General features: G+C 53.0%; 48 protein-coding genes (1 of these 48 running past the window's edge). 12 read left to right on the forward strand and 36 right to left on the reverse strand.

Annotation, left to right across the window (positions count from 1 at the left end):
- The 3 genes from RW092_RS19605 to RW092_RS19615 all read right to left on the reverse strand — a co-directional run.
- Nucleotides 1–743 (reverse strand): SDR family NAD(P)-dependent oxidoreductase (locus tag RW092_RS19605; RefSeq protein ID WP_316011039.1); only part of this gene is annotated, 743 nt, incomplete at its 3' end.
- Between the two features lie 54 nt (nucleotides 744–797).
- Nucleotides 798–1,466 (reverse strand): bifunctional 2-keto-4-hydroxyglutarate aldolase/2-keto-3-deoxy-6-phosphogluconate aldolase, encoded by a 669-nt coding sequence (locus tag RW092_RS19610; RefSeq protein ID WP_016311393.1) that lies wholly within the window; start codon nucleotides 1,464–1,466, stop codon nucleotides 798–800.
- A 39-nt stretch (nucleotides 1,467–1,505) separates the two neighbouring features.
- Nucleotides 1,506–3,146, reverse strand: coding sequence for a hypothetical protein (locus tag RW092_RS19615; RefSeq protein WP_316011040.1), 1,641 nt, complete (start codon nucleotides 3,144–3,146; stop codon nucleotides 1,506–1,508).
- A 233-nt stretch (nucleotides 3,147–3,379) separates the two neighbouring features.
- On the opposite strand from RW092_RS19615, the gene kduI reads away from it, so the two are divergent.
- The 6 genes from kduI (at nucleotide 3,380) to RW092_RS19645 (ending at nucleotide 7,884) form a co-directional block, all read left to right on the forward strand.
- On the forward strand, nucleotides 3,380–4,213 hold the full coding sequence (gene kduI / locus RW092_RS19620; RefSeq protein ID WP_028537446.1) for a 5-dehydro-4-deoxy-D-glucuronate isomerase: 834 nt from the start codon (nucleotides 3,380–3,382) through the stop codon (nucleotides 4,211–4,213).
- 18 nt (nucleotides 4,214–4,231) lie between these two features.
- Entirely contained in the window at nucleotides 4,232–4,993 is a 762-nt protein-coding gene (locus tag RW092_RS19625; RefSeq protein ID WP_016311390.1) for a DeoR/GlpR family DNA-binding transcription regulator, read from the forward strand.
- A gap of 33 nt (nucleotides 4,994–5,026) precedes the next feature.
- The gene (kduD, locus tag RW092_RS19630) at nucleotides 5,027–5,782 is read left to right on the forward strand and encodes a 2-dehydro-3-deoxy-D-gluconate 5-dehydrogenase KduD (RefSeq protein ID WP_316011041.1); all 756 of its coding nucleotides are present in this window, start codon (nucleotides 5,027–5,029) and stop codon (nucleotides 5,780–5,782) included.
- Between the two features lie 130 nt (nucleotides 5,783–5,912).
- Nucleotides 5,913–6,500, forward strand: coding sequence for a bifunctional transcriptional activator/DNA repair enzyme AdaA (locus tag RW092_RS19635; protein ID WP_316011042.1), 588 nt, complete (start codon nucleotides 5,913–5,915; stop codon nucleotides 6,498–6,500).
- A gap of 5 nt (nucleotides 6,501–6,505) precedes the next feature.
- Nucleotides 6,506–7,051 (forward strand): methylated-DNA--[protein]-cysteine S-methyltransferase, encoded by a 546-nt coding sequence (locus RW092_RS19640; RefSeq protein WP_316011043.1) that lies wholly within the window; start codon nucleotides 6,506–6,508, stop codon nucleotides 7,049–7,051.
- Entirely contained in the window at nucleotides 7,048–7,884 is an 837-nt protein-coding gene (locus RW092_RS19645) for an SPL family radical SAM protein (RefSeq protein ID WP_051416780.1), read from the forward strand. The genes RW092_RS19640 and RW092_RS19645 overlap by 4 nt, the downstream gene beginning before the upstream one ends.
- Before the next feature lie 111 nt (nucleotides 7,885–7,995).
- Here the strand turns inward: RW092_RS19645 and RW092_RS19650 are convergent, their stop codons facing one another.
- From RW092_RS19650 to RW092_RS19665, 4 genes are all read right to left on the reverse strand, one after another.
- Nucleotides 7,996–8,976, reverse strand: coding sequence for a sugar kinase (locus RW092_RS19650; RefSeq protein ID WP_036624304.1), 981 nt, complete (start codon nucleotides 8,974–8,976; stop codon nucleotides 7,996–7,998).
- Between the two features lie 233 nt (nucleotides 8,977–9,209).
- Nucleotides 9,210–10,604 (reverse strand): helix-turn-helix domain-containing protein, encoded by a 1,395-nt coding sequence (locus tag RW092_RS19655; RefSeq protein WP_316011044.1) that lies wholly within the window; start codon nucleotides 10,602–10,604, stop codon nucleotides 9,210–9,212.
- A gap of 115 nt (nucleotides 10,605–10,719) precedes the next feature.
- Nucleotides 10,720–12,429, reverse strand: coding sequence for a ribonuclease J1 (gene rnjA, locus RW092_RS19660; protein WP_016311383.1), 1,710 nt, complete (start codon nucleotides 12,427–12,429; stop codon nucleotides 10,720–10,722).
- A gap of 223 nt (nucleotides 12,430–12,652) precedes the next feature.
- Entirely contained in the window at nucleotides 12,653–14,017 is a 1,365-nt protein-coding gene (locus RW092_RS19665; RefSeq protein ID WP_316011045.1) for a helix-turn-helix domain-containing protein, read from the reverse strand.
- Nucleotides 14,018–14,332: 315 nt separating this feature from the next.
- Here RW092_RS19665 and RW092_RS19670 point away from each other — a divergent pair, with 315 nt between their 5' ends.
- The gene (locus RW092_RS19670; protein WP_028537439.1) at nucleotides 14,333–14,662 is read left to right on the forward strand and encodes a helix-turn-helix domain-containing protein; all 330 of its coding nucleotides are present in this window, start codon (nucleotides 14,333–14,335) and stop codon (nucleotides 14,660–14,662) included.
- 53 nt (nucleotides 14,663–14,715) lie between these two features.
- Here RW092_RS19670 and RW092_RS19675 read toward each other — a convergent pair whose 3' ends face one another.
- The 16 genes from RW092_RS19675 to spoVAC form a co-directional block, all read right to left on the reverse strand.
- Complete coding sequence (locus RW092_RS19675; protein WP_316011046.1) at nucleotides 14,716–15,366, reverse strand: SGNH/GDSL hydrolase family protein; 651 nt, start codon at nucleotides 15,364–15,366, stop codon at nucleotides 14,716–14,718.
- A gap of 247 nt (nucleotides 15,367–15,613) precedes the next feature.
- Nucleotides 15,614–16,387, reverse strand: a complete 774-nt coding sequence (locus RW092_RS19680) for a class I SAM-dependent DNA methyltransferase (protein WP_028537437.1) — start codon at nucleotides 16,385–16,387, stop codon at nucleotides 15,614–15,616.
- Nucleotides 16,388–16,426: 39 nt separating this feature from the next.
- Nucleotides 16,427–17,344, reverse strand: a complete 918-nt coding sequence (locus RW092_RS19685; protein ID WP_316011047.1) for a CvfB family protein — start codon at nucleotides 17,342–17,344, stop codon at nucleotides 16,427–16,429.
- On the reverse strand, nucleotides 17,341–17,688 hold the full coding sequence (gene rsfS / locus RW092_RS19690) for a ribosome silencing factor (protein WP_016311377.1): 348 nt from the start codon (nucleotides 17,686–17,688) through the stop codon (nucleotides 17,341–17,343). Before rsfS ends, RW092_RS19685 begins: the two co-directional genes overlap by 4 nt.
- A complete protein-coding gene (gene yqeK / locus RW092_RS19695) occupies nucleotides 17,689–18,276 on the reverse strand; it encodes a bis(5'-nucleosyl)-tetraphosphatase (symmetrical) YqeK (protein ID WP_028537436.1) in 588 nt (195 codons plus the stop codon).
- A complete protein-coding gene (locus RW092_RS19700; protein ID WP_016311375.1) occupies nucleotides 18,260–18,853 on the reverse strand; it encodes a nicotinate-nucleotide adenylyltransferase in 594 nt (197 codons plus the stop codon). The genes yqeK and RW092_RS19700 overlap by 17 nt, the downstream gene beginning before the upstream one ends.
- 89 nt (nucleotides 18,854–18,942) lie before the next feature.
- Entirely contained in the window at nucleotides 18,943–19,233 is a 291-nt protein-coding gene (gene yhbY, locus RW092_RS19705) for a ribosome assembly RNA-binding protein YhbY (RefSeq protein ID WP_016311374.1), read from the reverse strand.
- Between the two features lie 45 nt (nucleotides 19,234–19,278).
- On the reverse strand, nucleotides 19,279–20,184 hold the full coding sequence (gene aroE, locus RW092_RS19710; RefSeq protein ID WP_316011048.1) for a shikimate dehydrogenase: 906 nt from the start codon (nucleotides 20,182–20,184) through the stop codon (nucleotides 19,279–19,281).
- 298 nt (nucleotides 20,185–20,482) lie between these two features.
- Nucleotides 20,483–21,610 (reverse strand): ribosome biogenesis GTPase YqeH, encoded by a 1,128-nt coding sequence (gene yqeH, locus RW092_RS19715; protein WP_316011049.1) that lies wholly within the window; start codon nucleotides 21,608–21,610, stop codon nucleotides 20,483–20,485.
- A complete protein-coding gene (locus RW092_RS19720; RefSeq protein ID WP_028537433.1) occupies nucleotides 21,607–22,134 on the reverse strand; it encodes a YqeG family HAD IIIA-type phosphatase in 528 nt (175 codons plus the stop codon). Before RW092_RS19720 ends, yqeH begins: the two co-directional genes overlap by 4 nt.
- A gap of 138 nt (nucleotides 22,135–22,272) precedes the next feature.
- On the reverse strand, nucleotides 22,273–24,537 hold the full coding sequence (locus RW092_RS19725; protein WP_316011050.1) for a DUF4129 domain-containing transglutaminase family protein: 2,265 nt from the start codon (nucleotides 24,535–24,537) through the stop codon (nucleotides 22,273–22,275).
- Nucleotides 24,534–25,808, reverse strand: coding sequence for a DUF58 domain-containing protein (locus tag RW092_RS19730; protein WP_016311369.1), 1,275 nt, complete (start codon nucleotides 25,806–25,808; stop codon nucleotides 24,534–24,536). Before RW092_RS19730 ends, RW092_RS19725 begins: the two co-directional genes overlap by 4 nt.
- A 3-nt stretch (nucleotides 25,809–25,811) precedes the next feature.
- Nucleotides 25,812–26,768, reverse strand: a complete 957-nt coding sequence (locus tag RW092_RS19735) for an AAA family ATPase (protein WP_016311368.1) — start codon at nucleotides 26,766–26,768, stop codon at nucleotides 25,812–25,814.
- Nucleotides 26,769–26,872: 104 nt separating this feature from the next.
- Nucleotides 26,873–27,223: a stage V sporulation protein AE gene (gene spoVAE, locus RW092_RS19740; RefSeq protein ID WP_316011051.1), complete on the reverse strand. Its 351-nt coding sequence runs from the start codon at nucleotides 27,221–27,223 to the stop codon at nucleotides 26,873–26,875.
- Nucleotides 27,220–28,242: a stage V sporulation protein AD gene (spoVAD, locus tag RW092_RS19745; protein ID WP_316011052.1), complete on the reverse strand. Its 1,023-nt coding sequence runs from the start codon at nucleotides 28,240–28,242 to the stop codon at nucleotides 27,220–27,222. The genes spoVAE and spoVAD overlap by 4 nt, the downstream gene beginning before the upstream one ends.
- A gap of 3 nt (nucleotides 28,243–28,245) precedes the next feature.
- On the reverse strand, nucleotides 28,246–28,752 hold the full coding sequence (gene spoVAC, locus RW092_RS19750; RefSeq protein WP_085168809.1) for a stage V sporulation protein AC: 507 nt from the start codon (nucleotides 28,750–28,752) through the stop codon (nucleotides 28,246–28,248).
- Nucleotides 28,753–29,262: 510 nt separating this feature from the next.
- On the opposite strand from spoVAC, the gene RW092_RS19755 reads away from it, so the two are divergent.
- Nucleotides 29,263–30,336, forward strand: a complete 1,074-nt coding sequence (locus RW092_RS19755; protein WP_085168807.1) for a M42 family metallopeptidase — start codon at nucleotides 29,263–29,265, stop codon at nucleotides 30,334–30,336.
- A 63-nt stretch (nucleotides 30,337–30,399) separates the two neighbouring features.
- Here the strand turns inward: RW092_RS19755 and RW092_RS19760 are convergent, their stop codons facing one another.
- Nucleotides 30,400–32,430, reverse strand: coding sequence for a beta-galactosidase (locus RW092_RS19760; RefSeq protein ID WP_316011053.1), 2,031 nt, complete (start codon nucleotides 32,428–32,430; stop codon nucleotides 30,400–30,402).
- 128 nt (nucleotides 32,431–32,558) lie between these two features.
- Here RW092_RS19760 and RW092_RS19765 point away from each other — a divergent pair, with 128 nt between their 5' ends.
- The gene (locus tag RW092_RS19765; RefSeq protein ID WP_016311362.1) at nucleotides 32,559–33,392 is read left to right on the forward strand and encodes an AraC family transcriptional regulator; all 834 of its coding nucleotides are present in this window, start codon (nucleotides 32,559–32,561) and stop codon (nucleotides 33,390–33,392) included.
- Between the two features lie 143 nt (nucleotides 33,393–33,535).
- Here the strand turns inward: RW092_RS19765 and RW092_RS19770 are convergent, their stop codons facing one another.
- The 6 genes from RW092_RS19770 to yicI form a co-directional block, all read right to left on the reverse strand.
- The gene (locus tag RW092_RS19770; RefSeq protein WP_316011054.1) at nucleotides 33,536–35,926 is read right to left on the reverse strand and encodes a glycoside hydrolase family 95 protein; all 2,391 of its coding nucleotides are present in this window, start codon (nucleotides 35,924–35,926) and stop codon (nucleotides 33,536–33,538) included.
- 115 nt (nucleotides 35,927–36,041) lie between these two features.
- On the reverse strand, nucleotides 36,042–37,763 hold the full coding sequence (locus RW092_RS19775; RefSeq protein ID WP_009224199.1) for an ABC transporter substrate-binding protein: 1,722 nt from the start codon (nucleotides 37,761–37,763) through the stop codon (nucleotides 36,042–36,044).
- A 247-nt stretch (nucleotides 37,764–38,010) separates the two neighbouring features.
- Nucleotides 38,011–38,916 carry a carbohydrate ABC transporter permease gene (locus tag RW092_RS19780; RefSeq protein WP_009224200.1) on the reverse strand — a complete coding sequence of 302 codons (906 nt, stop codon included), beginning with the start codon at nucleotides 38,914–38,916 and terminating at the stop codon, nucleotides 38,011–38,013.
- A gap of 16 nt (nucleotides 38,917–38,932) precedes the next feature.
- Nucleotides 38,933–39,913, reverse strand: coding sequence for an ABC transporter permease (locus RW092_RS19785; protein ID WP_085168801.1), 981 nt, complete (start codon nucleotides 39,911–39,913; stop codon nucleotides 38,933–38,935).
- Between the two features lie 94 nt (nucleotides 39,914–40,007).
- Nucleotides 40,008–41,792, reverse strand: coding sequence for a sensor histidine kinase (locus RW092_RS19790; protein ID WP_316011055.1), 1,785 nt, complete (start codon nucleotides 41,790–41,792; stop codon nucleotides 40,008–40,010).
- A 139-nt stretch (nucleotides 41,793–41,931) separates the two neighbouring features.
- Complete coding sequence (yicI, locus tag RW092_RS19795) at nucleotides 41,932–44,250, reverse strand: alpha-xylosidase (RefSeq protein WP_316011056.1); 2,319 nt, start codon at nucleotides 44,248–44,250, stop codon at nucleotides 41,932–41,934.
- 133 nt (nucleotides 44,251–44,383) lie between these two features.
- On the opposite strand from yicI, the gene RW092_RS19800 reads away from it, so the two are divergent.
- Nucleotides 44,384–45,289: an AraC family transcriptional regulator gene (locus tag RW092_RS19800; protein WP_016311356.1), complete on the forward strand. Its 906-nt coding sequence runs from the start codon at nucleotides 44,384–44,386 to the stop codon at nucleotides 45,287–45,289.
- Between the two features lie 89 nt (nucleotides 45,290–45,378).
- On the opposite strand, the gene RW092_RS19805 is transcribed toward RW092_RS19800, so the two are convergent.
- Nucleotides 45,379–48,240, reverse strand: coding sequence for a glycoside hydrolase family 3 protein (locus RW092_RS19805; RefSeq protein WP_316011057.1), 2,862 nt, complete (start codon nucleotides 48,238–48,240; stop codon nucleotides 45,379–45,381).
- A 544-nt stretch (nucleotides 48,241–48,784) separates the two neighbouring features.
- Between RW092_RS19805 and RW092_RS19810 the strand changes: the two genes are divergently transcribed.
- Complete coding sequence (locus RW092_RS19810; RefSeq protein WP_316011058.1) at nucleotides 48,785–49,696, forward strand: transposase; 912 nt, start codon at nucleotides 48,785–48,787, stop codon at nucleotides 49,694–49,696.
- Between the two features lie 338 nt (nucleotides 49,697–50,034).
- On the opposite strand, the gene RW092_RS19815 is transcribed toward RW092_RS19810, so the two are convergent.
- The 5 genes from RW092_RS19815 to arfA form a co-directional block, all read right to left on the reverse strand.
- Complete coding sequence (locus RW092_RS19815; RefSeq protein ID WP_316011059.1) at nucleotides 50,035–51,663, reverse strand: response regulator; 1,629 nt, start codon at nucleotides 51,661–51,663, stop codon at nucleotides 50,035–50,037.
- A 242-nt stretch (nucleotides 51,664–51,905) separates the two neighbouring features.
- The gene (locus tag RW092_RS19820) at nucleotides 51,906–52,748 is read right to left on the reverse strand and encodes a carbohydrate ABC transporter permease (protein WP_028537416.1); all 843 of its coding nucleotides are present in this window, start codon (nucleotides 52,746–52,748) and stop codon (nucleotides 51,906–51,908) included.
- Nucleotides 52,745–53,644: a carbohydrate ABC transporter permease gene (locus tag RW092_RS19825; protein WP_316011060.1), complete on the reverse strand. Its 900-nt coding sequence runs from the start codon at nucleotides 53,642–53,644 to the stop codon at nucleotides 52,745–52,747. Before RW092_RS19825 ends, RW092_RS19820 begins: the two co-directional genes overlap by 4 nt.
- A 61-nt stretch (nucleotides 53,645–53,705) precedes the next feature.
- A complete protein-coding gene (locus RW092_RS19830; RefSeq protein WP_016311350.1) occupies nucleotides 53,706–55,037 on the reverse strand; it encodes an ABC transporter substrate-binding protein in 1,332 nt (443 codons plus the stop codon).
- Between the two features lie 184 nt (nucleotides 55,038–55,221).
- A complete protein-coding gene (gene arfA, locus RW092_RS19835) occupies nucleotides 55,222–56,742 on the reverse strand; it encodes an arabinosylfuranosidase ArfA (RefSeq protein ID WP_316011061.1) in 1,521 nt (506 codons plus the stop codon).
- Nucleotides 56,743–57,119: 377 nt separating this feature from the next.
- Here arfA and RW092_RS19840 point away from each other — a divergent pair, with 377 nt between their 5' ends.
- Nucleotides 57,120–57,671: the 5' portion of an ArsR/SmtB family transcription factor gene (locus RW092_RS19840; protein WP_016311348.1), read on the forward strand. It continues 366 nt past the right edge of the window; only the first 552 of its 918 coding nucleotides appear in the window; the start codon lies at nucleotides 57,120–57,122; its stop codon lies off the right edge, out of view.

The following is a 57,671-nucleotide window of genomic DNA, read 5'->3' on the forward strand; positions in this document are numbered from 1 at the left end:
GTACCCGTCACATAGGATGCCGCTTCGGACACCAGGAAGGTGATGACCTTCGCCGCCTCCTCCGCTTGGCCAATTCGGCCCAGCGGGATGCCATGGCGCGGATCGGTTGCAAACTGCTCCCAGGTCAGCTCCGGTGCAGCTTGACGCCATTTCCGTTCGATCTGGTCGCTGCGGACAAGCCCAATGCATACCGCGTTCACGCGGATCTTGTCAGCTGCCAAATCCTTGCTCATCGCCTTCGTTAAGGCCAGACCAGCAGCTCGGCTGACCGATGTTGGCAACGAGGAAGCGCCCGGAGTTTTACCGCCAATCGCCGTGACGTTCAAAATCGCCCCGCCCCCTGCTTTACGCAGATGGGGCAGTGCGGCCCGGGCGAAATTCACCGCGCCCAGCAGCTTCAGATCCAAATCCGCCCCCCAAGCTTCGGCCTCCACCTTCTCAAACGGAGCCGCCGCTGAGGTACCTGCATTGTTGACGAGAATATCAAGTCCGCCAAAATGCTGGGCTGCCTGCTCGACGACCCGGCGGGCATCATCACCCGAAGTGGCGTCAGCGACAAGGACAAGCGGCTCCGTCCCCGTCTTCTCACGGATCGCCTTAGCCGCTTCCTGCAACGGCCCTGCGTTCCGCGCCACGATAGCGACCTGGGTACCTTCCGCAGCCAACGTGATGGCGGTTGCCAGCCCAATCCCTTTGCTGCCGCCGGTAATAATGGCCCGTTTTCCTCTCAATCCAAGATCCAAGTGAATCCCTCCTCGACAACATTTTTTATGATGGATGAAGGTGATGATTCGAAATTATGATAAATCTTTGGCCTTCAGGTACTCCGCTTTATAGGCAGCGGCTTTCTGGGCAATCAAGGAGAAATCTCCCCGCTTCACCGCTTCGTTCGTCAAATCCGAGCCGATTCCCACAGCGACCGCACCCGCTTGGATCCATTCGCCGAGGTTCGCCAGCGAAACCCCGCCGGTTGGCATAATATTCGCCTGCGGCAACGGTCCTTTGATCGCCTTGATCATAGACGGATCGTACAAGTTGCCCGGGAACAGCTTCACGATGTCCGCCCCCAGCTCCAATGCCTCCTGGATTTCCTTGATCGTCATACATCCAGGCATCACCGGGATGCGGTACCGGTTACACAGCGTCACCGTGTCACGGTTCAAAGATGGCCCGACAACGAACTGAGCGCCGCTTAAGATCGCAGCCCGCGCCGTTTCAGGATCCAGCACCGTACCTACGCCGATAATCGCGTATCGTGATTCGTCCTGGGTGTCCCAGCTGTATTTTCGCGCCAATTCCTCAATCGCCCGCAAAGCAAACGGAACCGTCATCGTCACTTCGATGACTTTAATACCGCCGGCAATGGCCTGCTCGGCCATTTGCACGACTTCCTCCGGGGTTTCTCCGCGAAGGACGGCGACAACGCCTTCCTGTACGATTTTTTGCACAAGCTGCAGCTTCTTCATTCCTTAACCCTCTTTCCCATCAACATTGTTCTTTATACCTTACATCGAATAAGAATACGACTCCAAATTCACACGCTCGCCGTTTATCCACCGATCCCCTGGAAGCCCGGGACCTTTGACGCTTAACGTAAGCTGGATTCCTTCGGCATAGGTGGTATAGGAGGCATCTATCCTGCCCGTGCGAACATCTGCTGTAAAGCGTGGGGCATGGGACTTCATCGTTAATATGAAATCATCCAGGCTCTTAATTCCCCGCTCGCCTGCTTCCGGAAGGCCTATCGCCTCCACCACAATGCCCACGCAGCAGCCTTCCACCTCGACCTGGAGATAGCCGCTCCGCTCTCTCACCTGATAATCTCCCGACACATATACAGCAAAAAACGTCTCTTCAACCTTTCCGAATATACCATTCGCGGTAAATCGCCATTCTCCTTCCGGAAGCACGCCATTAACCTGCCCGGGTACCTTCTCTGGCAGCGAGTAGACCGCCATTACGACATTATGATGATACAGGACTTCCGTCCATTCGCTCTGATGGCGCGGGTCGTTACCGCTGGGATCATATCCTTTGCCGGGATGGAAAAAGTACAGCTGATTGCCCTTCTCGCCGCGGACCGGCAAGCTGTACAGCCATCTCAGCTGCTCATTGTCGAATTCTTCGACTCTCTCCCACAGTCCGCCTACCGCGAAGTGATCGGTCAGGTAGGCATAAGAATGGAGCCGCTGCTTAACGCCGCCGATCTCCTTGAGGAAGGCTGCCATGGTTTCGGCAGGCTTGTCACGCGCCAACGCTCGCACGCAAGCTGATGGAGGAGCCTCATAGAATAGAAGCCCGGCATACTCGGTGCGCGGCATCGCTTCCGGCAGCTCGAAATCGCCGAACTGCACATAGTCGTGCAGCACGTTGGCGTCCCGCGGTGCATCATGCGGCCAACCACGGGCATGGGCGCCAACCCATGCTCCCTTGAAATAATAAGTAGCCCGAATCGTCCATAGATGGTCTAACATCTCAGCCAGCTCGGCCTTTACCTCCGCATCCTCCATCAGCACCCAAGCGCAGGTGTACGCCTGAATCCAGTGCCAAAACCACGGCAACGCGCCGTATTCCGCCATCCCCTCAAGGCGCAAACGAGCCAACGTTTGCCGTAAACATTCCCTGCCGTCGGCAAACAACGCCGCATCTCCATATCGCTGCCCCAAGATCAGCTTCGCAGCCGTGTACTTTGCTTCATGGTGGTTATATTCCCGCAAAGGCTGGCGATAGAAGTCGCTTCGATAGACATGCGACAGCGCGTCCTCGAAGCGGGCTGCCAATTCCGGGCTTAGCTCTACCCCATACCGGTGCATAAAATACACCATCAAACTGCCCATGAGCTCGACCGGGAGTACATGCGGCTTAGCCTGCTCCGGTGTTGGATCCAGTCCCAGCGGCCAGTGTCCGTACGTCGGGCTGGACGCCGCCTGATCCTGGAGTTGAAGCACGCGCAGCAACACCCGCTCAGCGAGCCGCTTACCTTCCGTCCGATCAAATGGCAGCGTTTCGTCCGGATCTACGGCAGCGGCAAATAAATAGGAGGCGTAATAATAGTTGTCCCGGATATCACCATGAAACCACAGCCCGCTTTCCCGAAGCGGTTGCCGCCAAGCGGTCGTTGCGACTTTTCGAACGATTGTCTTCATTCGAGCTTGATACAGATTCATCTAACGTACCCCTTCCCCCACATCCTACCATGGTTTCCATCGTGGCTAAAGCCGATGAATCCACGATTTCCTACGGTAAACATCTGAAATTCGCATCTTCATTCGAAATGGTGCAATAGGGTGCGACCTCTTGCCAAATGAACCTAAATGGATTAATCTGAACCTATATGAACATTATACACCAAAATGAACGTGAAAAGGAGAGATTTTACATGGAACGTCGTTACGCTTCGCATCCCCAAGAGGTCAAGCAATTTGATACCGACCGTCTGCGCAAGGAATTCCACATTCCCACCTTGTTTACGCCGGATCGATTAGAGCTGGTGTTGACACACGAAGACCGGCTGATTATCGGAGGCGCGAATCCGGTACAGCAGGATGTCAAACTGGAGACGGATCTCAAAGAGCTGGGCGTCTCCTACTTCCTCGAACGTCGTGAGCTTGGTGCCATTAATGTAGGCGGACCAGGATCGATTATTGTCGACGGAACGGAATACGAGCTGAACAACAAGGATTGCTTGTACGTCGGCAAGGGCTCGCGTGAAGTGATTTTCCGCAGCAAGGATGCTTCGAAGCCAGCGAAGTTCTATTTGAATTCGGCACCGGCGCATAAAGAGTTCCCTACAGCAAAAACAACGCTGGCTGAAGCGGAATCCGGAGCGCTGGGCTCGATCGAAAACTCCAATGAGCGCACGATCCACCGGTTTATCCACGAGAACGGCATTCAAAGCTCCCAACTCGTGATGGGGATGACCCAACTCAAGACCGGCAACATGTGGAACACGATGCCTGCCCATGTTCACCCTCGCCGGATGGAGGCTTATATGTATTTTGATCTGGCAGAAGACGCTGTGGTCTTCCACCTGATGGGTGAGCCGAACGAAACTCGTCATCTCGTTGTGCGTAACGAGCAAGCGGTCATCTCGCCAAGTTGGTCGATTCACAGCGGGGTAGGAACCAGCAATTATACGTTCATTTGGGGGATGGCCGGCGACAACAAAGCTTATGCCGATATGGACGCCGTTCCGATGAAAGACTTGAGATAAGAAAGAGTGAAAGCTTGCATGAATCCGATTCGACGTTATGAAAAAATTATGGAGGTTCTGCTGACACAAAAGGAAGTCACGGTAGCGCAACTAAGCGAAAGCTTGGGCGTGACCGGCAAGACGATCCGGGAGGATCTCGCCAAGCTGGAGGAACAAGGGCTCCTGGTTCGTGTACATGGCGGAGCCGTGCTCGCCCAAAGCGATCAGTATGGGATTCTGCCGTCCAAAGAGCCGCTGACCAAGCATGCGGATGAGAAGAAGGACATCGCCCTCCTCGCCCTCCATCATATCCAAGAAGGCGATATCATCGCACTGGACGGGGGGAGCACTACGCTGGAAATCGCCCGGCGGCTGGAGAATCGTCCGCTTACCGTCATCACCAACGACGTATATATCATCAGCGAGCTGGCGGCCAAAGACCAGATTCGTCTGGTCGTACCCGGAGGCTACCGCGTCCGCAACATGCTGGCCGGACCCGAATCGGCGGCGTACGTGCGTCAGTTGAATATCCAGAAAGCCTTTATCTCGGCTACCGGCATTCATCCGGAACACGGACTGTCGATTTACACCGGGGATTTGATTGACTTCAAGCGGGCGTTGATCGAAACATCTCGCGAGGCGATCGCCGTCTTAAATCATCAAAAGTTCGGGCAGACGGCGCTACGCACCTTCGCCTCGTTGAGCGAAATCTCGCGGATCCTTACCGATCGGGGACTGCCCGCCGAGTCCGCGCTGCCGTATGAACGTGCCGGCGTAACGATCGAATACGCAACGAAATAAACGAAAGCGGATTGATGGGAGGAACGTAAACTTATGCATCATCTTTTTGACTTAACGGGCAAAACTGCCCTGGTCACCGGGGCTTCCGGCGGACTAGGCCAGGGGATTGCAGTCGGACTAGCCGAAGCGGGGGCCAACGTCGTTTGCGTCTCGCGCACCAGCAGTGCGGAAACGGTCAGCCAAATTACAGCCTTAGGCCGGAATGCGACGGAAGTCGTGGTTGACCTCAGCGAGCATGACAAGCTGCAGCATACCTTTGACGAAGCAATCAAATTAACGGGTGCGGTCGACATTCTGGTAAACAACGCCGGGATCATCCGCCGGACGCCAGCGAAAGATCATAGTGAACAGGATTGGATCGACGTCATCCAGCTGAACCTGAACACCGTGTTCTTGCTCTCGCAGATCGCTGGACGCCATATGATTGAACGCGGCAGCGGCAAAATCATTAACATCTGCTCGATGCTCTCCTACCAAGGCGGGATCAACGTGCCCGGCTATACAGCCAGCAAGCATGGGGTTGCCGGCTTAACGAAAGCATTTGCCAACGAATGGGCTGCCTATGGGGTCCAGGTCAACGGCATCGCCCCCGGCTACATGGTCACGGACAATACCGCGCAAATTCGCGCCGACGAGAACCGGAAAGCTTCGATCACCGATCGGATTCCAGCCGGACGCTGGGGAACGCCGGAGGATCTTAAAGGGCCTGCCGTCTTCCTCGCCTCTGCCGCCTCAGACTATATGAACGGCCACATCCTTTGCGTCGATGGAGGATGGATGGCGCGGTAATATCTAGAAAATTCGCCTGCCATATTGGCAGGCTTTTTCTATGAATCGGGATTTCGTAATCTTGCTTTTCCTTTCGCTTCCCATGGCATCGTCATCTTGACCAAGGTATACTAAGGCTGGGGGTGAAGCCATGACCAGCCATACCGGGTCTCCGACATACCAAACTGCTAACGAGGCGCAGTGGCAAGCGATTCTCGCCAATGATGCGTCGCAGGACGGCCATTTCTTCTACGCGGTGGTAACTACTCGCATCTTCTGTCGACCGTCCTGCAAATCAAGGCCGCCTAAGCGGGAGAATGTTCTCGTCTTTGCGACTGCAGAGCAAGCACGAGCGGCCCATTTCCGCCCCTGCAAGCGCTGCAAGCCGGAAGGACTGCGGTTGCCGGATCAAGAGTGGGTCGAACAGATCGCGGATTACATCGACCGCCACTATCCAAACAAGCTCACCCTGGAAATGCTGGCTGAAGAATGCCATGGCAGCCCGTATCATTTGCAACGAACCTTCAAACGAGTCATGAAGATGACACCAACGGAATACCTGGTGCGGCGGCGAATCGATGAGGCGAAGCGCGCTTTGGTTGATGCTGAATCACCGCGGACCGTTGCTGAGATCGCCCGAGAAGTCGGGATTGGCAGCGCTGCTTATTTGATCACCCTATTCAAGAAAATGACCGGCATTACGCCGAATGAATACCGCAAAATGCAAACGGAGGTGTAAGCGCCATGACAACCGTTACAGCCGTTCAAACCTCACCGTTATACTGGTCACGGCTTCAGGAACCCGCATGGAGCCTTTATCTCGCTGCTACCGAACAAGGGCTGGCGTTTGTGGGCTCGTCCGGCGGCTCTTTAGAGGAGTTGACCGCCTGGGCGAACCGTCGTTTTCCCGGATGTCTCTTTACGCAAGATGATCGCCGACTGGCTCCCTATGCCGACGAACTGGCCGCCTATTTACGCGGCGAACTGCAGCGTTTTACCCTCCCTTACGACCTGCACGGAACCCCGTTCCAACAGGACGTCTGGCAGGCGTTATGCGCCATTCCGTTCGGGCAGACCCGCTCCTATTCCGACATTGCGGAGTCGATCGGCAAGCCCGCTGCCGTTCGTGCAGTGGGAGCCGCGATTGGCGCAAATCCGCTGCTGATCACGGTTCCATGCCACCGCGTGATCGGCAAGAACGGGGCGCTTACCGGCTACCGCGGGGGTCTGGAGATGAAGATGCGACTGCTGGAGCTGGAACAGGCCGCATTTGTTGGAGGCAGCCGGTGAATCCCAACGACCATCCGCGGGTAGCTGCCGCCTATACAACGCCCAAAACGTTGTTAAACAAAGGGACCGGATTTCTCTCCCACTACTCCCATTCGCTGAACCCTTATGCCGGATGTGCCTTCGGTTGCTCCTATTGCTATGTACGTCAGCTGCCGGTGGCCTTATTTCGCAAGCGGGAATGGGGATCGTGGGTGGACATCAAGCATCACGCGGCTGAGCTTCTCCGCAAAGAACTGCGCAAAGCCAAAGCTAAAGGGCCGGTTACGATCTTTATGTCCTCCAGCACCGATCCTTACCAACCTGTAGAAGCGAAGGAGCAAATCACCCGATCGTTGCTCGAGGTGATGGTAAGCGAACCCCCCGACTTTCTGCTGGTACAAACCCGTAGTCCCCTCGTCACTCGGGATATCGATCTGCTGCTGCAGCTCAAGCATCGGGTGCGCGTCAGCTTAACGATTGAGACGGACCGGGAGGACATTCGCCGGGCGTTTACGCCATATGCTCCGCCGATTGCCGCGCGTCTGCGCGCCGGACAGCAGCTGGCTGAGGCTGGAGTGCCGGTTCAAGCCACCCTTGCTCCAGTGCTTCCCAGCACCGAGCAATTCCCGTCCAAGCTGCGTCTATGGGCCGATCGCGTGTGCCTGGACGACTATTTTATGGGAGATGGAAGTGGAGGCACCCGCACCGCCAAGCTGGGCATTCACTCGATCTATGAACAGCTGGGCCTCGCATCGTGGTATTCACCGGACGCCTACCAAATCGTACATGAGCGTCTGCTGCAGGTTTTTCCCAAACATCAAGTGTTTCTTAGTCAGGAGGGGTTCGCCCCCTAATGACAGCAAAACCGCCGGAGACAAAGCTCCTGCGGTTTTCTATTACCGTATAAATGATCACGTTAACATTAAGGCCCAAACGACACCGTTCACAGTAAAGAAATGAGCTCTCTACCGCTCCACATGCCCTTTGCCGGACAAGAGACGTTCAATCTCCGCCGCGCTCGGCAACCCTTCCCAATCGCCTACGGCCTGAATGACCTGAGCGCCAACCAGATTCCCGAGACGAACGGCTTCTACCATGCTGTACCCGCGTACGACTCCAGCCAGAAATCCGGCGCAAAATCCGTCGCCCGCTCCTACCGTATCAATCACCTGTTCCACCTTAAAATACGGCACCGCGTTCAGCTGCCCTTGCTCCAGCACATAGGTACAATCATCCCCGCCTTTGATAATACTGATCGCGGGCAACTCCTGCAGCTTGCCGATCATCGTATCCATCGAATCGGTCTCGTACAACAGCTTTAACTCATCCAGCCCGGGCAGGAAATAATCCGCTTTCATCGCCAACGGCAGTAATACCTTCCGTGCGTCCTCAATGCTCCACAGCTTTAATCGCAAATTCGGATCGAAGCTCACCTTCACCCCATGCCGCTTGGCGATATCCATCGCCGCATGGGCCGTTTCCACGCAAGAAGCGCTAAGTGCCGGCGTAATGCCGGTCAGATGCAGAACCTTGGCTCCGGCAATGTACGATTCGTCCAGATGCTCCGGGCGCATGAAGCTGGCCGCCGATAACTTGCGGTAGTAATAGACCGAGCTTTTGCCTGCCACATTTTCCCGTACCATCATGCCCGTCGGGGCTTCGTCCGTCAACATCGCACGGGACACGTCAACGCCTTCGCCGCGGATGGCCTTCAGAATACGCCGGCCAAACGGATCGTCCCCCAAGCGGCCGCACCATCCGGAGGTTTGGCCCAGTCGGGCTAATCCGATCGCTACGTTGGACTCCGCCCCCCCAAAGGATGGCGAGAGAGCGCTTGCATATTCGAGCCCTTTGCCCCCCTCCGCGATCAATAAAGCCATGCTTTCGCCAAAGGTGACCACTTCGGGGCTTCCCAGGTTCGGGCGAGTTTCACTTAACTGCTGCATGTTCAGATCCACACCTTCTTTTGGAGTCAATTTTATTACCATTATCTCATGTCCGGGATCGGAAAACTATCAAAAAAAAGCCAATCCATCGATACGGGTTCCCCCGGATGAATTGACTTGGTCCCTGCCAAGCTGCATCTTATGTTCTGGTGTCTTATTAACCCCCTACTCCATTTTCGTACACTGTAATAGGGCCGTTGTGACTGATGCTGCCGAATACTCCAGAACCTAAACTAATCAACAAAGCGAACGCCACTGCCCACTTCCGCAACCTTCAACACCTCCCTCATCAAAGATTCGTACTGCTGGAGTTGCACTTGTGTCGCGAAGCTTCGATGTTGCTCGAATAGCGGAACCATTTTTATGAAAAATTCCTTGTTATTCAGAGAAACCGCGTATTGGAGCGCGTAAATCAACTTCTCCAAACCTTCCTCAATCTCCTGTTTGCGCAGCAGATAAATCGCCAGCTGATAGTTAAGGTCCAAGAAGCGGTCTTTATTTATAGCGGAAACATAGTGATTGGGATAAAGGCTATATAAATCCGTATTCATCGGAAACTCTTTTAATACGTCGTCAATTAGAAAACCGTTGATGTTCGCGGCTTCGACAATGATCCTCAGGCTCGGCAGTACTTCATACGGATGCTCTCTGAGCATCTGGATATATTCCGGAAGAATCGCTTGGTTCCCATTTAAAATCTCCAGATTGTAGCGGTTCGCTCTGGCCCAGACTTTAAATTTCTCCACTTCTTTGAAGCCCGTTTCGTCCAAGCCCTCAAACCAGCTTAAATCCGCGTATTCAGCAACACACTGCAGCGCTTCCTCATACCTGCCCAGATGCTCCAATGCCGCGCCCTTCAGCAGATATCCTTGGCCATAGTAAACCACCAGGTGACGCTCACAACGCAGCTCCCGACCCCATTGAGCAGAGGAGGCCTTCCAGCTCGTTTCATAGATTCGGCGGGCCAGCGTTTGCAGCTCCTCGGCAAATCTCACGACATACATCCATTTTTGCAATGCGTAATAGGTGTTCCCTAATTGCAGCAGCCCATCGAGCTGAAGATCCTCAGGAAGTCGGTTGCGATAGGGCTCGAACCAGGTGGCAGTCCGCAGGTTGGATTCCGCGTCATCCCCCAGATTCATCCGGAACAGGCGGTATTGGCTGATTGCCAGTCGTTCTGAGTGCTGGTACTTCTCGTTTTCGCAGACGGAATGGTAGAAAAGCTTTGCAGCATCGCGGTATCCTTCTTCGTAAAGCTCCTCCCCCAGATCAAAAATCATCGGAAGATACGATAAGTCCTCGGTTAAGCGAGATAACACTTGATCAATGCAAGCCAATTCGCCGATCTCCGCGCAGCGATGCAGAAACGCTTTTAACCTTCGACGGTTGGGATGGTCTGAATCGATACATTCCTCCACATACAAGGGATAATACGACCCGATCGGCTGTTCCAGCGCTTGGGTGATCAGGTCCAACTGACCGATAGAGATCGGTTTAGGGGGATTTCCGTTCAAGATGGCGCTGAGCGTTCCCCGGTTAATTCCCGAACGGCGAGAGAAGCTGTGCAAGGAATAGCCCTTCCTTTCCAGCTGATCGCTGATCACGGAACGAATCGTGGGTTCTTTCATGGAATCTCCCTCCTTTGCGATCTCCTTATATTTTTACACATTATACGGAACTCCGAACAAGCGGTCAATTCAAAGAGAAGAGCCTCCCGTGATCGGGAAGCTCCCACTGTCGATGCTAGACTTCCAAGATGGAAGGCATAATATGCGGCGTCCGGCCCACTTCTTTGGCAAAATACCGCCGAAGTTGCTGCTGCGTCGCGCGCAGCCAGGCGTTATGATCGTAAGGCTCCTTCTCGCCAAGGCGGTTCAGGTTCCGCTTCAACAGCGCCTCCGCCCGCCGCAGCAACGGTCTGGCATCTTGCATATAAACGAAACCGCGCGAGACGATGTCTGGTCCAGCCAAAATTTGCCGTGTCTTACGGTCGACTGTCATGACGACGATGACAATCCCTTCCTGAGCCAGCTCCATCCGTTCGAGCAACAGGGTGTCTTCATGGGTAGGACGCATTTCCCCGTTACTGATGAGCACTTGTCCTGAAGGAATCGTGCGCCCGCGTTTGGCTCGGTTCCGGTACACCGACAACGTATCCCCGATGTTCATGATGAAGATGCGATCCTCAGGAATTCCCGTTTGCAGCGCCAAATCGCGATGGCTGAGCAGCATCCGGTACTCGCCATGGATCGGAATGAAATATTTAGGCCGAATAAAGCTGAGCATCAGCTTCAGATCCTCTCGGCAGCCGTGCCCGGACGTATGGATATCGAAGATCGAGCCGTAAATGACGTTGGCACCTGCGCGAAGCAGCAGGTCGATGCTGCGGTTAATATTTTGCGCATTGCCAGGAATCGGCGAGGATGAGTAAATTACCGTGTCTCCCGGATAAACCTGGACATTCCGATGCGCACCCGAGGCAATTCGGCTGAGCGCCGCGTTAGGTTCACCTTGGCTGCCGGTGCAGACAATAAGGATCTGCTCCTCCGGGTAACGGTCGATGTGCTTCACATCGATCAGCATCCCTTCCGGAACGCGGATATAGCCCAAATCCTGACCGATGGCGAATACTTTTTCCATACTGCGGCCGATAACTGCAATTTTGCGGTTGACGATCGTGGCCGCTTCTACCACCTGTTGAAGCCGATGCACGTTCGAGGCGAAGGTGGCGAACAAGATCCGCCCCCGGCAGCCGCGGAATGACTCTAGGATAGCGTCACCAACCCGGCGCTCCGAAGGGGTAAAGCCTTCTTTCTCACTGTTGGTGCTGTCAGCAAGCAATGCCAACACGCCTTCTCCCCCGACGCTGGCCATCTTAAACAGATCTGCCGGACGGTCCTCCGGGGTGAAGTCGAATTTGAAATCACCGGTATGAACGATAGATCCGTAAGGAGTATCCACGACAATGCCAAAGGCATCGGGAATGCTGTGCGTCGTCCGGAAAAAATGCACGGCCAGATGCTTAAAAGCATACCGATCATTTTCGTGGAACACATGCAGCTCTGCTTGCCCAAGCAACCGATGCTCCTCCAATTTGGCTTTCACTAAGCCAATTGTTAACGGACCGCCGTAAATCGGCAGCTGCAGTTGGCGCAACACATACGGGATCGCTCCGATATGATCCTCATGACCGTGAGTCAGGAAAAGCCCTTTCATTTTATGCTTGTTCTCAATCAGATAACTGATGTCCGGAATAATGCAATCAATGCCCGTCAAACGGGAATCCGGGAACTTAAGCCCCGCGTCAATTAAAATAATTTCGTCTCTGAACTCGATGCCATACATATTTTTTCCGATTTCCCCGATCCCGCCGAGGGAAAAGATCCGAACAGGTGGAGGTGACGGCTTCGAACGCCGGTTTGTCTTAACTGGTTTAGTTGCTGCTACATTCATTAGGTCGATAATCCTCTCTGAAGAGTTCGTTCAATGGGTTCATAAGAATTATACTGAATTATGAGCACAATAACTATTTAATTTTTACAATTCTCCATTTAACCAATGAATTTACTGCAAAACGTTAACAAAATAGAGAACATTGCATAAAAAATTCTAGATAACAAAAAAGAGACCGTGGATCAAACATGGCCTCTTCTGTCTTGGACTTCATCCATATGATTTATATGCTCTTCTTTAGCTTGCTGATTAAATCCTCATATGTATCGATAACTTGGGGCGATGCAAAGCTTCGGTACCGCTCGAATAACTCTACATATCGGACCATCACGGCGCGATGCGAATTGTTTAATTGATTAAACTGTTCCAAACTTTTGATTAAGCAGCTAAACCCCTCCGGGTACTTACCTCGGCAGAGATGATAGTCGGCTAACTCGAGATAAAGTTGAGATATCCGATCCAGAATAAGCTGCGGGCTATACATTCCCGTATTCAAGGGCGGATGATCTAAAGCCGCTAAATCTTCTTGAAACTGTTCAAGGATATGATCAATCGAGAAGTCATATTGGTTGGCGTTCCTCACCAGATTGAAGATCATGAGAATCTTGTCTTCTTCTCTGCTGTGGCAGTAGGTGACATACTCATCGAGTACCGTAATATCCCCGGAAGAAAGCCGGGCAAGAAGCGTGTTGGCATAGGCCCACTCACTAAATAACTTCTTCCAACGCAACGTCTCTGCATCATTCTCCTGCACCCAACTGAGATCTCGGTAGTGTTGGATATCCAACAATGCTTGGTCATATTCCCCACGTACGTTATGTACATTTCCAAGCAGCAAATAGGAATACGCCAAATAGTAAAATAAAGGTCGCGTCGTCTTCCGATGCAAGATTCTACGCTTATGCTCCGAGAAATAATACACTTTGGCCTTTTGCTCCAATCGTTGCACAATGCTCTCTACCCGATCCCAGCGGTTTAGGGCACGATAGGTATTCGCCAGATCCCTTAACGCATCGAGTTGACTGGCTTCATCCAGACGCTCGACATACGGCTCGAATTGGATCGCCGCCTGGTAGTTTTGATCCTGATTCGTCCCTTGACCGATCAGGAAGAGGCGGTATTGACAAAGCGCTAACCGCTCGGAGTGCTGTTTCCGCTCAGTCATCGCTACATTTTCGTATAAGATTCCAGCGGCTTCATATTGGCCCTTCTCGTACAGCTCTTCAGCTAAATCAAATAAAAGCTGAGCGTAAAGCGGGTTGTCCAACAATAATCCGACGATTTCCCGAATGCGATCCAGCTGGCCTAACTCCGCACAGTTATGGATTAATGGTTTGACTCTGCGCCAATCCGGGTCCTTTTCATGCAGATACTCGCTGATGTAAGTTTTATAGAAATAGCCTCTCGGATATCCCAGCACCATAGTAATCCGTTCTAATTGATCTACCGCCAGCGGACGGTTTCCGTTCAATATGGAGCTTAACGTCCCCGGGTTTAGTTCAAACTGCTTGGCCAATTGAGTGAGATTTAGATTCTGTCGCACCATATATTCTTCTATGGCAGCAACAATAGTGGCACGCGATTTCAATGGAATCCCCCTCTAATTTGCAAAAAAAACTATTCATCCATGATTTTAGGGGATTATGTCTAATTCGAATAAAATGGAAATATCTGCAACCCCGATCCGTTCAACAAGACCACTCCTCACCACTCGAAATGAGATAAAATCAACCATCACAAAGGAATGGTTCAGATTTCTATCTTCAATCTAATATTCCCCTCGAAATTTGTCAATAATATGCAGTAAAGAACTTATAAATTCTTTTTGATGAAAATTTGAACTTAAGATGCTCTGCAGTTCGCCCCTCCGCTTGGACTAAACTTAATACGAGAGGTGGCCTCTATGGATGTAGCAAAGCAGGTCGGAAAAAATGTCAGATACTATCGCAAGCTCAAAGGGCTGACCCAGGAACAGCTGGCCGAATCGACGGAAACGTACGGCTCCTATATCGGACGGTTGGAACGCGGGGAGCAGAACGTGCAGCTCGAAACGCTGCATAAAATTGCCGATGCCCTGCAGATCAGCGTATATGCTCTATTTCGCAATCCAGGGTACGACGAGCTCCAAGACCAAACTTGGATTTGGCAGATCGTGCAATTGTTGCAGGAGCAGCCAGCCGAGGAGCAAGCGCGCGCGTACCGTGTGCTGAAGGAAATGTTTCGTCAAAAATAAAAGGGTTTAAAACGGAATCAATCCGCTTTAAACCCTTTATTTTTTGGTTTAGATTATTCCCACAATCTGCTTCGTTCTGCGACTTCCAACCATCGTTTGGCGATGAGATCGTGGCCCGCAGCCGTTGGATGGACGCCGTCCCAGATCCAGTAAGCAGCCTCAGCTTGTTCCGTCGCCGCATCAAACGCGTCCTGCAACGGAACATGCACCGCACCAAACTCCTCAGCCAATTGGCGCACGATATCCTGGTACCTGCCTATCAGGTGCTTCCACTCGGTCCATTTTTCCGCGGTAGCTCCGGTATTCAAAATAAACGGCTCACATAACACCAGTTTGGTGTTCGGCATTACTTCCTTCGTCTCCTCCAGCAAGTGACGATACACCCGCTCAAACCGATCCGTCGCCCCGCTAGGTTCGCCGTTCATTTGCCTCCAGGCATCATTCACGCCGATCAACAGGCTAATGACGTCCGGCTTCAGACTGATCGCATCCTCGTTCCATCTTGCGTAAACATCGGACACCCGATCCCCACTCACGCCCCGGTTTATGAAGTTCGGTTGCAAATGGGCATATTCATGACCTAGCTTCGCCGCGATAATATAGGCATAACTGTGACCCAGAATATGGTTCAAATCCGTACCGCGATCCCGATTTCCGTCTGTAATGGAATCCCCCTGGAACAACAAGGTCAACTGCTTTTTCATGCGATTCCCCCTCTTCCCTTCGATGATTTCCGTTTCTCATTATAGCTTTGAGAGATAACGGGCCTCCATGAAGAAATTAGTGCAAAAATACAGTTTTCTTCTCGAACTTTAGCCGATTTTTGATAAATCCCTGCAAAACTGCAATTATTTTAGACGAAAAATGCCAAAACCGCGAATGGGGCGTATAATTCCTACACTTTTGCAAGTATTGGACTTAGGACAACGATGGGCAGCCGCAGCTGAGCGTCTACTTCACCGCCACAAAAAAGAGCCTAGCCGCATCTTCTACCGCCTCGACCCACTCAAAATCGGCATAGATGTGGACCTCGCGGAAGCCGCAGCGCAGCAGCTCGCTCTTCATCCATGCCGGGTCGTACGCCCGTTGGATATGCGTTTCTTCGAACCGACGGTACAGTCCCGGCCCCTGCTCCTCTTCCCGGGCGAAAATCGTCAAATGATGCTCAATTTCGTTCCGATACGCATCTCGCTCACAAGTCCAGATATACGACACACTCGGCTCATCCCAAACAAACGGCTGCTCCTCCTCATACCGGATCAACGTGTTGGGATGATGCACATCAAACAGGAATGTCCCTCCCGGCTTCAACCCTTCGTATGTACGGCGGAAGGTCCGAATGATGTCTTCCTCTTCCAATAAGTAGTTCAAGCAATCGCAAAAAGAAATGACGGCGTCGACCGGCTCCGGCACGGACCACTCCGTCATATCCTGTTGCACCCAGCGCACGCTGCCCTCGCGGAACAACCGAGCGCCTTGGGGCGTGGTTTCCATTTTACGGCGGGCTACCGCCAGCATGTCAGCAGACAAATCGATGCCGATCACCTCGAACCCGGCATTCACCAGCGGAATCGTAATGCTGCCGGTCCCGCAGCCGAGATCCACAACCGTCTTTGGCATACCGTACCGATCCCAAGCTGTACGGGCGAACCGGATCCAGTCCGGGTAAGGCATGTCCTCCATCAATTCGTCGTACACGTAAGCAAATTTCCGATATGATGCCATGGGCTCGTCACCGCCTTCTATCTAGTTGCTGCTGCTTTCTTAAGCTTCCGGCTGCCCGCGATCATTCGCACCGGCAGCTGGGGACTGCACCAAATACGTCCAGTTCTCTTTCTGGACTACCTTGCCTTCCTTCATCAGCTTGCCGAGCGCCCGCTTGAACGCAGACTTGCTGATCGCAAACCGCTGCTTGATCAGATCTGGGGGCGTTGCGTCGGAATACGGCATACTTCCGCCCGGTCGACTCTCCAGATAGGCGAGAATGCGCTCCGCATCCTGGCCCATGCCGATTTCCTTGCGCGGCGCCATCGACAGGTTCACGCGGCCGTCCTCACGGATATGGGCCACCCGTACCTGCACGCGTTCGCCCAGACGCAGCAAGCGGGTGCGTTCCGAGGCGTGGATCATGCCAATTGCTCCGAATCCCAGCACGCCGCCTTGGACAACGACAAACGTCCCCATCTGCAGCGGTTTGTAGACGATGGCATCAAGCCATTGGTTTTTCCACGAGGATGGCGCATGGAAAGCATGGGGAGCCAGATCCTGCTCACCAGCCAGCTTCGCTTTGAGCCGACCTTGTTTGTCGTGCTCCATGATGACGTACACGTGGTCGCCTACCTGCGGATGCAGCTCCTTCATCTCAGGCAGCTCACGGATCGGCAACAGCAGTTGACGGCCCAGCCCCATCTCCAGGAAGCAGCCGAGCCGTGGATGCACATCAGCCACCTCTAGCAGTGCCAGCTCGCCGAGCGTGAGATACGGCTTCTTCATCGTGGCCGCCAAGCGGTCCTCCGTATCGTAGAACAGAAACACCTCAACCGTTTCCCCCGGCTTCACCTGGCGGGTCAGCTCGGAGTAATGGAGCAGTACATCTTGCCCGCCTGCGCTTAGGAAATACCCGTACGGCGATACCTCGCGATCGATCGGTAAAGAGACGACGGTTCCCGCAACCAGACTCATACCGTCTCCACGACCTTGGCATCCGACCAAAGCCGCTCAATGTTGTAATACTCACGCTCATCGCGATGGAACACGTGCACAACAACATCGCCCAGATCCATCAGTACCCAGCGAGCAGAATCCAGGCCTTCAATGCCGCGAATTTGGGCCCCCACCTCATGCGCTCTTTTGCGAATCTCAGTGGCAATCGCCTGCACCTGCGTATCCGAGTTCCCGTGACAAATCACAAAATAGTCCGCGATTAAGGAAATCCCTTTCAAATCGAGCGCCACGATGTTCATTGCTTTTTTATCGTCTGCAGCTTGCACTGCCAAGTTCATCAATTCATTGGAACTAATCGCCATTCATTCAGCCTCCTTAGTTTTTCTTCGGTTTACGATCAAATCATTACGTGCCAATACCGTCAAAGGAAAGATCGGCTTCCCCTTCTCCAGCAAAAAAGATATCGTTGAGTCAAACCCTGCGATCAGCGCATCATCCAAACTCGTTTCCGCCAGCTCGCGAATCCGCTCCACACCCGGGAATTCGCGCCCCGGTTCGATGTAATCTGCCAGACAGACGATTTTGTCCAGCAGCGTCATGCCAACTCGGCCGGAGGTGTGATAACGAATCGCGTTCAGCACCTCTTCATCCTCGATCCCGTAATCCCGCCGGGAGATGAACGCCCCAACCTCGGCATGCAGCAGCTGTTTGTCGTGGTTTAGCAGCTCGGCATTTAGGCCGTTGTCGCGGATGATCGCTTCCTGCTCCTCGATTGGCCAAAACTTGGCCAAGTCATGCAGCAGCGCGGCTAAATCCGCCTTGACCGGGTCTGCTCCGTACCTCTTCGCCAGGATGACTGCACTCTCCATCACGCCCTCAACATGCTTCCAGCGCTTGGCGGGCATCCCTGCCGAGACGGAGGCGATCAGTTCTTCACGGCTGTAACCCATACAATCCGCTCCTTGTCATATATTCATACACGGCATCCGGAACCATATATCTGACCGAACGTCCGGCAGATAATCGGCTGCGAATCAGGCTTGAAGAAATATCAACAAGCGGCATCTCCGCGAGCTGTACCGCCTCCTGAATAAACGGAGGCAGCGCGTCCAGCTCCAGGAAGCTTCCGGGGCGCTGCAGCCCGATAAACGAAATCATCCCGGCCAAATCCTCAATCCCTTCCCACTTCGGAAGGTAATTCACCATATCGGCCCCGATAATAAAATAAAACTCCAGATCGGGGTGCAATGCGCGCAACTCCCGGATCGTATCTACCGTGTAGGACACACCGCCGCGGCGCAGCTCGATATCCAGCGGCTTAAAGGCAGGATTGCTGCCTATCGCCGCCTCGACCATCTCCAGCCGCTGCTGGCCGCTCACGCCGGCCTGATGCTTATGCGGAGGGATATGGGAGGGCATAAACCAGACCTCTTCCAGATGGTATTGTTCTCTGGCCGCCTCCGCCGCCAATAGATGGCCGAGGTGAATCGGGTCAAACGCCCCGCCCATAATTCCGACTTTCTTCATTATCCGTTGCCTCCAACAACCTTTACATGAAGCCTTTTCTAAAGGTTAGTTTTCTCATGTGCACAATCTGCTTCAGCCTCATCTTAGACTTAAGGCAGCTCGATTTGCTTATACTCCCGAGACTCCTTATATAAAACAATCGTCCGGCCGATCAGCTGCACCAGCTCAGCTCCGGCGCCTGCCGCCAGCTCCTCCGCGATTTCCTGCGGATCGTCCAAGTTATTGTTGAGCACGGAGATTTTGATGAGTTCCCGGCGTTCCAGTGCTTCCGAGATTTGTTTAATCATATGCTCGTTGGTGCCGCCTTTGCCCACTTGAAAAATCGGCTGCAGTCCGTGCGCTAAACTGCGCAAATAACGTTTTTGCTTTCCGGTTAACATGTCGTATTCAAGACCCCTTAACATTCAATTATGCGATAACTTGCGTTATTGATTCATGCTCTCCAAGACCGCTGCCCGCATCGCATCCACCGGCGCTGTCAAGCCAGTCCAATGCTCAAATGCGTAAGCCCCCTGGTAAATGAACATCCCCAGCCCGCTGTGAATCGTGCAGCCTTTCGCCTCAGCTTGCACCAGCAGCTCGGTCTTTAGCGGATTGTAGATGAGATCGCTGACCACGATCCCTTCCGGGATGAGTCGCATATCCAACGGACAATCGCTCACGTGCGGATGCATGCCAACGGAGGTGGTGTTAATGATCAGGTCCACTTCCGGCAGCACCTCAGCCAGTTCCTCCATGCTGCAGCCGGTTAAGTTGCCAAGCTGGGACCATTCTGCGGCCAGTTCCTGTGCTTTCGCCGCCGTGCGGTTGGCGATCGTCACTCGCCCCGGCGCCTCCTGAAGCAGCGCGTACACAATGCCTCGGGCGGCACCGCCGCAGCCCAACACCAGCACACGCTTGCCCTTTAGCTCAGGAGCGGCCTCCTCCTTCAGCGAGCGGATATACCCGATGCCGTCAGTATTGTAACCGGTAAGTACGCCGCCATCATTGACGATCGTGTTTACCGCCCCGATCAGCCGCGCGCCTTCGTCGATGTGGTCCAAGTAGTTCATCACTTCCACCTTATGCGGAACCGTGACATTGATGCCTCGGAACCCCAATGCGCGAATGCCCCGGATGGCTTCCTCTAACCGATTCCCTTTGACATGAAACGGAAGGTAAGCCCCTGTAAGCCCGCAGGCTTGCAAGGCGGCGGTATGCATCACCGGCGATTTGGAATGCTGGATCGGATCGCCGATAACGCCGAGCAGCAACGGTTGCTTCGCGCTTTCGTACTCACTTGCCTGTGCCTCTCCCCGTTTTTCGTGATTCGCCTGCTCTCGATCTCCCATCGGTTCTCCTCCTGCTCACCAAACTTTTCGAATCATAACGGTCCAAATGGGCCTTATGTCCTCTTAAGTCCGATTTGACTCAAAAATAGCGGTAAATTATGGCTTTATTCCACCTGAAATCACCACAATCGCCCCGACTTCAGGCCATGCATCAAAAATAACACCCATAATGTCCGCTATTTTGCTCCATCCTTACGTTTTCCATGAAATAGCGCCATTTATTACCCTTATCTGTGGTGCAAAGCAAAAAGCTAGCCCTGCCTGCCCGCAATGCCAGCGTCCGCTCTACCATGCAACCCTAAATCAACGACGGCCGAACGAGCACCTTCACGCCTTTCGGCACATGCATCGCGACGACCGCACCAGCATCGTTATTGATTTTGATCCAGCCTAGGCCGGAAATAAAGACATCGCTCCGGCTGCCCTTCGAAATCCGGAATTCATGGCGCGTCCATTCCGGCAGCGCTTCAATATGCTCCTTGCTCGGCGGTGACAACAACTCCCCGGCATGCTCTGTGAACAGCTCGTCTGCCCGCGCCAGCTTCGTGCGGTGAATGGGTACCCGGCCGCTGACGAAACAAGTGAACGATTGACGCTCCCCTTGAATGAAATCAAACCGGCCAAAGCCGCCAAAAAAGAGTGTCTGTCCCTCATTCAGCTGGTACACCGCCGGCTTCAACGGCTTGTCCGGCATGATCACCCCTAAATCAGATGGAGCCACCAACTCGCTGTAGCGAGACGGATACACAATCCCCGGGGTATCGATAATCGCCCGGCCATCATCCAACGGAATGTGCACCATATCCAGCGTCGTGCCTGGATAACGCGAAACGGTCAACTCCTGATCCAGATCGCTGTAGTCCCGAATCAACCGATTGATCAGCGTTGATTTGCCCACATTCGTTGCGCCAACGACATAGACGTCCCGATCGCCGCGGCGTGCCGCCACTGCATCTAGCAGCCGGTCGAACCCGCTGTTCTGCTTCGCGCTGCACAGCACGATATCTTCGACTTTCAGCCCCAAGTCCTTGGCTTCCTTCTGCACCCAGTTGCGAACTTTGTTCCAATTCGTTACTTTCGGCAGCAGATCGATTTTGTTTACCGCCAGCAGCACAGGATTGTTCCCCACAAACCGCTGCAATCCGGTAATCACACTGCCGTGAAAATCAAACAGATCCACGATATGGATCACCAGCGCTTCCTTGCTTCCGATCTGCGACAACAGCCGCAGGAACTCGTCCTGCTCCACCGTCACCGATGAAGATTCGTTATAGTTCTTGATCCGGAAACAGCGTTGGCAAATCACCGGTTCTTTCGATAAAGCTTGCTCCGGGACGTACCCCGGTTTACTTGAATCCTGCGTTTGCAGCACAGCGCCGCACCCGCTGCAACGAAGAGCGCCTTCTGCGCTCCGTACTTCCGTCATCTCCTCTTGTCCTCCTCGAGCCATAATCCAACCTTGCCCAGCCGCCGCTTCACGATGCGTTCCAACATGCGATTAATTTTCGTACCGAACCCTTCATCCTGGACGGCGATCGGGAGTACGAGCACGGTAAACAACCCTTGCCGGTTCCCGCCAAAGACGTCGGTCATCATTTGGTCGCCTACCACGATCGTCTCCTTCGGACCAAGCCCCATCATTTCCATCGCTCGGTGAAAAGCTGCGCCGGACGGTTTTCTGGCTGCGTGTACAAACTCAATATTTAAGGGGTTGGCGAATACCGACACCCGATCCAAATTATTGTTTGACACAATCACGAGTTTAAACCCGCATTTCTTCACTTTCTCAAACCATTCGATCAGTTCGGGAGTGGCCAGCGGCGCTTTGGCTCCGACCAGAGTATTGTCGAGGTCGGTGATGATGCCGCGGTAGCCTTGGGCATAGAGTCCTTCCAGATCGATATCGAATACGCTGTCCACGCGCATATTCGGTATAAACTTCTCAAACAAATACGTTCACCTCGGTTTCATACGACAAACTATACCATATTATTCCCCCGACATGCTTCTATTTTAAAAAAGAAAACGCCTCCCGCGCAAGCACGGGGGCGTTGACGTTAATCAGAGATCAATCGCTCTACGATTGGATTATTGGCCTAAGGTTCGTTTAGGACCGAGCGGCCAAGCCTGCTTCCAACCGTGCCCGCCAACCAATCGGGTTGCCTTTCGGGACAGCTCCCGCGCGGCGCGCCAATTCGCAGTAGCCGGGCTTGGACTCGAGCTGTACATCGCCTGCTCGTATAAGAGAAGCAGCGGGTCCAGCACTTCCGCCAGCTGCGGACGTTCAAGCTTCCAGCGCTCAAATGCTTCGCGCAGCGTCTCCTGGTCACCGCGGGTAAAGCCTCTCCGCTGCATCCGTCTTACGAGTCGCAGCGTTTCGTATACCGTCTTTTCCTCTGGCGTCAGCGGACGGCCCAGCCGCAACCGGAGCCAGAGGAAATACAGTTCTGAGCGCAGTTGGTACAGGGTCCAGAGCAACAAGACGCTGACGGCCGAAACAAAAATCCGCTGCATCACCACCGGATCCAGCTTCGAGAAGAAGCTCTCTTCGGTAGCCGCAACTTCCGTATCGGTGTTCGTATCAACCGTAAGCGTATCTTCGCTCTCTTCCGGTGCCTCCATAATTGGGGAAACAAAGCCCGGCGTCGCCTCAAACGGAATCCAGCCGTAATCGCCGAAGTAGAGCTCCGCCCAAGAGTGGGCATCCGCATTGCTTACATTATAAGCCCGCCCCAGCTCCGGATTGCGCATCATCATCTCGTCGCTTGGCTGACTGCCGGGAGCGTACCCTTTAACCCAACGTGCGGGGATACCCAGCGAGCGGGCCATCACAACCATCGCTGTGGAATAGTAGTCGCAGTACCCCTGCTGAATTTCAAACAGAAAGCTGTCAACGAAATCATCGCTGCGTCTGCGAGTCAAATCCGGCTTGTTTGTATATTCGTAATTTTGCCGAAGGTACTGTTGCAGCAAATCCATTTTCGCGTAGGGCGTCTCGCCTTCTGCGGTAATTTCCGCAGCCAGATCTTTGACCCGCTGCGGCAGATTGTTGGGAATCTGCAAATATTCCTCCGGCGCCCCTTCTGGATACAAGGTATCGTAACTGGCCTGCTCCAGCTCCTTAAGCGGGATCAGAGGGATATTGGCGACCACTTTATATTTCCTCGGGTAATTCGGCAAATCCCCGGGATCACGATAGCCGTTCCAGAATAGTTCCGCCTGTTTGGCAGACCAGCGCATATCTGCCTGCTGGCGTTCGTCCAGTAATTCCACGCTTTCGATAGCGTAACCGCCAAACAACACCGGGTACTCCTTGTCGGTATTCATTGTCACGATCTGTTCGACCCGCATCGTTTCCACCTTGCCAGGCTGCTCATGCTCGAGCGGCTCGGCGTCCGGTCCGCCGCGATAGCGTTCCGTATCCCGGCCTTCCTGCTCCAGGTCAGCCCATCCCTTCCCGGAGTAGATGCGCCGGGTCTCACCGCGCCAATAGGATCTCACCGGGGTTTCAATGGACATGACCGGGCTGTAACTGAATTCGAACCCGTCGCCTAGCGTTTTGTCATCGCGGCTGTAGCCGGAGACGATCTCTTCTTGAACAGCGGATGGGCTATTCCCTAACGCGCTGGTCAAGGTGGAAGGACCGCCTCCGCCCCCTCCGCTCCGCTTGATCCAAGCCGTATACGGATCGGTCAGCGTAGGTGACACCGACGGCATGCTAATCCCGATCAAAAGCACGCAGGCAAAGACGATAAAGACGTTCACCGCGATCTTGAATGGGCTTTGCCGCAATCGTTGCCAGCCCTGCGGATATTTCCGGCGATACTCGTAGAAATTGGCGCTAACCAGCCATCCGAGACCGGCGAACACAATCCAGGCTACGTTTTGCCATAAATAATAACGTGTAAAAGAGTCCAAAATCGTAAACGCAACCAGATGGGCAGCCAGAAACACCAAAATTCTCAGTCGAGTAACAACCAGCCGCAGCGCCGCTTCAAGCAGCACCCAAGCGACTAAGGAAAACCAGATATACGGCGTAAAGGTTAACGCCATACCGCGAATCTGATCGGGAAATAACGGGCCAAACGGAACATAAACCCCGTAAGTGGTGAGGATGAACCTCCAAATGAGCAGCAGCGCGATGATCTTAATCATCCATTTCCACGCTGCCTGTACCGGAAGCAGCCATTCAATCAGAGCCATCAAGATGATCGTGACCGTCACCAAAGTGGTCGTGACCGAGAACCACAGCGGTTCCGTAAAATCAATCCATTGCATCGCAATGATCACGATCCACAGCAGGGTTAAGTTCTGATAAGACTTCGGAAGCTGAGAATTGGCCAATAGTTTCACTGCTTTGCACCCCCCATCGCTGCAGGAAGCTCGTGCAGAGAGGTGACATATATCCCGCGAAGTCCCCGCTCCTGCAGGGTTGCCTGCCATGCGGAACGTTTCACGGTTTGATAGCTGTTAGACGCACCTGCGGCCACAGCCTCTTCCCCGATTTGGATATGATACGGGATCATCTGACGGGATTTGGCTAACCTAAGCATAGCCAACACTTTATCGTCTGCCAGCGGACTTATGAGGATAAAGAATGCGCCCGGCTGAAATAAATCCGGCTTCGCTTCTAAGCGATCCTTATAGTTGCCGAACCCGTCTGCATCGATATCTACGAGATGGTGCAGCATCTGCTGTCGCTCCAGATAACTTTCCGCCGGCGGGAAGTAACGAAGGGACTTGCCCAGAGTGCACAACCCCATGCTAATCCGCTCTCTGGCCCCAAATTCCAACAGCGATGCAGCCGTTGATACGGCCAATTCGAACTGCGAAGCACGGTAATATCCGCTGGTATGGGCGTCTAGCACCAGCACCATCTTAGGCAGCGATTCATGCTCGAACTCCTTGGACTTCCAGGTTCCTGTCTTCGCAGTGGCGCTCCAGTGAATCCGCGAAATCCGATCTCCATATACATAGTCGCGCACCCCGTTGATTTGAGTGGATTCCCGGCGTGACAGCGCAACCGCCGTCTCCGGACCCGCTAGACGCGAATTGCGGCTGTACAGCTCCCAGTAGGGAATAAACACCGTCCGGGGAAGGATGCGAAACTCCCCGCCGGTCTGAAAGACGCTGGTATGCTCCATGAGGCCAAAAATATCCTCAGCACTGCAATTCGTACCGGCAAATGCATATTTTCCACGCTCGAGCGGCGGCGTTTTATACACCAACTCGGATCGGGAGCTGAAGTAGGGCACGATGCTATCCTCAAACATCCAGCTGTCTCCGTTATGACGACGCAGCGTTTCCTTGACGACGATGTAAGGCAGGGGAAGGAATGCGGGAAGCTGCAGCTGCAGCTTCACCACCACCTGATCCCCGGCTTGAAGCAACCCGCCCCGCTCTCCAGAGAGCGAGAGCGTCCGTGAGCCTGTAATGCGTTTGACGCCGCCAAACCCTCCAATCGCCCAGTAGAAGCAGAGTACCGAAACCATCATAAATAGCATCAGTGAGGTTTTCCCGCCTTGAAACAAGACATACAACAGGCAGATCAGCCAAACGGACGCCACTCTCCAGAATTTTCGGGAGGTGAGGCCCGCTTTAAAGCCTTCGACCAGCGCGCGCATCGGTTACCGTCCTATGGCGACCGGTACGTGGACTTGCCGGAGAATTTGCTGCAATACCTCACTGACGTTCCGATGCCCCAGACGGGACTCGGGACGCAGCAGAATCCGGTGCTCCAGCACGAATGGCACCAGCGTCTTAATATCATCGGGCAGCACATAATCCCGTTCCTCTAGGTAAGCATAAGCCTTGGCTGCAGCCATAAAAGCGAGCGAAGCACGCGGCGAAGCCCCCAGCAGGACATCTTCATGCTCCCGTGTCCGACGGACGATCTCCAGCAAGTAATCGGCAAGCGGTTCGCTGATATGCACGCGCTGAACCTCGCGTTGAATCTCGGCGATCTCTTCCATCGTTGTAACCGATTTCAACTGTTCTGCCGGCTGGCCTTGACTATGAGAGCGCAGCATCGCTTTCTCCGTGTCAGCGTCGGGATACCCGATCCCAATTTTCATCATAAAACGGTCCAACTGGGCTTCCGGCAGCAAATAAGTGCCTTCAAAATCAATCGGGTTTTGCGTAGCGCAGAGCATAAAGGGGTGAGGAAGCGGGTAGGTCACGCCATCAGCGGTGACGCTTCGCTCCTCCATGACTTCCAGCAAAGCGGATTGCGTCTTCGTCGTTGCCCGGTTGATTTCATCCGCCAGCAAAATATGCGTCATAACCGGCCCCGGCCGGAATACAAAACGTTCTTCATGAGGATGGAAAACCGATACCCCCGTTATGTCGCTGGGCAATATGTCCGGATTGCATTGAATCCGCCGGTAATCTCCGCTCATCGACTTCGCCAGCGCCTTCACGAGCTGAGTCTTGCCTGTACCGGGTACGTCCTCGATTAACACATGGCCGCCGGCCAGCAGCGCCGAAAGCAGCAGCTTAATTTCAAAAGACTTTCCTAAAATACATGACTCCAGGTTGTTCTTTACGGCGTTCAAAGTTTGAATCGATTGCTCATGTACGGGCACGCATTTTCCCTCCCAAATAAGACCTGTATATATCTACCTATTTTACATGAAGATAGATAGGGAGTACACTGTTCCCGTAAAAAGCAACGCGATTTCCAAAAAATTTAGCCTTTGGGCCGAACAACCAGTGCCGCAAGGAAGGAGAAAATGATCGCCGCCGAGATCCCGGCACTTGTCACGTCGAAGATCCCGGTAATTACGCCGATCCAGCCGTCCCGTTGCAGCTCGGTTAATGCCCCGTGTACCAACGAGTTGCCGAAGCTAGTGATCGGTACCGAAGCCCCCGCTCCGGCGAACTTCACCAGCGGGTCATACCAGCCGATCGCATCCATCACTGCGCCGGCAACGACCAGCGTACTCATTGTGTGCGCCGGGGTGAGCTTTAGCACGTCCATCATCAGTTGACCGATGACGCAGATCAATCCGCCAACAACAAATGCCCACAAAAATATCATGATTCATTAGCCTCCTGTTCCAGGGCGACCGCGTGCGCGATGCAGGGAATGCTCTCACCTTGCTGATAGGACAGCGGAGACAAGAGAGCACCCGTAGCAACGACCAGCACCCGGCCGAGTTCCCGGTTTTTTAATTTTCGTAAAATGTGGCCATAGGTAACGACAGCGGAACAGCCGCAGCCGCTGCCTCCGGCATTCACATACGTTTGTTTGTTGCGGTCATAGATCATCAGTCCGCAATCGTTAAATTCCGTTTTATCCATCAAGACGCCGTCTTTTTCAAGCAGATCCTTGGCGATAGCATGTCCGACCGAAGCTAAGTCTCCGGTGACGATCAAATCATAATCCTCGGGTCCCCGGCCCGTATCACGGAAGTGGGAAACCAGCGTATCCACGGCAGCCGGCGCCATGGCCGCTCCCATGTTAAACGGATCCTTGACCCCAAGATCCTGGATCCGGCCAATCGTAGCGTGGGTAATGCGCGGCCCCTTCCCTTCCTTCGATACCACCGCACAGCCCGCGCCGGTAATCGTATATTGGGCGGTGGCCGGTTTTTGTGAACCGTACTCGGTGGGATAGCGGAATTGCTTCTCCACGGTGCAGTTATGGCTGGCCGTACCGGCCATCGCATATTTTGCTCCGCCGGCATCAGCCAGGAAAGCGGCTAAAGCGAGACTCTCCATTGAGGTCGAGCAGGCGCCAAACACCCCGAGATACGGAGCTGCAATCGACCGGGCTGCAAACGTCGCAGTGATAATTTGGTTCATCAAATCGCCGCCGATGAAGAAGGACAGGTCCTCGCGGTTGATGCCGGCATGGACCAAGGCGAGGGCAGAAGCGTGCTCCAACAGTTTGCGCTCCGCTCGTTCCCACGTCTTCTCGTCAATCTCCAAATTGTCATAAACAAAGTCAAAGGTGTGGGACAACGGCCCTTCCCCTTCTTCCGGTCCAACAACGGTCGCCGCCCCGATAATGGCCGGCTTGGAGCGAAACTCCCAGGTTTGCGCGCCGATCAGCATCGGTTAATGCACTCCTCCCAAGCCGAAGATCACATGAATCACGCCTACAATAAAAGCGGCTACAACGCCAAACACGATCACCGAACCCGCCAGCTTAAACATATTGGCCCCGACGCCAAGGACAAGGCCTTCTGCTCGGGATTCAATGGCCGAGGAGCACATGGAGTTGGCAAACCCCGTCACCGGGACAGCCGTACCGGCTCCAGCCCATTGGGCGATTTTGTCGTATACGCCAAACGAGGTGAGCACGACGGAGATCAAAATCAGGATCGCGACCGTAGGACTCGCTGCTTCCCGCGCGGACATGTCGGCAAAAGTCATAAACAGCTGCTGGATACATTGGCCAATAAAGCAGATGAACCCGCCGACCAGAAACGCCCTTACGCAGTTGCGCAAAACGTTGGTTTTCGGCTTATGCTGGTCGGCAACCTGCTGATACTCTTCCTCCGTCAGCAGCAGGTTGTTCAGCTTCACCCGAGCTCCCGGCTTGTTTTTTGCTTTTGCAGGCAAACGACATTCCTCCTTATTTTCCTAACTTGCACGGTATACTCATTATTTGTCATCCGGCGGCTTGTTATGTTTGGAAAATGATCCATGGATTTCGGCTCCAAACTGCTCAATGACAACACAAAGAAGCCCGCAGGAATCAAGTTCCGGCGGACTTGCATCAGGTGGGGCAAGGGAATTGCATCCTGTTATTATAAATATAGAAGGACGATCACTAACAGGATAAAGAGCAGACAGATCACCAGCCAATCCTTGGCATACCGTTCCATTCAGCTTAGCCTCCTCATTCGCCCATCGAACTGCTGCTTCTGCAGTATATGCTTTGCTTGGGAGCCGGGTGCTCATCAACGTTACAGCGATGCTGGAAATTCAGAACACAATCGCTGCATGGACAATCGAAAAAAGGTAGTTCATACTAGGAGAGGAAGATTCAACTTCGAGTGATTCTAAAATATCAAGTGCTGTAAATCGGGCCTTTGGAACCCGTATCTTTAGAAAAAGGAGAAGCAAACAATGAATGAAAAAACGCGCGAGCTATTTAAAGAACTGACGGAGTTTCCAGCGGCTCCTGGATTTGAACGAGAACTGCGGGCCCTCGTCAAACAGAAAATGTCGGCCTACACGCAGGAATTCGTGCAGGATAACCTTGGCGGGCTGTTCGGGGTCTTGCGCGGAGATGAGCAAGGGCCTCGGGTCATGGTGGCTGGTCATTTTGACGAAGTGGGCTTCATGACCACCGGAATCAGCGACAACGGAATGGTGTCGTTCCAACCGCTTGGCGGCTGGTGGAGTCAGGCCGTTTTGGCGCAACGCCTGCAAATCATTACGCCAAACGGGCCAATCGTCGGCGTCGTCGGATCGATTCCGACCCACCTGCTGGATGAGTCGCAGCGCAACAAGCCGGTAGATCTCAAATCGATGTATCTGGATATCGGCGCGGACAGCCGGGAGGAAGCCGAAGCCGCAGGGGTGCGGATCGGCCAGCAAATCGTGCCGATTTGCAAGTTCACCCCTCTCGTCAATCCGAAGAAAATTATGGCGAAAGCCTGGGATAACCGCTACGGCGTTGGATTAGCGATTGAACTGCTTGAAGCACTGCACGGTGAGAAGCTGCCAAATGTGCTTTATGCCGGGGCGAACGTGCAAGAAGAAGTTGGCCTTAGAGGTGCTCGGACAGCGGCGAACCTCATCAAGCCAGACATCTTCTTCGCCTTGGATGCCAGCGCCGCCAACGATATGACCGGCGACAAAAAAGCGTTTGGCCGGCTGGGTGAAGGCACCCTGCTGCGTATCCTCGACCCGACGATGATCACCCATCGCGGCTTGGTCGAATATATCCGTGATACGGCGGATACACACAAGATTAAGTACCAATATTTCGTGTCGCCGGGCGGCACGGATGCCGGTCAAGTGCATCTCAGCGGCACCGGCGTCCCCTCGAGCGTGATCGGTATTTGCTCCCGCTACATCCACACGTCCTCCTCGATCATCCACACGGATGATTACGCTGCAGCGAAGGAGCTGTTGATCCGCCTCGTGCGCGGACTGGATCGGACAACGCTGAACACAATTTTGGAGAACAGCTGAACCTCTCCGATTTGCAAAAACCGCAAGGCCTGACATAAACGGCCTTGCGGTTTTTTATGGTCTTTATTTTTTCCCTTCCAAAATGACAACGCCTCGGCCAGGGACTTGAACCGTCCCCGACACTTCCGTTTGCGCCAACAGGTCCTTATAAGCTTCGGACCCAATCTCCACCTCGGCGGGCCCTTCGTTATGGTTCAACAGGAACAAGAAAGCTTTGCCATCCTTCACGCGGCGTGCTACTTCAACGCCTTCTGGCGCATCCAGCAGCGGCTGGATCCCTTTCTCCTCGCAGAGGTTCTTCAGGAATCCTTGCAAGAAGGCGGCGTCCGGGCTGCTTGCCACATAATACGCGCGTCCTTTGCCAAACGAATTGACCGTCACGACCGGCATCCCCTGATAGAAATCAGAGCCGTATTCCGCCAGCACTTCCGCGCCTTCGGCGTGAATTAAATCGCACAAGAGGCCGCATTCATACTGTCCGGACAACGCACCCCAAGCTTCTTTCATCACGATTTGGTTCGTATGGCCCGGCAACAGAGCGTCGATTTCCTCTGCCCAAATACCTAGAACGGAGCGCAGCTCACCTGGATACCCGCCAAGCGTCACCAGATCGTTCTCGTTCACGATGCCGCTGAAGAAGGTGGTGACAAACGTACCTCCGCCAGCTACGAACTCCTCCACTTTCTTCGCAAAGCCCGGCTTCACCATATACATCACCGGGGCAATCAGGATTTCGTATTTGCTGAAATCCTCCTCCACTGACACCATGTCGCTCTCTACATGCATTTGGAACAACGTATCGTAATATTTGTGCACTTCATTGACGTAATTTAAGGCTACGGATGGGCCGCTGGAAAGCTCGATCGCCCAACGGTTCTCCCAGTCATAGACGATGCCGATCTTGGCTTCCGTCCGCGCATCCAACAGCGTATCGCCCAGCTGATCCAGCTCTCGGCCCAGCTCCGCTACTTCACGGAAGACCCGGGTATGCTCGTGGCCCACGTGCTCAATAACCGCCCCATGATATTTCTCGCACGCCCCAATCGAGCGGCGCAGCTGGAAGAACATGACCGTGTCGGCGCCGCGAGCTACGGCCTGATAGCTCCAAAGCCGCATTACGCCAGGGCGCTTCAGCGAGTTGTACGGCTGCCAGTTCTGCTGGCTTGGCGTCTGTTCCATCAGCATGAACGGAGCGCCGCTCTTCAACCCGCGCATCAAGTCATGAGCCATGGCCGTGAAGCTAACCGGCGTATCCAAGGACGGGTAGTTATCCCAAGAAACAATGTCCATAGATTTCGCCCATTTAAAGTAATCCAATTCCGGATAAAAGCCCATCAAGTTAGTGGTTACCGGAACGTTAGGCGTATGCTTCTTGATTTCGTCGTATTCCAGCTTGTAGCACTCCAGCAGCGAATCGGACTGGAAGCGCCGGTAATCCAGCGAAATTCCTTGGAAATTCGTACGGTTTCCGCCCCATTCTTCACTGAGTTCGTTAGGCACCACAATCTCTTCCCAATCATAAAACGTGTGGCCCCAGAATCGCGTATTCCATACCCGGTTGAGCTCATCCAGCGTCTTGTAACGTTCCCGCAGCCAGACGCGGAAGGCCGCTGCACAGTTGTCGCAATAGCAGTAGCCGCCGTATTCATTGGACACGTGCCAGATTAACAGCCCCGGATGATCCTTGTATCGTTCTGCCAGCTTGCCGGCCAGACGGGCAGCGTATTTGCAATAGGTCGGCGAATTGGGGCAAGAGTTATGACGTCCGCCAAACCGGCGTTTCCGTCCCTGCACGTCTACGCGCAGCACGTCCGGATATTTGTAAGCCATCCATGCCGGGTGAGCCCCAGTGCTGGTCGCCAGGCAGACATACACGCCGCTTTTATACAAGCGGTCGATCGTTTCGTCCAATTGTGCAAAGTCATACGTTTCCTCGCTCGGTTGAATCAGCGCCCAGGAAAAAACGTTGACCGTCGCCACATCAATCCCAGCCAGATTAAACATCCGCTCGTCCTCTTTCCAGACGTCTGGTCCCCACTGCTCTGGATTGTAGTCGCCGCCGTACCAAATCTTCGGCAGTTTCTCGTTGATCACCATATCCACATCCTTTTGCGATATATAACTTCTAAGTCCATTGTAAGGTTGAAATTTCCCGCTTTATATATAATAATTTCGAATTGTAATATAATTATATGGATCATACCTAGGAGGCATTTCGTACGATGAGTTCACGGGCCTTTACCCGTTTTGTCTTTTCACCGGCCGCCACGCCGGATCTTCCCTTACTCCTCGAAAGCGTCGGCTATAATCCAAATCAGGAAAAAATCGTCCGCCCGGACGGCTACCCTTATTACCATTGGCTGCATACCGCCGAGGGCGAGGGAGAGCTAACGTTCGGCAGCGGTACGTTCCTGCTTCAGCCAGGCAGCGGGATGCTGTTGCCGCCAGGTATGCCTCACGCTTATCAGGCCAAGCGGAGCTCGACATGGGAGACCTATTACCTCACCTTTGGCGGAGCGGCTGCCGGATCGATATTGGCTGCGTTTGGCATCCGGGAGGCCGTCCTGTTCCGCTGGGAACCGGAGGCCCCCATATCCCCGTTGCTCGGCCACTTGCTGAACCGGCTGGACAGCATTCAGGACCCGTTTGGCCTGGAGACCTCAACCGAGGTGTACCGGTTCCTCGCTGTCCTGAGCCAATTCGGCCAAGTAAGCAGCAGCGCTGTCCCGCGAATCATGGAGAAGCTGGGACCGTTGCTCGCCTGGATGGAGCGGGAATACGGCAATCCTAACGTGGGGCTGGATACGTTGGCGGAAGTAGCCGGAATGTCCGGGCGACATCTCAGCAAGCTGTTCCAGCAATCGTTTGGCATCGCCCCGTACAGTTACCTCACGCAAATGCGCATCCATAAGGCGAAGGAGCATCTGGCCAGCGAACCCGGCGTCACCGTCGCTGCGATTGCCGGCAAAACGGGATTTCGCGATGCCAGCCACTTCGTCGCCACGTTCCGCAAGCACACAGGCATGACGCCCCAGCAGTTCCGCAGGCTGCATTAGGGAGCGTTCAAGTCCGGGGCGGTACGGCGCATTCGTCTAACAAAGCCTAACCCAAAAGGGGAGGGCTTTTTTTCGTGGAAAACTGCACTTTTGCATTCATTTGACGCCGAGCGCCCCCCGCGAGAAATTCGGGGCTTTTCCTTCTAGCCTACGAGGTACGTCGCCCCCGCCTCCGTCTGGAAGCGTTCACCTTCCTGCACGGTGCGGCCGTCCGGCAAGCGGACGCTCAGGCCATGCAGCCCGCGCAGCGTGCACTCGCCGCCGGACGTTGACGTGATGCAGGCCGACGTCAGACGGCCCTCCTCCCACGTCATGTCGACGGTAAACCCTCCGCGGGCTCGCAGGCCGCTCACTTGCCCCCTCGTCCAGGCCGCAGGCAGGGCCGGCAGCAGGTCGATGCCGCCCATATGGCTTTGCAGCAGCATCTCGGCGATGCCGGCTGCTCCGCCGAAGTTGCCGTCGATCTGGAACGGCGGATGATCGTCGAACAGGTTCGGATACGTGGAACGCGACAGCAGCGTGTTCACGAACCGGTGAGCGGTGTCCCCGTCGCCCAGCCGGGCGTACAGGTTAATCAGCCAGGCGCAGCTCCAGCCGGTATGGCCTCCGCCGTTCCGGATGCGCTCCTCCAGCGTGCGGCGGACAGCTTCCGCCAGCTCCGGCGTCTGCCGCACCGTGATCGCATTGCCCGGGTAGAAGCCAACCAAATGGGACACGTGCCGATGTCCCGGCTCGGCTTCTGCAAACGGCTCGCTCCACTCCTGCAGCCGGCCGTCCGGGCCGATCTGCGGCTCAGCCATACGCGTGAGCGTATCGGCCAGCTCTTGTCGCCACGCCTCGTCAACCTTAAGAATTTCTGCGGCCCGAATCGTATGCTCCAACAGTTCACGGATCAAGAACAGATCCATCGTACTGCCAGCAGACACACTGCAAGGCTCTCCGCCATCCGGTGTCAGGAACTTGTTCTCCGGCGAAGTCGACGGGGCTGTAACCAGCCGTCCGTCCGGTCCGGGCACCAGCCAATCCTGGCAAAACTCGGCAGCTCCCTTCATCAGTGGATACGCCGTTTCCTGCAGAAACTGCTCGTCCAGCCCAAATTCGTAATGCTCCCATAAATGGCGGCACAGCCACACGCCGCCCATCGGCCAGAACGCCCAGCTGGCCTCGCCGTCCGATGGCGTGGATTGGCGCCATACATCCACATTGTGATGAGCGACCCAGCCCCGGGCGCCGTAATGAATCCGCGCCGTTCGGGCTCCGGTTACGCTAAGATCACGGATCAGCTCGAACAACGGCTCATGGCAATCGGCCAGCCCCGCCACCTCTGCGTGCCAATAATTCATTTGCGTATTGATGTTGGTCGTATACCCGCAGTTCCACGGCGGCTGCACATGCGGATTCCAGATGCCCTGCAGATGAGCAGCCTCCGTCCCCGTCCGGGAGCTGGCCATCAGCAAATATCGGCCGTAGTGAAAATACAACGACTCCAGCCCAAGGTCCGACTCTCCGCGGCGATAAGCCTCAAGCCGCTCGTCGGTCGGACGGGCTGCCCGCTCGGCGGCCTCCTCCGCGCGGCCCAGCCGCAGCTCAACGCGGCCGAACAGCCGGCGGTGATCCGCCTCATGGCGCTGACGCAGCTGCTCATAGCCAAGCGCTGCGGCCGCATCCAGCGCCGCCTGGCATCGCTCCGCCGGGTCGATGCCGCCGCTTCCCGGCGCCTGATCATAGCCGGCGTAATCCGTGGCGGCTGCCAGCAGCAGCGTCACCGCCTTCGCCCCGCTCACCGTCAGCCGGCCTGAGGCATCCGCCTGGGCTGTGCCGCCGCCCTCCGGCAGCACCAAGAGCTGGGCCACAAAAGTAAGGCCCAGGCCATCCTCGTATAAGACTGACTGCGGATGGTCTCCGCGATAGTTATCGGCAACATGGCTGGGAGCCTGGCCGCTCATGCCGATCCGTGCCATTCCGGCCGGCCCGCCGAAGGCTTGATGCCGAAGCGGTGAGTCCAGCGAAGCGGTTATCTGTACCGGTTCATTCCCCAGCGCAGTTATGCGGACAACCATCACCTGATCTACCGCACTAATGAATACCTCACGCTGATACTCCGCCTCACCGATTCGATAAACGGTCGTTGCAACCCCGGTCGCCAGATCCAACTCCCGTCGGAATCCTCGCACCTCGGCCCCCTTGGTCTCAGCCGCCGGATTTCCCTGCTCCAGCCATAAATCCCCCAGCGGCTGGTAGGATTCCGTGCGTCGGCCCAGCATTTTTGCATCTATCAGTTTCTCGGCTTCTTTGTATTTGCCGGCGAAGATCAGCTCCCTAGCCGGTTCGAGATGACGCAGTGCATCGTAGTTTTGCGGGTCCCGGGGAAAGCCCGACCACAACGTATCTTCATTCAAGGCAATTCGTTCCCGATGAATACCGCCGAACACCATCCCGCCGATTCGTCCATTGCCAATGGGGAGAGCTTCCTCCCAGCGGGAAGCAGGGCGCTTGTACCATAGCTTCCACTCCGTTTGCTCCAAATAGTTCATTTTCCTCGCCCTCCTACCGCCTGACTGATGTATATAATGGCATACTGGCGCAAAAAGGCCCGCACTACACGGGCCTTTTTGCAATCCTATTTAGATTGTTACTGCTAAGCTACAATTACAATTTCTTACCGGTAAACAATTCGACTCTCTTCTTCACCAATTCCGTATACTCGGCTTCCATCTTCTTCGCGCCGGCTTTGTCCAGCTCTTCAAGGAAAGCGTCATAAATCTTGTCGAAATCGGCTTCCTTCGCCAGAATCGCTTCCGGAATCCGCTTACGGATGATATCCTGCGTTTTTTGGTAAATCACTTGGTAATCGCCGTCCGTAGGAACAGGCATGTTGTACAGAGCGCCCCAATCCTTCGCAGGGAATGCATCTTCACCTGGGAACAGGTCTTTCCAAGTTGTTGCATTGTAAGCTTTCAACGTTTCTTTTTCAGCTTCGGTGTAGCCTGCCACGATTTGCTCAGGGAAGTTCGTGGTGTAGTAGTTGCCCGAAGGATCTTTCACGCCGTCACCATAGTTCGCACCGAAGATGCGGTACAAGCTGATGCCGGATTCCTTGGTGAAGTTCGTGCTGTCATTTACTTTACGTTCTTGAATGTCGGCTGGAATGACGCGTTGGCCGTTCTCATCAACCGTATAGTGTTTACCTTCTACGCCCCAGTTTCTCAAAACCTGACCTTCGTCAGAAGACAGCCAGTCGATAAATTTGATGGCGCGAACCGGATCTTTACATGCTGTGGTGATGCTGATTCCGTAGCCGTCAACGCCTGCTTGTTGGAAGGAATGATCTTCATATTCCTCCGTCAATGTAACCGGGAAGTGCGCGTAAGTGTACTCGTCTTTACCAGCTGTTTTCAACGCGTTTTCTGCATCCTGATATCCCCACTCTTGGTCGATCAGGCCAAGCACGCGGCCGCTGGCAATTTTCGCTTTGTATTGGTCTTCTTTTTGCACGAATGTATCTTTATCCAGGAGGCCTTCGTTATACATGTGATTCAGCCAACGGAAGTATTCCTTCTCTTCCGGACGTTTGTAATGCAGCATCGCCTCATAAGTTTCCGGATTGACATAATATTCGCCGTCGTCCGGTGCACCTGTTGTCAGGAACGCCGGGTTCGTTACCGTAATCATGATTCTCCAGTCATCGGCGCTCAGTGTCAGCGGAATGGTTGGCTGACCGTCTGTAGTCGGGTGTTTCTCTACATACTGCTTCAGCACGTTTTCAAAATCCTTAACCGTACGAATCTTCGGATATCCCAGCTCTTTCAAAACGCGTTGCTGGATTTCGAAGCCGCCGCCAGCGTCGAAGTACTGCTGATCCACGCCGCCATTCGTGAAGATAGAATAAATCGCAGGATCATCGTTGCTGTATTTCAGACGGTTCATATTTTCGCTGAAAATTTTCTTCAGGTTTGGTGCATGCTCTTCAATAAGCGGAGCCAAGTCGATAATGAGACCGGCATCCACCAGCTTGCTCAATTCCCCTTTGGCAAAAATTAGATCCGGAACGTCACCGCTTGCGGCCATCAGCGCGATTTTGTTTTCGCCGCCGCCGGCACCTACGTCAAACTCGGCTTCAAGCGTTACACCGGTTTTCTCTGTAATCACTTTGCCTACATCGTCCTGCATGTTGTTCCAGTTCGGGCTGGCATCCGCACCAAAGAAGGTAAAGGTGATCGGGCTGTTATCTGCGGACGCTTCCGCATTGCTTCCCGCGTTGCCGGTATTGCTGCTGTTGGCCGCATTGTTACCGTTACTTCCGCAACCCGCAACCAACACCGTACTCGCGAGCAAGATCGCCGCGAATGCTTTAGGGCTTTTCCACTTCATTTCTACGTTCCCCCTCGTCATCTTGATCAAACTTGTATTGTATGAACAGGCTTTCGCCTGCTGATACCTGAGTTGCTTCCCTCATTCCCGGCACTCACCGAGAAAAGTAAGGGCTTTCATCTTTGCTTTAAGAAAGAAGCACTTTCCATCCGCCGAGTGCCGCCCCGCCGCGAATTCAGCTTTGCGGCGGCGGAGCGGAGTTAGCGGCGTTACTCTATCGCGGGCTTGCTGCCGTCAGGATCTAGGGTTAAGCCTTGACGGCACCCAGCGTCATCCCGTCGACGAAGTAACGTTGCAAGAACGGATACACGATCAAGATCGGTACTGTAACGACGATCGTAATCGCCATTTTGATCGATTCCGGTGAGACCTGAGCCATCTGATTCGCCATATCATTGGCGTTGATCATTCTTGCGCCTTGGTTGGTGCTTTGCAAAATTTTCATCAACTCATATTGAAGCGTCGTCAAATGCGCTTTGTTCCCGTTGTACAGATAAGTGTCGAACCAAGAGTTCCATTGGCCTACCGCCAGGAACAAGGCGATCGTTGCCAGAACCGGCTTACAGAGCGGCAAAATCACTTTGTAATAAATCGTGAAATCGTTGGCTCCGTCCAGCTTGGCTGATTCCTGCAACGCATACGGCAGTCCGTCGATAAAGGAACGGATCACGAACACGTTAAACGCGCTGACCACCCCAGGCAGGATGTAAATCCAGAAAGTGCCGATCAAATCGAGATGGCGCATCAGCATATAGGTTGGAACCAACCCGCCGGAGAAGTACATCGTCAACGCCAGGAAGGTGGATACGAACTTCCGGGATTTGAAATCCGGCCGGCTAAGCGTATAGGCCAGCATCGATGCGCTGATCAAGCCAAGCACGGTCCCAAGCACGGTCCGGTAAATCGTAATTTTAAAGCCGGTAATCAGGCTGGAATAATTAAAGATCGTTTTATAGTTCTCCAAAGTGAATTCCCGAGGCCAAATGTAGATGCCGCCTCGAACCGTATCGGTGGAATCATTGAAGGAGATCGCCAACACGTTCAGGAAAGGATACAACGTGATGACCAAAATAACGCTCATCAGGATGATGTTGCAAATGTTGAAAATTTTATCGCCCCGCGTATCATTAAAGCCTCTGCTTGAACTTGCCATCGCCCTTCTCCCTCCCTTACATGATGCTCTCTTTTGTCGTTTTCTTCATGATTCCGTTGGCCGTAAGCAGCAGGATGATGCTGACTACGGAAGTGAACATACTGATGGCTGTACCGTAGGAGAAACGGCTAATATTGATACCGTAGTTCAGTGCATACAAGTCCAGCACTTCGGAATAGTCCGTTACGAGCGAGTTACTTAGCTGGAACTGCTTCTCGAACCCGATGCCGATCAAATGGCCGATCGACATGATCAGCAGTACCGAAATCGTCGTCCGGATCCCCGGAAGCGTAATGTTCCAAATTTGCCGGAAGCGTCCGGCTCCATCAACCCGTGCCGCTTCATACAATTCTTTATCGATGCCGGTGATTGCCGCCAAGTAAATGATGGCGTTCCAACCGGTTTCTTTCCACACATCGGAAGCGGTTACAATTCCCCAAAACCATTTCCCTTGGGCCATGAATTGGATCGGTTCGTCAATGATATGCAAGGAAACCAAGATTTCGTTGACGATCCCGCCGTCGATCGAGAGCATTTTCGTCACGATCCCCGCAACGACAACCCAGGATACAAAGTGCGGCAGATAGGAAACTGTCTGAACCGTTCGTTTAAAATACTTGCCGCGCAGCTCGTTCAACAACACCGCAAAAGTAATCGGAATGACGAATCCCGCGACCAGCCCCATTAAACTCATCGCCAGCGTATTTCGGAGGACCAGGTAAAACCGCTCGTCCTGGAACAAGTCCACGAAGTTTTTAAATCCTACCCATTTTTGCTCCGAGAAGGATTTCGCCGGCTTATAGTTTTGGAAAGCCATCGTCCATCCCCACACTGGCAGGTAGTTAAATACAAACAACCAGATCACGAATGGCATGGACATTAAGTATAAGTACTTTTGCTGCAAAATGCTCCGCCAGATACCGTTCTTCCGCTTCTTCTGCGGCGCAGGGGTTGCGCTTACATTTTTGGTTTCAGGCTGAGTTGACAGCGTTTCCATCTCGATTTCTCCCCCCTTGTCTGCTATAGCTTAATGATAAGGGAGGAGCGGCTCACGAAATACCCGACAGATTTCAAACAAAACCATATAAAAATTAGAGATTGCCTCCCGCTGGGATCGTAAAGCTGATCTTCGTCCCTGCGCCATATTCGCTGACGATCCGCAATCCGTGCTCTTCCCCATAGGAGAGGACAAGCCTTTGATGCACGTTACGCAGCCCGATGCGCCCCTGTTCCGGTTCCTTTGAACCGGAGATAAAACGCATGACCTCTTCAAGCCGCTCCGGAGTCATTCCCATTCCGTTATCCTGTACCGAGACGCGAACCAATCCCTTGTCTCTCTGAATATTCACCTCAACATGGACGCCTTCTTCCTTGTCCTCCACCCCGTGCACGACCGCGTTCTCAACGAGCGGCTGAATGATCAGCGGCGGTACCCGAATGGCGCTGGCTGCAGGATCAATAGTTAAGGAATAAGTTAAGCGGTCCTCATAACGAAACTTCTGAATTTCCAGATAGGAGCTGACCATTTCCAGCTCTTCCTTCAACGGTGTGCTTTCCCGCCCGACTTCCAAATTTTTGCGCATCATCTTGCCTAGCAGCCGGACCACGTTGGCGATTTCTTTGTCCCCCTTCAGATGAGCGTTCATCCGGATGGATTCCAATGCGTTAAACAAAAAATGCGGATTAATCTGACTGGCCATCATCTTTAGCTTGATCTCGCGTTGAGCCAGCTCCAGAGCGTTATTTTGTTCTGTTTTCTCAACGACCTGGTTCATGAGCCGGCGGATACTATCCACCATGTAGTTGAACTGCCGAGACAGCTGGCCAATCTCATCGTTCCCATCGATCCGCGATACGACGTTGAGGTCCCCTAAAGCCAGACGATTTAAGTGCCGGCTTAGCCGCAGCATCCGGTTGGTAGTCAAGAAAGAGACGGTGTATACGAATACCAGCGCAATCAGCAATACGAGTAGAATGATCAGCAATCCGACAAGGCTTACGGTATTGGCGTCCTTCACAATCGGCTCCGTCGCAAATACGGAAATAAACTTTAGCCCGTTCATGCTGGCTTCCGGATTCAAGGTGTCGATAACGAGATAGGATGGAACCCCCTGGATATCCACCTGAAACGTCCCCTTTTGCTGGGTTCGCAAGTCGATGCCGTAATCTAGATCTTCCAGTGTCTTGCCGACGATCGCCGGATTATTGGCGGCCACCACATAACCAAAATCATCGGTGATCAGCGTCTCAAAAGGCTCTTGCTGCAGCATCCGGTTGAGTTCCTCCTGATTCATAATGACCATAAGAACTCCGCTTTTCTTCGTTCCTTTAAAAGAGATCTGCCGAACGAGACTGAGCCGCTTCACTGGAACCTCCTGCTTGTCGTCAATGTAAAACCACCCGATGTCTTTGTTCTTCATCGCTTGTTGGTACCAATACATCCCCTTGATCTCCTCATTCACCGGGATTAATTCCAGGTTGTTGATCAAGGTCGGATTATCGTAATAGAAACGAATCCCCGACACTTCCCGATAGGTTCTGTCGTAAGCGCGAAAATCATTGTAATTGAGGTACGCTTTGGTCAGCTCCAACACATTGGGATACGGAGTGCTGACGATCTTCTCCAGCCCTTCATCGAGCATAAAAATATCGGAGATGTCCATCGGCACCCGAAGCAACGCGGCGGTCCGGGTTTTCACCTTCTCGACGTTATTGGTAGTTTGGGCGATCGCCCGATCCATGGCTTGATTGCGAAAGTAAGCGGTTACGGCAACGCCGACAATCAGGACCGGAATCATGACCACGACGATATAGGAAATGAGCAGCTTATGCTTCAACCGCAAATTATTGGTGATGCGAATCAGTTTGCTTATCAAATCGGATCACCTCTCATCTAAATGGAAATATCCCCTTCATCCAAGGGAAAGGGGATATTTCAGTTACCCCGGGCACGTACCGTGCGCCGGGGATGTCTGTCACATATTAAATTAAGATGCGATCGAGGTCTAGGACCAATTATTTCAAGGTGATTTGCAGTTCGGTTTTGCCTGTGAAAGCCTCCACTTTTACAGCGCCATTACTGGACAACGTAGCCCCTTGCACCGATTCCGCTTCGCCCATGCCGTGCAATGTTACGTAGAACGGTTTGCCCGCGCCTTCCGCAGTCACCTTCACAAGCTTGCCTTCGCGAACGACTGTAACTTGAAGCTCAGCTTCGCCTTTAATGTTGCGTACCGTACGGGATACGGTTGCCCCGTCTTCGATCGCATACAAGCCAAGTTGGACTTCATTGGCATAGTCGTAATCTGGACGAACATCGTTAGCTCCTGTCGCCAGAATCGAGTTCGGGCGAACGAACAGCGGCAAGCTGAAGAAGTCGTATTTCTCTTTGCGCCATTTGCCGCCTTCCACCGTCTGTCCCGACAGCAAATGCGTCCACTGGCCATCCGGCAGGTAGTAAGTTACGTCGCCTTGTTCGCTGAACACCGGCGCTACTAGCAGCGAGTCGCCCAGCATATATTGACGGTCCAATGTTTCGGCGGCCGGATCGTCCGGAAATTCCAGGAACATCGCCCGCATCGTTGGCACGCCTTGCTGCGTCGCTTGGAACGCAATGTCGAACATATACGGCATCAAACGGCATTTTAGCTTGGTGAAGAACCGGGTTACGTCCACTGCCTCGTCATCATAAGCCCAAGGCACGCGGTAGGAGCTGCTGCCGTGCAGACGGCTGTGGCTGGACAGCAAGCCGAAGGCCAGCCAACGCTTGAACACATGCGCCGGAGCGGTGTTCTCAAAGCCGCCGATATCGTGGCTCCAGAAGCCGAAGCCGGCGAGACCCAGCGACAAGCCGCCGCGAAGGCTTTCCGCCATCGACTCATAATCGGCGTAGCAGTCGCCGCCCCAGTGAACCGGGAACTTCTGACCGCCGACGGTTGCCGAACGGGCGAACAAGGCGGCTTCATTTTTGCCCAGCTTCTCTTCCAGTACTTCAAAAACAACTTTGTTGTACAGGTACGTATAGTAGTTATGCATTTTCACTGGATCGGAGCCATCGTGATACACGACATCCGTTGGAATCCGTTCGCCGAAGTCGGTTTTGAAGCAGTCGACGCCCATGTCGATCAGCTCCCGCAAATATCCGGCAAACCATTCGCAAGCCGCCGGATTTGTGAAGTCTACCAGCGCCATACCCGGCTGCCAAAGGTTCCATTGCCATACGTCACCGTTTGCTTTTTTCACGAGGTAACCGTTCTTCTTCCCTTCCTCAAACAGACGGGAGCGCTGACCGATGTACGGGTTGATCCAAACGCAAATTTTCAAGCCTTTCTCCTTCAGGCGCTTCAGCATGCCCACTGGATCCGGGAATACGCGCTCATCCCATTTGAAGTCCGTCCAATGGAATTCACGCATCCAGAAGCAGTCGAAGTGGAAGACGTGCAGCGGCAAATCACGCTCTGCCATGCCGTCCACAAAGGAGTTAACGGTCGCCTCGTCATAGTCGGTTGTAAACGAGGTCGTCAGCCACAAGCCAAAGCTCCACGCCGGAGGAAGGGACGGTTTGCCGGTCAGATCGGTGTACTTGTTCAGCACATCCTTTGGCTCCGGACCGTCGATGACGAAATATTCCAGCGATTCGCCGGGAACACTAAATTGTACTTTTTTGACTTTTTCCGATGCGACTTCAAACGAAACCGCACCCGGATCGTTTACAAACACGCCATATCCTTTATTTGTCACGTAAAAAGGAATGTTCTTATAGGACTGCTCAGAGCTTGTCCCGCCGTCCTTGTTCCAGATGTCAACCACTTGACCGTTCTTGAGGAACGAGGTGAAGCGTTCGCCCAAACCATACACCCATTCGCCGACGCGCAGGTCAAGCTCTTCGCGCATATAGGTGTTGCCGCCTCTTTCGGTGATATGCGCCATCGATTTGTAGCCGCTGCCGGTAATCCGCTCGTCGCCGCGGAAGAAGTCCACGGACCATTGCGGGCCTTTGTTAATGCGGACGCTAAGGTTGCCGCTCTTGAGCTCGGCATAATGCTCGGTTTCGGTTATCTCGGCATGGTCGCCGCCCTTTGCCAATTCAAAATGAGGACCATGGTCCACTGTCCCCGCAAAATGGATCAGCTTAACACCAATGACCCCCGGCAACGGAGAGTGGAACTGCATCGTCAGCAATGTCGTATTAATCATATCGCCCCGGCCGCGAAGCGGAGTTGTGGAGGCGGAGGCAATTAAAGTATGGTCTTTGACTTGAAAATCATAGGCCTGCACCGCGGTGGAGAGCGTAAACTCCTCGCGAATCAGCCAGTTGCCATCGGTAAACTTCATGGGTGGAATACCGCCTTTCGTCACATTGTTTTTCTTATGAAAACGCTCTATACTTGCATTATACTGATATCACTCAAATAAAACTAACATTATCAAGCCAAAATATAACACTATTTTGATGAGGTGACCGTATATGGATCAGGCGCTTCGCCGCTCTCTGAAAGAGAGCAAGAGTCACGGCAACGAGCGGCAGCCGTTTGGAACCTATTGGTACCGCTATGGCCCTGGTGAACATGTCATCGACTGCCATTGGCATGATGAAGCCGAGTTCTTCTATTGCCTGGAAGGCGAGACGCTGTTTCAGGTCGATACCGATTACTTCCCGGTTCGTGCCGGGGAAGCGGTGTTTATCGACGGCGGCGACATTCACGCCGCCCATGCGCATGGTGAGCAGGGCTGCGCATTCTTCTCACTCGTATTCGATACGCAGCTGCTAGCCAGCGCACATTATGATGCGGTCCAGGAGAACCTGGTGCTGCCCTTGCAGGAACGGAAGGCGACGTTTCCTCGCCATATCCGGCGCGAGACCGCGGCAGACTTATCACTTCTGGAGCATATCGTGACGTTGATGCGCAGCTGCAGCACCGAGGCGCCCGGCTATGAAGGCGCCGTCAAAGGGCATCTCTACTTGATGCTGTCGGAGATCGCGGCTACCGGCCGGGCCGTCAACCGCTCCTATAGCAGCACCCGCAGCGAATCGTCCAAAATCGACCGGCTCAAAACGGTCATTCAGCATATTCAGCAGAACTACAGCCATCCCATCCGGCTGGCGGAGCTGGCGGCGCTGATTCCGATGAGCGAAGGACAGTTTTGCCGCTTCTTTAAGTCGATGACCCGACAGACGCCGATGGATTATATCAATTCGTACCGGATCCGCCAGGCCGCCGAGCTGCTGCGCGATCCGGAACGAAAAATCTCCGATATCGCGCTGGAGGTCGGCTTCGACAACATCAGCTACTTCATCCGCGTGTTCCGTAAAGCGATGAATTGCTCGCCTTCGGAATTCCGCAAACGGCTACATGCTTCGGTTGAGGTCTAAATTCCCTGGAGGGGGCTGTTTCCCCATTGCATCCCCCATGTAGCAAAATTAGCTGGAGTATTCCAGCTAATTTTGGTTTCGTCCTTGTTTTAGCTCAGCTTGAACCAGCTGATTTGCACTTCCCCTTGCAGATGCAGATACACATCATGTCGGCCCGACAAACTTGCCGGTGCTTCTGCGGTGACTGTTGTCCAAGCTTGGCGACCGCCGGTAGGCAAGATCTTGCAGCTAATCACCGACTCGCCTTCTGGTGAATCCAGCGTGACGGCGATTTCGCCGCCCTTCAAATTCCCCGATACACGGGCTTCAAGTTGGGTTGTTCCTTCATCTAGCTCGACATCACGGAAGGCAATCCACCCGCGTTCACCTTTCAGCCGGATGCTGTCGCCGCCTTCACGGCATTCGTCCAGGTAGACTTCCTCGTAGTCGTCATAGTTGACCGCGCGGACCGGTTCACGCAGCGAACGCGGAGGTACGGTTTCGCCATCAACCTGAAGTGTCGTTGTCAATGCGATCTGCCCCGAGGAAGAGCCGACCATCACCGTATATTCGCCCGACTCCACGCAATAGCGATCTCGGGTTACGTCCCAGAACGCCAGCTCTTCTGCCTTCAGCGCAAAGGTCACCCGCTGCGTTTCACCCGACTGTAAATGCAAGCGAGTAAAGCCTTTCAACGTTTTCAACGGCCGCGGCACGCGCGATTGCCCGATTCGCACGTACAGTTGCGGTACTTCGTCCCCGGCGATATTCCCCGTATTTCGCACATCAAACGAAATCTGAACCTCGCCCTCCTGATCAACCTGAGTCCGCTCAAGAGCAAGATTGCTATATTCAAACGTCGTATAGCTAAGTCCATGACCAAACGGATATAAGACCTCGCCGTCAAAATATTGATAAGTCCGTTTACCCTTAATAATGTCGTAATCCATAATGTCCGGCAGTTGGTCTACCGATTGGTACCAGGTCATATTTAATCGACCTGCTGGATTATAGTCTCCGAACAACACATCGGTTACAGCATGGCCCAGTTCTTGAGCAGAATGAGAGGTGAACAGGATCGATGGCACATGCTCGTTCTCCCAGTTCACTGCAAACGGATAGCTGCCGACAATGACAACCACCGTATTGGGATTGGCTGCTTTGACCGCTTGAATTAAAGCTTGCTGCGCCGGCGGCAGCACGATGTCCACTCGGTCGATCGTTTCCTTCGCATTAATGAAAGGGTTATTGCCTACGACAACTACCGCGGTCTCTGCCGACTTCGCAGCCTCTACAGCTTGCTCAATCCCGTTCTCTACCACTTCAACGATCCATTGTTCTCCTGGAAGGCGACGATCTACCTTCACCGTATTATCAAAAACATTCTCGCCCACAGCGATCAACCCGCCGCGTTCGTTCAGGATGATCGGCCGTCCGTTCCAAGCCTTCATCTCAACCTTGCCGTTTGAAGCAGGGCGCAAGTCGAACACTTCTTTGACAAACCAACCACTTGCTTCATTTGCCATTGCCATCAGCAGCCCCGAATCGGTCTCCGTAACGAACTTGCCATTTTCCACAGACCGCAGCGTGATGGAGCCCCAGCCCCAATCGTTACGCTCAAAAACAGCTGCATCCGCTGCATTCTCACCGGTTGCTTCTAGAACAGCCTCCGCTCCTTCGCCAGAGGTGATCCGGACATATTTGCCGGTCAGGGCCGAACGAAGGCGAATCCGATCCGAGCCGGTTCCGAACAGGACGGGCCGGTTGCCCATCTTCTCCTTGATGCCCTGAAGCGGGGTGACGCGGTACGGCGGCGTGCCGCTGTACCAGTCGGTATAGGCTTCATTGGCCAACGGTCCAACAACCGCGATGGAACCTAACGTTTGCGGAAGAGGCAGCAAGCCTTCGTTCTTCAGGAGCACGATTGCTTCGCGGGAAGCTCTCAGCGCCAAAGCCGTATGCTCTGGTGCGCACAGCTTCTCTTCCGGCACTCGGCTATACGGGTTCCGCTCCTCCGGATCGAACTCACCCAGACGGAAGCGTACACGGAAGGCGTTGCGCAGCGCACGGTCCAAATCCGATTCGGCCAGCAAGCCTTGCTCCAGCGCATTCCGCAACGCCTGGAACATGATCGGCTGCTCATCCGTCATGCTGTCGATGCCGGCCTTAATACTCCCTGCAACTGCTTCAGCATATGACTCCACGTACTTGTGGTCCAGCACCGTACCCATGACGTCGCCGGCGTCGCCGACAACAAACCCGTCCATCTCCCATTCACCTTTAACAATCTCGTTGACTTCTGAATTCAGGTTGCAAGGCATGCCGTTGATTCCGTTATAGGCCGTCATCATTGAACCTGCGCGACCTTCGCGGAACGTCCGCTCAAACGCTTTCAAATAATACTCCCGTTTGTTGCGCGGATCGATGCTCACCGATTCACTGCCACGGCCAATCTCATTGTTGTTTGCGTAAAAATGCTTCAGCGTGGCTACAGCCTTATAATAAAACGGATGATCCCCCTGCAGCCCCTTGACCAATTCGGTCGTTAACGCTCCCGTGAGGTATGGGTCTTCGCCGTAAGCTTCCTCTGTCCGGCCCCAGCGTGGATCGCGTTCCATATCAACGGTTGGCGCCCAGATCGTCAAACCGTTCACTTCCGGATTCCGTTGAAAATACACCCGCGCCTCATCCCCTATCACCGAGCCGATTTGGCGCATCAACTCAGGATTCCAGGTGCAGGCCAGTCCGGTGTTTTGCGGAAAGGACGTAGCTTCCCCCAACCAGGCTACGCCGTGCGCGCCTTCCGTACCATGCTTGTATTTTTTGACGCCGAGCCGCGGCACCTCCGTTTGGAATTGGCACATTAACTCAATTTTCTCATCCAACGTAAATCGGCTGATCAAGTCGTCCACCCGCTCCGCCAACGGCAGATCAGGATTCTGAAAAGGATATTGGTACTTGTTGTCCGTCATACAATTACCTCGCTCTCCTACTCTATCAAACTCATTGTAAGCGCTTAAGAATTTGTTGCTGCTGATACCATCAAGTCTTCCACCCTATCTTAGTCTGCCGCCCCCTTCAGCGATACACGGAACATTAGTGTATTTTTCATATAAAAATATCGCATGATCAGCACGGTACGCCCCCGAAGAGTTCCCCTCCCCTAGCTCTACCCGCACCTCCTTTTGCACGATTATCCCCTTTAATCAGAATGGAGAAGAGGATGATGTTCTGGCCCTCTCTTTTGCACCATTATCCCTTTGGTTCAGAATTGGGATTTTTCAGGAGGATCATCTTCTTACCGCCCTTTTTCGCCGCTATCCCTTTTGTTCAGATAAAAGAAATCAATAGGCGAGACGGAAAGCTGGTTTCCCGGAATCTGATTAATCCTCCATATATTAGTTAGTATTTTGGGATTTTTTTCTTGATATCAGAACGTACGTTTGGTATAATTTAGGAAAACAGAACGTATGTGCGTGTTTGTGGCATTTTGAAGAATCGATGGAGGAAGTGGACATGAAATTAGGCATGAATACGGAACATCAAGCTATCAGACGTCGTTTTCAAAGCGAGGCCGACTGTATCGAGGCGATTATCGCGATGAAGTGGCCAAATGGCTTTGTCTGCCCGCGCTGTGCTTATACCGAGTGCACCCGTCTGTCCACTCGACATATTCCTTTATTTGAATGTGGAAGATGCGGCTATCAAGCCTCGCCTTTGGTCGGTACCATTTTTGAAAGAACTCATCTGCCTTTGGTGAAGTGGTTTCAAGCACTGGAGCTGTTCCTGCTCCCAGATGGCATCTCGGCGCTACGGTTGAGTCAGGTAATCCAAGTGACCTACAAGACCGCTTGGCTCATGCTGCACAAAATCCGCCATACCCTCGGTGAATGCGATGCGAAGGTTTTGCTCTCTGGAGAAGTCAAAGTGTGCCGTGATCAATATGGGACGGATACCAGACGCTTTCATCCAGCTGATCAACCTTATGCCACTGCGGTCGTTACCGGCTGCATGGTCACGGAGAGTGGCGAGCCCGAGCGAGTGAAGATCCAACTGATTCCGCACAAAAGAGGGGGAGAGCAACAGGCTGACCGAAGCGAACTCGAGGCATTCATCAATAAGCATGTGGATGTACAACACACCTCAACCAAACGGTGGTTTCCTTTCGTTTATCGGATGTATCTGCCCTTGCGGAGAGTCGTGAGACAAGCAAGAGATTCGATTCGACGCACGTATGTCGCGTTGGGAATAACGCATTTGCAGGCGTATTTGAACGAGTACACCGTCCGCCGTTACCTGCGCATGACTTGTTCCGAGGAAGAGATGTGTCAAAACCTGCTGCAAATGTGCTTGTCCATTCCTGCGATCCCTTACCGCGAGTTAATCAACCGCCAACAAAAATACCCGTCCATTGCAGCAGCGGCTTAAACCACTGCATGAATGAACGGGCTGCAAGTGCTTGTTGTACTAGTGTACGAATATGTTTACACCTATCAGGACGAGCTCTTCTATGTCTATGATCGATTGGACTTGGAGTTTTATCCATTTGTCTTTTAATTGTTATTTCGTTTTTTTCTTCCGAACGTTTTCAGGTTTCTCTTTCTCCACTCCCTGATTCAACGGGATAATCGTCAGAAGAGCGCCGCCGATAGATCATATGCCACTAGAGCAATATGTCACTTGCGCAATATGCCACTAAAGCAAATGCCCTAGGGCAACGGACCAAAGCACACCTCAGTGCCCCATGGAAACTTACGAGGCCGGCATCAGGCATGGTTCATCTGCTTGCGATAAGCGGAAGGCGAGGTGCCGACGTACTTGCGGAATTTGCTGTGGAAATAGTCGACATTGGTGTATCCGACCTTTTCGGCCACCTGATAGACCTTCAGGCCCTCCTCTAAATAGTGTTTTGCTTTCTCGATCCGCACTTTGTCCAGGTAAGTGTTAAAGTATTCTCCGGTCGTGTTCTTGAACAATTTGCCTAAGTATGCGCTGTTATAGTTGAAGATGCCGGAGAGTGTCTCTAGTTTGAGGTTTTCGCTATAATTCCGGTGAATCAAATCCAACATAATTTTGACTTCGCGGTGTTTCCCATCTTCACCGAGTTGGTTCATAATTTGCTGCAGCAGTTGCTCTGCCTGCCCGTTTAACTCCAGAATGGAGTAGGCTTTTTGGATTTTGGAGTACCCGTCGGAAAACTCTTTGCTGCGGTTTTGCAGTTCCGGTGACTGCTTCAGCGCCTTACTGAAAATCGTGGTCAGCAGCTCCACATAACGGTTTTTGATTTCGTTCTCCATCGCACCTTCGCCTTTATAAGCTTCGCCCAGCTGGTGCAGCAGAGATTTGACGGCATCGCGATTCCCGATATCTACCGCATAAAAGAGCTGCTCTCCCAGTTCATCAGTCGAAAGCTCTGGTCCCGCACTCATGCTTGGACTTGCACCTGAATTTGCATCTGAACCCGTACCTCTACCTGAAACTGCACCGATACCTGAACCCGCAACTGGATCCGTTCCGGCAGACAAGCTATCGGGCGTTAATATCGTTCCCTGATCAAGGAAAAAATGACGGCGGACCAAATCACATGCCGTCCGGTACGATTCCCGAATCTCCGTCATGCATCCTACCTTCTCGCCAATCGCCACGGAATAGCGGATGCCTAAATCAGCCAGCTCAGCAGCAAGCTCGCGATAGATTCCTGTAAGTTCTACAGAGAGAAGCGGCTCCTTCAGCAAGGCGCCAAACTTAGAGTGGATCGCAAACACCCAGCCACGGCCTGTCTCCTCGAACTGCCGAACCAACGTTTTGCGGATCAGCGCGTTGATATGGGCATCGGTGTCTCCCTCCATTTGCGGGGCTAGCAGCAAAATTTGAAACACCTTGCCGCTGATGCCCACTTCATGAGCCCGCTCGCACAGCGGCGTAGAGTCCTCCTCGTCTTCGCCAGTCAGTACGGACTGGATCAGTGCTTCCCGGTTCCACTCCGTTGTGACGTGCTTCCACTGCTCGGACGCTCTCTCTTCATCGATCGTCAGCTTGATTTTCCAGAGATAATCCTTCAGCTCATCTTCATCCACCGGCTTCAATAAATAACCATCCGCCCGGTGGGTCATCGCCTTCTTGGCATAGCTAAAATCGGCGTAACCGCTAAGAATCAAAATATGCAAATTCGGATCTTGCGTGCGAAGCTTCTCGATCAACTGCAACCCGTCCATCCCTGGCATGCGGATATCGGCCACGACCAGATCGGGAAGATATTGCTGATATTTTTCCAGCGCTTCATTCCCGTTGGCCGCCGTATCCACAACTTCGTAGCCATAGGCGCCCCAATCGATAAAAGTCCGCAAACCCTCCCTAAGCTTCGGTTCATCGTCAACAATCAGCACTTTAATCATTTTGCATTCCTCCGGCCGGAAAAAATTAAGTTTTCCCCAGCATTCGATAAAGCGTTTACAATTTAATTATAGGTTAGTTTTTAAATCGCTCACAAACATTATTCTGTTCATTTGTTGCACTATTTTGATGCCCCGCAAAAAAAGCTGCTCTCCCCCTCATCAATTGAAAGATTGAGCAGCTTGGTAGTTTCTGCATCCACTCGATAGAGTACGACTATCACTTTTCATTCTTAGACGTCTATTTATCCCTTCACCGCTCCTGCCGTCATCCCGTCGATAAAGTATTTTTGGAAGGCCACAAACAAGATAAAAATCGGAATGATGGAGAAGAAGGAACCTACAATCAGCAAATCATAGTTGTTCCCGTAAGGGGTTAGCAGCGTCTTAAGCCCAATCGGTAACGTGTATTTATTGGCGTCGCTGAGCACCATAAACGGCCAAAGGAAGTTGTTCCAGCTGTTCATCCCGTTCAGGATGGCCATCGCCGCAAAAGAAGGCTTCATCACCGGTAAGATGATCCGCACGTAGATTCCATACTCGCTCGCTCCGTCAACGCGTCCCGCAGCGATAATTTCCCGGGGAATTCCCCGCAAATACTGCCGGAAGAAGAAGATCGTCGCCGCGCTGGCAATCCCAGGCAGAATAATGGCCGAATAGGAGTTCATCAGCCCGATATCGTAGGTTAGCGTATACAGCGGCAGGAGCAGAATTTCGAATGGAACCATCATGATCAGCAGGACACAGATGAACAGGGTATTTTTCCCTTTAAATTCATAAGCCGAAAACCCGTACGCCACCGTAGCGCTAACCAGCAACGTCACTGTCACTTGGACGACCGTCAGCACTAACGAATTAAAAAACCATAGGAAATAGGAATGATTGCCCGTAAATAAGTATACAAAGTTATCCAAGCTCATGACCGATAGATCGAACTTCAGATTCAGTCCGTATCGGATCAAATCCTCCCCGGGCTTAAAGGAAGCCAGTGTTACAGCATAAAACGGCAGAAGCACCAGCACGCACAGGAAGGCGAAAAACACGAACAAAACGATCTTAATTAGCAAGCCGCGCTTCGATTTCGTCATGCTTCCTCCCCCTTCTTAAACATGCCGGTAAAGGCCAGCTGTGTCAGATTGATCACCATCGTAATGACAAGAAGCACGATGCCAACGGCGGCCGCATACCCCAGATTATTCTTCTCAATCCCTTGACGGTATAAGTAGCCCACGATGGTTAAGCCGATGTTCTTCGGAGAGTTGTTGCCGTTCCAGAGCATCATGCTTTCGATAAACATCGCCAGACCGGCGTAGATGCTGATCGTTAAAACATAGATGGTCGTTGGCTTCAACAGCGGCATCGTGATTTTCGTAAATCGCTGGATGGGAGAAGCACCGTCGATGGAAGCGGCTTCATAGTATTCTTCGGGAATATTTTTGAGTCCAGATAGGAAGTAAAGCATGTTTACCCCGGTCCATCTCCAGGTCGCCAGTGCCAATAAGGCAATAAAGCCAGTCGTTTGTCCTTTCAAAAATTTAATCGGCTCCACGCCAAACAAGCCCAAAAAGCTGTTGATGAGCGACCCTTCCATTTCACCGAACATCAGTCGGAAGATCGTCCCGGCCACCACCACTGACGTCAACGCCGGGAAGAAAAACGAGGATTTGAAAAATTCCCTCGCCCACATGAACTTGTTGTTAATCAATACGGCAAACAACATCGGAAACGGGATCAGAATCACCAAGGTTAAGACCATATAGATGGCACTGTTGGTCACGGCCTTGAGGAAAACCCCGTCGCCCATCAATTTCTCATAGTTGTCTATGCCAATCCACGCTGCTTCCTGTCCCAGGGTCACTTTCTGCAAGCTCATCCCGAAGGAGCTGATCAGCGGATACACCCAAAAGATGAGGAATACGAGCACGAACGGCAACACAAATACGTAAGGAGCAACCTTTTGTGAGTAAAGGAATTTTTTAAACATCGCCCTACCCCTTTTTTTAAACAGAGCTACTCCCGGAGGAGTAGCTCGCTGCTTATTTCAATTACTTCAGCTCCTGCTCGATTTGCGCTTGCGCATCATCCAGAGCTCGCTTAATATCCTTCCCGTCTTCAAAAACCTCGTTTAACGTTACCGTACAAAGCACGTTATTGATCGTAGGTGAAGCGGAGGTGGATTTAATCAATCGGATTTCGTCCTTGATGTCGTTCAGCACGTCAAATGGGTTGTTAATGAAGTATTGCACAAACTGGTTGTCCGGGTTATGTGTTACATCCTTCATTTCCCAAACGTCCATGTTGACCGGGTCAAAGCCCAACGTGTTCCAAATTTCAATGTTGGCATCCTCCGACAATTTGGCAAAAGCGAGGAAATCCTTGGCCAGCTCAATGTCTTTGGCCGTTTTGGTTACGACCGTCCCGGTTCCGCCGCCGCCAACCGAACGCGGCATCCCTTCTTCGATAACCGGAATCGGGGCGATGGCGATTTTGCCGGAGAGATCCTTCATATAGTTCGTGTATCTCGACATTTGCCACAACGGCATGAAAGCGGTCGCATAGTTGCCCGCATTAAACTCCCCGTAAGCTTCCTCCGTATCGGGCTGCCCTCCGGCGATGGTGGCGATCACATTGTTGTCTTGCAGGTCTTTCAGCAGGGTAAGTGCCTTCACCAAGGGTTCCGAGTTGATGGTCGGGTTCCCGGCGTCATCCGTGAAATCCGCACCTTGCTGCGCCAGCAGCTGGGAAAGCTGCCACGTTGCACTCGTATCGGCGGTGCCCATATACTTGCCTGTTTTCTCATACACTTGGATTCCGGCTTGTTTAAAATCTTCCCAGGTGACGATCGTCTTGTAATCCACTCCGGCCTCTTCTAAAATTTCCGTGTTGTAAAAAGCAACCGAGGCGCCAACGTGAGTTGGGATACCGTAATTCACACCGTCCTTGCTGTAGAGGTCGATTCTGGATTTGACGATCGTGTCCCGGTACGGGTCGATGACGTCATTTAATTCGACCAGCTGCGGCGTGCCGGCCAGAAAATCCGGGAACTTGCCCAGCTCAATATCCGCGATGTCCGGCGCCCCAACACCCGTCTGGACGGCGATGGATAATTTGTTGTGCATATCATCGTAAGGCATCACCGTGACGTTCAGCTTAATTTGCCGATCCGGATTGGCGGTGTTCCATTTCTCCAGCATTTTCTCAAAATGCTGTCCATGCAGTTCCACAAACGTCCAATAGGAAAGCTCTATCGCATCTTCCCCCGCACCGCCGTCCAACACGGAGGTTTCACCCCCCGCCGTGGTTGACGTCTTGCCGCAACCCCACAGCCATGTGGCCATTGATAAGACTAACAGCACAATCCAAACCTTTTTCTTCATCCTTGACCCTCCCTGACAAAATAAAATCTACACACTTCATTTACAGTCGGTTATCTCCCACTTCTCTAGTAAAACCGATGGTCAATCGATGACCTGAAGAAGCGCATGCCTGTTGTGTATAGCTAGGTGTTGTCATCGTCTCAAGGGTGAATGAAGCCGTTGCTTCTCAGAAGCGTTTGGTTCTTTAAGATCTCGCTTGACCCAAGCGAATCACGTTCCAGGAGGCTTTAGCTAAACGAGCTTTTACATAACCGTCCTCGCAGACCGCATTACCTCCGGTGTGAGGTTTAACATTTTCCTGGTCCGCTGTATTTACAGCTTTGAGGTCGTCATGTTCCAGCACCAGATGCTCGATCACACAGTAGCCTTCGAACCCGCGAATATCGCAATCCAGCTCAAGCGCTTCCTCCAAATGACGGTTGACCGCAAAAATCGTCAACGTCTCGTCCGCTTCGTTATATACAATCGCACTGTCCAAATAAGGAACATCGGTATAATCCTTCGCGTCGTACACCGGGGAGTTAACTACCGGCTGCAGCGATACGCCCCGTCCAAAAAGCGAAGCATGCATGTAAGGATAATAAATCGTTTGCTTCCAGGAACGTCCGCCATTCTCCGTCATGATCGGAGCGATTACGTTCACCAACTGGGCCATGCAAGCCATCTTCACTCGGTCGGCGTGGCGCAGGAACGTAATCAGCATGCTTCCGACCAGCAAAGCGTCCTCGAAGTTATAAACGTCTTCCAGTTGCGGCGGCGCAATTCCCCAGGGCTCCAGCTTGGCATCGGCATCGTTGGAATGGTACCAAACGTTCCATTCGTCGAAGCTGAGGTACATCGTTTTTTTGCTGCGTTTCTTCGCCTTAACATAATCGCAGGTGGAAATCACCGTACGAATGAAGTGGTCCATATCCATCGAACGGGCGAGGAAATTCGCCGTATCGTTGTCCCGGTTGCCATAGTATTGATGCAGGGAAATATAATCGGCCACTTCGTAGGTATGCTCCAATGTCACCGCTTCCCATTCCGGGAACGTTGGCATCGACGAGCTGGAGCTGCCGCACGATACCAGTTCGATATCAGGATCAACCTGTCGCATCGCCTTCGCGGTCTCATAGGCGAGCCGTCCGTATTCCTGAGGTGTCTTTTGTCCGATTTGCCATGGACCGTCCATTTCGTTACCCAGGCACCAGGTTCGGAACTTATGGGGCTGCTCATAACCGTGGCTTCGGCGCAAATCGCTCCAATAGCTGCCCCCCGGATGGTTGCAGTATTCCAGCAGGTTGCGGGCCGCATCAACGCCGCGGGTCCCCAAATTCACCGCCATCATGACTTCGGCACCAACCTCTTTGGCCCATCCAGCAAACTCGTTTGTGCCTACCCAATTCGGTTCAATCGTCCTCCAGGCCAGTTCCAAGCGTTTGGGCCTCGATTCAACCGGACCAACCCCATCCTCCCAGTTATACCCGGAAACAAAGTTCCCGCCGGGATATCGGATGATCGGGACGTTCAGCTGCTTCACCAGCTCCTTGACGTCGTTACGGAATCCATGTGAATCCGCCTCCGGATGCGAAGGCTCATAGATCCCCCCGTAGACAGCTCGGCCCAAATGTTCAATAAAGGAGCCGTAAATGCGCCGATCTACTTCCGCAATTTTAAAGGCTTTGTCGATGACCATCGTTGCTCGCAGTGCTGTTGATGACATGTTGACCACCTTCCATTTTAGTAAATATTAAATTATTTCGAATATCCTTGAATGAATCCGTTTACAGGTATAAAATAACATATGAGATTAGGGTTGTAAATATATTTACATAAAACATTTTATATTTATATAAAATTAATTGAATGAATGGTCCTAAACACCGTGAAAATGCTGAAAAATTGCCTGAAATTACAATGTGATTTTGAAATTTAGTTTAAATAAACTTAAAATTAATTACTCATTTACTGCAAATTTAATCTATTTTTCGAATCGGATCTTCATTTTTTGATTTGATGCTTTATTATGCGACCAAGTTAGTTTATAATTATCTAAAATAAAACTACCCATTAATTATTGGAAGAAGGTTCGATTATCCGATGATCTATATTAAGGATTTGATGAGCGGGATCGACATTTTCAAAGCATTAAGCTCGGAGATCAGAATTCAAATCCTCGAACTGCTGGCCAAAAATCAGGCTTTAAACCTCAATGACCTCGCCACCAAGCTGGGCTTAAGCAACGGAGCGATAACGATGCACATCAAGAAGCTGGAGGAAAGCGGCCTGATTGAGATTAATACTTCCGTTGGCAAGCATGGCATCCAGAAGATATGTTATCTGAACAAAGACAAGTTGATGGTCGACCTGCGGAGCAAGGATGTCGACAATTTATACGAAGTGGAAATTCAGGTGGGCCATTATAGCAATTATCATGCGGTCCCTACCTGCGGTTTGGCTACGAAGCACAGCATTATCGGTGATTTTGACGATCCGCGTTACTTCGCCGATCCACAGCGAATCGACTCGGAGATTATTTGGTTGTCCGAGGGCTTCCTGGAATACCGCATCCCGAATTACTTGAAGCCCAATCAAACGTTCCGGGAAATTCAATTTTCGATGGAGCTGGGTTCCGAGGCGCCCGGGTATTGC

It is taken from the genome of Paenibacillus sp. 3LSP, assembly GCF_032465655.1.
GTDB lineage: Bacteria > Bacillota > Bacilli > Paenibacillales > Paenibacillaceae > Fontibacillus > Fontibacillus barengoltzii.

Coding starts and splice junctions, on each gene's coding strand:
- RW092_RS19610 (WP_016311393.1), bottom strand. CDS start 1,466: ATGAAGAAGCTGCAGCTTGTGCAAAAAATCGTACAGGAAGGCGTTGTC.
- RW092_RS19615 (WP_316011040.1), bottom strand. CDS start 3,146: ATGAAGACAATCGTTCGAAAAGTCGCAACGACCGCTTGGCGGCAACCG.
- kduI (WP_028537446.1), top strand. CDS start 3,380: ATGGAACGTCGTTACGCTTCGCATCCCCAAGAGGTCAAGCAATTTGAT.
- RW092_RS19625 (WP_016311390.1), top strand. CDS start 4,232: ATGAATCCGATTCGACGTTATGAAAAAATTATGGAGGTTCTGCTGACA.
- kduD (WP_316011041.1), top strand. CDS start 5,027: ATGCATCATCTTTTTGACTTAACGGGCAAAACTGCCCTGGTCACCGGG.
- RW092_RS19635 (WP_316011042.1), top strand. CDS start 5,913: ATGACCAGCCATACCGGGTCTCCGACATACCAAACTGCTAACGAGGCG.
- RW092_RS19640 (WP_316011043.1), top strand. CDS start 6,506: ATGACAACCGTTACAGCCGTTCAAACCTCACCGTTATACTGGTCACGG.
- RW092_RS19650 (WP_036624304.1), bottom strand. CDS start 8,976: ATGCAGCAGTTAAGTGAAACTCGCCCGAACCTGGGAAGCCCCGAAGTG.
- RW092_RS19655 (WP_316011044.1), bottom strand. CDS start 10,604: ATGAAAGAACCCACGATTCGTTCCGTGATCAGCGATCAGCTGGAAAGG.
- rnjA (WP_016311383.1), bottom strand. CDS start 12,429: ATGAATGTAGCAGCAACTAAACCAGTTAAGACAAACCGGCGTTCGAAG.
- RW092_RS19670 (WP_028537439.1), top strand. CDS start 14,333: ATGGATGTAGCAAAGCAGGTCGGAAAAAATGTCAGATACTATCGCAAG.
- RW092_RS19675 (WP_316011046.1), bottom strand. CDS start 15,366: ATGAAAAAGCAGTTGACCTTGTTGTTCCAGGGGGATTCCATTACAGAC.
- RW092_RS19680 (WP_028537437.1), bottom strand. CDS start 16,387: ATGGCATCATATCGGAAATTTGCTTACGTGTACGACGAATTGATGGAG.
- RW092_RS19685 (WP_316011047.1), bottom strand. CDS start 17,344: ATGAGTCTGGTTGCGGGAACCGTCGTCTCTTTACCGATCGATCGCGAG.
- rsfS (WP_016311377.1), bottom strand. CDS start 17,688: ATGGCGATTAGTTCCAATGAATTGATGAACTTGGCAGTGCAAGCTGCA.
- yqeK (WP_028537436.1), bottom strand. CDS start 18,276: ATGGGTTACAGCCGTGAAGAACTGATCGCCTCCGTCTCGGCAGGGATG.
- RW092_RS19700 (WP_016311375.1), bottom strand. CDS start 18,853: ATGAAGAAAGTCGGAATTATGGGCGGGGCGTTTGACCCGATTCACCTC.
- yhbY (WP_016311374.1), bottom strand. CDS start 19,233: ATGTTAACCGGAAAGCAAAAACGTTATTTGCGCAGTTTAGCGCACGGA.
- aroE (WP_316011048.1), bottom strand. CDS start 20,184: ATGGGAGATCGAGAGCAGGCGAATCACGAAAAACGGGGAGAGGCACAG.
- yqeH (WP_316011049.1), bottom strand. CDS start 21,610: ATGACGGAAGTACGGAGCGCAGAAGGCGCTCTTCGTTGCAGCGGGTGC.
- RW092_RS19730 (WP_016311369.1), bottom strand. CDS start 25,808: ATGCGCGCGCTGGTCGAAGGCTTTAAAGCGGGCCTCACCTCCCGAAAA.
- spoVAE (WP_316011051.1), bottom strand. CDS start 27,223: ATGATATTTTTGTGGGCATTTGTTGTTGGCGGATTGATCTGCGTCATC.
- spoVAD (WP_316011052.1), bottom strand. CDS start 28,242: ATGCTGATCGGCGCGCAAACCTGGGAGTTTCGCTCCAAGCCGGCCATT.
- RW092_RS19755 (WP_085168807.1), top strand. CDS start 29,263: ATGAATGAAAAAACGCGCGAGCTATTTAAAGAACTGACGGAGTTTCCA.
- RW092_RS19765 (WP_016311362.1), top strand. CDS start 32,559: ATGAGTTCACGGGCCTTTACCCGTTTTGTCTTTTCACCGGCCGCCACG.
- RW092_RS19770 (WP_316011054.1), bottom strand. CDS start 35,926: ATGAACTATTTGGAGCAAACGGAGTGGAAGCTATGGTACAAGCGCCCT.
- RW092_RS19775 (WP_009224199.1), bottom strand. CDS start 37,763: ATGAAGTGGAAAAGCCCTAAAGCATTCGCGGCGATCTTGCTCGCGAGT.
- RW092_RS19780 (WP_009224200.1), bottom strand. CDS start 38,916: ATGGCAAGTTCAAGCAGAGGCTTTAATGATACGCGGGGCGATAAAATT.
- RW092_RS19785 (WP_085168801.1), bottom strand. CDS start 39,913: ATGGAAACGCTGTCAACTCAGCCTGAAACCAAAAATGTAAGCGCAACC.
- yicI (WP_316011056.1), bottom strand. CDS start 44,250: ATGAAGTTTACCGATGGCAACTGGCTGATTCGCGAGGAGTTTACGCTC.
- RW092_RS19800 (WP_016311356.1), top strand. CDS start 44,384: ATGGATCAGGCGCTTCGCCGCTCTCTGAAAGAGAGCAAGAGTCACGGC.
- RW092_RS19805 (WP_316011057.1), bottom strand. CDS start 48,240: ATGACGGACAACAAGTACCAATATCCTTTTCAGAATCCTGATCTGCCG.
- RW092_RS19810 (WP_316011058.1), top strand. CDS start 48,785: ATGAAATTAGGCATGAATACGGAACATCAAGCTATCAGACGTCGTTTT.
- RW092_RS19815 (WP_316011059.1), bottom strand. CDS start 51,663: ATGATTAAAGTGCTGATTGTTGACGATGAACCGAAGCTTAGGGAGGGT.
- RW092_RS19820 (WP_028537416.1), bottom strand. CDS start 52,748: ATGACGAAATCGAAGCGCGGCTTGCTAATTAAGATCGTTTTGTTCGTG.
- RW092_RS19825 (WP_316011060.1), bottom strand. CDS start 53,644: ATGTTTAAAAAATTCCTTTACTCACAAAAGGTTGCTCCTTACGTATTT.
- RW092_RS19830 (WP_016311350.1), bottom strand. CDS start 55,037: ATGAAGAAAAAGGTTTGGATTGTGCTGTTAGTCTTATCAATGGCCACA.
- arfA (WP_316011061.1), bottom strand. CDS start 56,742: ATGTCATCAACAGCACTGCGAGCAACGATGGTCATCGACAAAGCCTTT.